Here is a 43186-nt window from a genome sequence, read left to right as displayed (position 1 = left end):
CCCCTCGCGCAACGGTCTGCGCCGCAGCCGTCCGTCGCCCTCTCCCATCCTGCAGATTCGACCGCAAGAACCGGAGTGCAGGGCGGCCTCTTCACGCCGATATTGAGCCCCGCAACGCGTCTGGCCAGGGCGTTTGCGCCATCGGATCGGCGCTACCCGGGCCACTCGCGCACCAGGACCACTACGCAGTAAGGGCTGGAGGAACGCAGCAACCCGGGCACGGCCCGGAACCAGGGTCGATGACAGACAGGAGAGAGTCACCTATGGAACTACGTCATCTTCGCTATTTCCTCGCCGTGGCCGAGGAGCTGAATTTCACCCGCGCCGCCGCGCGCCTGCACATCGAGCAATCGCCCCTGTCCCGGGCCATCAAGGAGCTCGAGTCGGATCTCAACACCCTGCTCTTCGAGCGCAACCCCCGGGGCGTGCAACTGACCTGGGCGGGCACCGTCTTCCTGGAGAACACCAAGCGCATCTTCGCCGCCCTGGAGCAGGCGCGGATGGACATGCGCGGCGTCGCCATGGGCTTTCGCGGCACGCTGCGGGTCGCGGTGTCCGACGGCATCGCCCCGCAGAAGCTCGCCGACCTGCTGGCACGCTGCCGCCAGGAAGAACCGGAGATGGAGATCCGCCTGTTCGAAGTGAGCCACGCCCAGCAGGTCAAGGGCATGCTCGACCACAGCTACGACGTCGGCTTCGCGCGCACCGACAACGCCGTCGACGGCATCTGCGCGCGGCCCATCTGGAGCGACCCGCTGGTCGCCGCCCTGCCCGCCCGCCATCCGCTGCTGTCGCACCGCAAGATCCCGCTCAAGGAGTTGGTGCGCCACCCGCTGATCCTCAGCCACCCCGAGGTGCACGAGGGCCAGCACCAGCAGATCAGCCGCATGCTCAAGGCCAACCTGAGCGAAGCCGAAGAAGCCTCGCTGAACATCGTCGAGCAGTACATCTCCCGCGAAACCATGCAGGCGCTGGTCTCGGCCGGCTACGGCGTCGCCCTCATCTGCGGCACCGAGCACAGCTACCTGCCCGGCAGCGAGATCGTCACCCGTGCCCTGTCCGTGCCCGACTCGGTGCTGACCACCTACCTGCTGCGCCCGGACAGCGAACCCTCGCCGCACCTCTCGCGCTTCCTCGAACGCGTCGAGCAGGTGTGCAACCAGCAGGAAGAGGCGGAAACCTGCCTGTTCTCCGAACTCCACCCGATCGCCCCCGTCTCGCGCCTGGCGCGCGTGGGCCTGTCCTTCAGCGCCGGGGACTTCTCCACGCCATGAATCCCCTCGCCACCCTCGAACGGGCCGTGCCCGATCCAACGCTGGAGCGCATCGAACAGCTCGACTGGCAGGCCCTCGAAGCCGAGCTGGACGCCAATGGCAGCGCCCTGATCCCGCACCTGCTGGACGATGCCGCCTGCGCCCGACTCGCCTCGCTCTACAGCCAGGAGGCAGGCTTCCGCTCGCGCATCGTCATGGAGCGCCAGGGCTTCGGCCGCGGCGAATACAAGTACTTCGCCTACCCGCTGCCCGCGCTGCTCGGGCGCCTGCGCCACCGCCTCTACCCGCCGCTGGCGGCCATCGCCAACCGCTGGAACCAGCGCCTGGGCCTCGACACCCGCTACCCCGCGCGCCTCGACGGCTTCCTCGCCCGCTGCCACCGGGCCGGCCAGCACCGCCCCACGCCCCTGCTGCTGCAGTACGGCCCGGGCTGCTACAACCGCCTGCACCAAGACCTCTATGGCGAGCACGTCTTCCCGCTGCAGCTGGCGGTCCTGCTGTCGGCACCCGAGCAGGACTTCAGCGGCGGCGAGTTCGTCCTCACCGAGAACATCGCCGGGCAGCAGCGGGCGGACGTCGTGCCCCTGGGCAAGGGCGACGCCGTGCTCTTCCCGGTGGACCTGCGTCCCGTGCCCGGCAAGCGCGGCGGCTTCCGCCGCGCCGCTATGCGCCACGGCGTCAGCCTGATCAGGAGCGGCGAGCGCCGCACCCTGGGGCTGATCTTCCATGACGCCAGCTGAGAGCAGCGGATGAACGCCCCCCTCCTCCCCGCCTCCCGGCAGGCGGGCTGAACATGCCCATTCGCCCACAGGACATCGGCCCTGCCGCCTTCCTCGAGCCCGGCACGGCAGCCAGCGGCCCGAGCGAAGACGACCCGGCCGCGCGCCTGCGGGTGATCAGTGCCTTCCAGGCACTGGTGGATGCCAGGCAGGCCCGCTGGCACACGGATGATTCGGGCCTAACCGAGCTGCACCTGGACAGCGGGGAAATCTTCCTGCTCCGTCCCCACAGCGTCACTCGACTGCGATAAGGAGATTGCCATGACATTGATGATGAGCCGCCTGAGTTCGCCCCTGCGCGAACTGCTGCTGGTGACCGACGAACAGCAACGCATCCGCGCCCTGGGCTTCGGCGACTACAAGCGCCAGCTCACGCGCTCCCTGAAGGACCGGCCGAGCGCCAAGGACCTTCCCGAGATCCCGGCGCCCAAGGCGATAGCCACCGCCCTGCGCCGCTACTTCGAAGGCGATTGCGATGCGCTCGACGAACTGGTCGTGGAACCCAACGGCACGCCCTTCCAGCTCCAGGTCTGGGCGGCGCTGCGGCAGATTCCCGCCGGCACCACCCGCAGCTATGGCCAACTGGCCCGCGACCTGGGCCTGGAGGACCCCCGTGCCGCCATCGACATCGGCGTGGCCAACGCCGCCAACCCCATCGCCATCGTCATCCCCTGCCACCGGGTGATCGCCGCCAACGGTGAGCTGCGCGGCTACGCCTGGGGCCTGGAGCGCAAGCGCTGGCTGCTGGAGCACGAGAAGGCCCTGCGCCCCGTCGTGGCCGAGCCGCGAACCGCCGCCCTGTTCTGACGCAGCGCCCGGCACGGGAGGCGAAAGGCGTTCATCACGCCTAACCTCCAGCGCCCCTCCGCCCGCAGCGGAACGCCTGGGCGGAACCACGGTGAATTCGAACGCAAGAACCGGAGTTCTTGCGTTCGGGTTCGGTTTTAACCTGCAATAGTCAACGGTCTTTCTGGATAACCACCATGAGCAGGAACCTGCAAGAAACCGCTCTCTACATCACGGACGATCAACGCTGGGCAGCCGTCAGGGCCCGCGACAGCGCCGCCGACGACCAGTTCGTCTATGCGGTGAAGACCACCGGCGTCTACTGCCGCCCCAGCTCCTCGACCCGTCTGCCCAACCGCAAGAACGTCGAGTTCTTCGACACCCCGGCCGCCGCCGAAGCCGCCGGCTATCGCGCCAGCCGCAGCCTGGCGGGGGACCGCACCAGCACCGCCGCCCGCCGTGCCGCCCTGATCGCCGAAGCCTGCCGCACCATCGAGGCGGCCGACTCGCCGCTCAACCTCAACCAGTTGGCGGCACGCTCGGGCATGAGCCCCTCGCACTTCCACCGGGTGTTCAAGACCGAGACCGGGCTGACCCCGAAGGCCTACGTCTCGGCCTACCGCGCCCGCCGCCTGCGCCGCGAGCTCAGCGATGTCGGCACCTCGGTGACCGACGCCATCTACGGCGCCGGTTTCAACTCCAACAGCCGCTTCTACGAAACCTCCGACCAGTTGCTGGGCATGCGCGCCAGCGAATACCGCGATGGCGGAGCCGGCGCCTCGATCCACTTCGCCGTGGCCCAGTGCTCGCTGGGCGCCATCCTCGTCGCGCAGAGCCAGCGCGGGGTCTGCGCCATCCTCCTGGGCGACGACCCCGACGCCCTGGTACGAGACCTGCAGGACCAGTTCCCCAAGGCCCAGCTGGTCGGCGGCGACGCGGACTTCGAGCGCCTGGTGGCCCAGGTCGTCGGCTTCATCGAAGCCCCCTCGCTCGGCCTCAACCTGCCCCTGGACGTGCGCGGCACCGCCTTCCAGGAGCGGGTGTGGCAGGCCCTGCGGGACATCCCGCCAGGCACCACCGTCAGCTACACCGACATCGCCGAACGCATCGGTGCGCCCAAGGCGGTACGCGCGGTGGCCCAGGCCTGCGGGGCCAACCACATCGCCGTGGCCATCCCCTGCCACCGCGTGGTGCGCCGCAACGGCGACCTCTCCGGCTACCGCTGGGGCATCGAGCGCAAGCGCGAGCTGTTGCAACGCGAAGCCAAGCCGGCAGCCGCCCCCAGCGTGCCGCCCCGTGCCAAGCAGGCCGTGGCGCAGCCATGAGCCTGGACTGGCCGTCGCTGATCCACTGCCTGGATGAAGACGGCTACGCCCTGCTGCCCGGCCTGCTGGATGCCGGCACGGTGCAGCAGTGGCGGCGGCAGGCGCAGGGCATGGGCACCCGCCTCGCCCCCCTCGAACCCGGCTGCGGCGAGTGGCTCGCCACGGCCGGGGCCCTGCCCGGCGAACTCGGCGACGGGCTCTACCCCGCGCTGGCCCGGCTGGCCAATCGCTGGAGCGAGGAACTGGACGAGCCCGGGCGCTACCCGACCGGGCCGGCCGGCGCCATCGATGCACGGCTCTGCCATCTCGGCTCGGGTGAGTACCTGGCGTTGCGACAAGGCGACGGCACCGCTGCCCTGCCCCTGCGTCTGGCCATTCTCCTGGCCTGCCCCCGGAACGACTTCACCGGCGGCGAATTCGTCGTCACCGAACAGCGTCCGCGCATGCAATCGCGCGCCACGGTGCTGCCCCTGCGCCAGGGGGACGCCGTGCTGTTCAGCGACGGCCGCCGCCCAGTGCGCAACAGCCTCGGCCAGCTCTACGGTGCCGGTCTCAAGCACGGCACCAGCCGCGTGCGCAGCGGCCAGCGCCTGAGCCTGGAGCTGGGCTTCCCCGCCGGGCGCTGACCATGCCGGACAAGACCTGGACCCTGGTCGGCGCCGACGGCCGCCCCTTTGCCAGCCACCGCCCCGGCACCCTCGGCGGCCACCGCCGCAACAGGCTCTACGGCCGACTCGACTGCCGCAGCGCCCTGCAGGCCCTCGCCCGTGGTGGCTACCAGGCGCAGCGGGTGTTCTTCCTCGATGAGGCCACGGCGCTCGCCGCCGGCTATCGGCCTTGCGCGGTGTGCCTGCCGGAGCGGTACAGGATGTGGAAGGCGGGGGAACTGGGTGTTCAGGTGAAGCCTGATCGCGAATGAATTCGCGCCTACAGAACAATGCCAATGCACGGGGGCGAGCGTCGCGTAGGGTGGAGGTCGCTCTTCACCTCCACCAGGCGGGGTCGAACAGGGCACGCCGTCATGCCCGACGCGTTGCATTGAAACCCGCCCCCGCACGGTGGATGGGTGAAGCGTCATCCACGCTGCCGCCAGCACCTATGGGGCCGGCGTGGGCGCCAGGGCCTGCGGGGCCGGTTCGGCGGGTACGCGCGAGCGCTCGGCGATGCGCTTGCCTATCGCGATCATCGGTTTCTCCACCGTGCGGTGGATCAGTTCGGTGGCGCCGAACACCAGCACCAGCATCAGCACCGTGTACTGCGGCCACAGCGCATCGGTGATGGCGATGCCCTCGCTGCGGGTGTAGCGGAACATCAGCTCCAGGGTCAGGTAGAACATCGGGATGTGCACCAGGTACAGGGTGTAGGAGCGCTTGCCGAGGTAGTCCAGCGCCCACTGCAGCGGCTGCGGGAAGACGATCAGGTTGCCCTCGCAGGCCGCCATGAACACCATCACCAGCGACAAGGCGCAGACCACCGGGATCGCCAGGGTGTTGCCGAAGCCGATGGCGGTGACGCTGCCCAGCACCAGCGCCAGCAGCACCACCACCCAGGCCCCGGCGTAGCGGTATTGCCCGGCGCGCACGCGGATCGCCTCGAACCAGCCCTGGGTGGTGGCCAGGTACAGCAGGCAGCCGTAGAGCAGCCCGTCGCAGCGGGTCTGGGTGAAGAAGAACACTTTCATCGGGTCGGAAAGGCTGAAGGGCCGCAGCACCAGGCTCACCAGCAGCAGCCCGCCCACCAGTGCCATCACCCGCGCGCGAGTGCTCTTGAGCACCAGCAGGAACAGCGGATAGAACAGGTAGAACTGCTCCTCCACCGACAGGCTCCAGTAGGGCGCCAGCGGCACGCCTTCGGCGATCTTGTTGTCCGGCAGCCAGAAGTTGAAGGTGTAGGTGAAGATGCCCAGCGCCGCCTGGGCGTTGTACACCGGCGAGGCGAAGTACTGCCCCTGGTTGAGGAACAGGCTGCAGGCCATCACCAGCGCCACCACCACCCAGGCCACCGGCAGGATGCGGAACACCCGGCGCACGTAGAAGGCCTTGATGCAGGCCGCCCGCTGCACGCCGCTGCGCAACCCGTCCAGTTGCTCCAGCAGGGTGCGCGAGATGATGTAGCCGGAGATCACGAAGAACAGGTCGACCCCCGCCCAGGCGTTGCCGAACAGGTCGAGCACCGACTCGGGCTTGGGGTAGTGCATGGTGAAGGTCCAGGGGTAGAACACCTGGTACAGGTGGACGTAGAAGGTCAGCAGCACGGCGATGGCACGCAGCCGGTCGAGTTCGAGGTTCCTCGACGCACCGGCATGGGCCGCGGGCGCGCCGGCAGGCAGTTCGGTCTTCATGTTCATGGTGTCTACCCCTGGCGGCCCGTGGTTACAGCTTGGTGCCGCCGTCGACGCTGAGGATGTCCCCGGTGATCCAGCGCGAGGCGTCGGAGGCCAGGAACAGCGCCGCATCGGCGATGTCCTCCGGCTGCGCGATGCGTTGCAGGGCCTGGATGCCGAGCACGAAGTCGCGCCCCTCGTCGCTGCGCACGAAGCTGGACATCTCGGTGTCCACCACCCCCGGGGCCAGGCCGTTGACGCGGATGCCGCGCCCGCCGAGCGCCTGGGCGAAGTGCAGCACCAGGGTGTCCAGCGCGCCCTTGGTGGCGGCGTAGGCGGGAATATCGCCGACCGCCGAGCGCGCGCCCAGGGACGAGATCAGCACCAGGCTGCTGCCCTCGCCCAGCAGCGGCAGCAGCTGCTGGACCAGGAAGAACGGCGCGCGCACGTTGACCGCGAACAGGCGATCGAAGTCCTCGATGCGCGTGTCCTCCAGCGTCGCCGTCTGGGCGATGCCGGCGCTGGCCACCAGCACATCCAGGCGACGCACGCGCTCGCCCACTTCGGCAGCGAGGATGCGCGGCCCTTCGGCGCTGGCGAGGTCGGCCACCAGCACGTCGGCGCGGCCCCCCCGGTCGCGGATCTCGGTGACCACGCCCTGGGCCTCGTCGAGGCCACGGTTGCAGTGCACCAGCACATAGGCACCGGCGGCGCCGAGCGCCAGGGCGGTGGCCTTGCCGATGCCACGTGAGGCGCCGGTGACCAGGGCGTTCTTGGAAAGCAGGGAGTGCTGCATGGCGATACCTCGCAGGAAAGGGTGATGGGTCAGAACGGCAGCTCGCGCAGGGCGCGGCGGGCGAAATAGTCGAAGGTGGCGCGGCTGCGCGTGGGCTGGAGGATCCAGTCGTGGGCCTCGCGGGCCAGGGCCGGGTCGATGTCGCGGATCTCCCCCGCCGCCTCGGCCAGCAGTTGCATGCGCGCCGTGCGCTCCACCTGCACGGCGAGCACGCAGGCTTCCTCGACGCTGCGCGCGGCGATCACCAGGCCATGGTGGGCGAGCAGCGCGGCGCGACGGTGCTCCAGCACCGAGGCGATCAGCTCGCCCTCCTCGTTGCCCACCGGCACGCCCGGCCAGCGCGCGAGAAAGGACACCTCGTCGTAGAGCATGCAGCTGTCCATGTGCGCCACCTTCAGCGGGCGCTCCAGCAGCGACAACGCGCTGGCGTGCATGGGGTGGGTGTGGACGATGCAGTTCACGTCGGGGCGCGCGCGGTAGATCCAGGAATGGAAGCGGTTGGCCGGGTTGGCCATGCCGTCGCCGGCCATCACCACCAGGTCCTCGTCCACCTCCAGCAGGTTGGCCGGGGTGATCTCGTCGAAGCCCAGCCCCAGGCGCTGGGTCAGGTAGCGGCCCGGGGTCTCGGTGCGCGCGGTGATCTGCCCGGCGAGGCCGGAATCGTGGCCGTGGGTGAAGAGGATGCGGCAGGTCAGCGCGACCTTCTCGCGCAGCGGCCGCTCCGTCGCCACCAGGTGGGTCTTCATGGCGTCGACGCTCTGGTCGATCAACTCGGCCTTCTCGGCCAGCAGGGTCTTCATGGCGGTGCCTCGGATTCGTTGGGAAAAGGCCCGCGCCGGTCAGGGCGCGGGCACCGGCTCAGGCCGTGGCGGCGTGGTGGTGCGAGCGACGCTCCTCCACCAGCACCCGCGCGGCGAGCTGGGCGACGCTGAGCACCGAGGCGTGGATGTTCACCGCCGGCATCTCGGGGATCACCGAGGCGTCCACCACCCGCAGCCCGTCCACGCCCCAGACCCTGAAGCGCGCATCCACCACGCTGCTGGCCGGGTCGCGGCCGGCGGAGCAGGTGCCGGTGTAGTGCAGGCCGGGGCCGGCGTTGCGAGCGATGAAGGCGAGCTTCTCGGCGTAGGTGCGCAGCGGGTCCGCCGGGTAGAGGCCACCGTTGAACCCGGCCAGCGCCCGGCTCGCGCCCAGGGCCAGGCCGCGCTCGAGGGCGAAGACCATGTTGTCGCGGTCGATGCGCTCGGCGAGGTAGCCCGGGTCCAGCAGCATGCTCTGGCGCGGGTCCGTGCCGGCCAGGCGCGCGCGGCCACGGCTGCGCGGCTTGGCGAGGAAGGGGATCAGGGTGTAGGAGCCGCCGGCCGGCGCCTGCAGCGGGCCGAAGGGATACTGCATGCCCGCCACCTGCACGTCCGGGGCGAGGTGCGCCGGGCCGTTGCTGTAGTACGACATGGTCGACACGCCGTTGGACAGCTGCGGCGGCACGAACACCCGGGAGCGGTACTGCAGGCTCAGCAGCAGGTGGTCCTGCAGGTTGCGCCCCACCGCCGGCAGGTGCTGGCGCACCGGGATGCCCTGGGCACGCAGCTCGTCCAGCGGGCCGATGCCGGAGAGCATCAGCAGCTTGGGCGACTCGCAGGTGCCGGCGCAGAGAATGGTCTCGCGGCTGGCGCGGATCTGCACCAGGGCGTTGTCCACCAGCACGCGCACGCCCTGGCAGCGGTTGCCCTGGATGATCAGGTTGGTGATCAGCGCATCGGACAGCACGCTGAGGTTGCGTCGCGCCAGGGCCGGCACCAGGAAGGCCTGGGCCGGGCCGACCCGGTAGCCGTCGGCGGTGGCGTTGACCTCGGTGACCCCGGCGCCGTTCAACGGGCGGCCGGCGTTCAGCTCGATGGTGCGCAGGCCGGTGTCGGCACTGGCGCCCAGGTAGGCGGCAGTGAGCGGGTGCGGGTCGGCATAGCGGCCGACGCGGATGCGCGAGGGGCCGTTACCGAGGCTGCCCACCGGCCGCGCCATGTCGTCGTAGGCGCGGTGCAGCGCCTCGACGCTCCAGGGGCCGCCGACGTGGCGCTGCCACTGGGCCAGGTCGCGGGGGTCGCCGCGCAGCCAGATCATCGCGTTGATGCTGCCGGAGCCGCCCACCACCTTGCCGGCGGCCAGCGCCTGCTGGCGGCTGTCGAGCTGCGCCTGTGGCGTGCTCTGGCGGGCCCAGTCGGTGTCGCTGCCGATGTTCTGCAGCCACAGCGCCACTTCGCGGATCTTCGGCTGGTCGATGCGGTGGCTGCCGGCCTCGATCAGCAGCACCGAGGCGCCGGTGGCGGACAGGCGGTCGGCCAGCAGGCAACCGGAGGAGCCGGCGCCGACGATCACGTAGTCGTAGTCCTGGCGGTGGGAGGGGCGGCCACCGCGCTCGCCGGCCAGCGTGGCGGCGGGCAGCAGGCCCAGGCTCGCGGCACCGGCGCCGGCCCCCAGGGCCAGCAGGCGGGAGAGGAAATCGCGCCGGCCGGAGGCGCCGAAGCCGGCTGCGCCCTCGACGTGCGAGTCGAGCGACGGGAAAGGGTTGCGGTTCTTCATGTTCGTTCCTGAACGGGGGCTTCCTGGAGCGGGGGCGCGAGGCCCCCGTCGGTTCACGTGCGGGTGATGGTCACGCCGCCTTCCACGAACAGGGTCGTACCGGTGACGAAGCTCGCGGCATCGGACGCCAGGTACAGCGCCGACTGGGCGATCTCCTCCGGGCGCGCCATGCGCTTGAGCGCGTGGATGCTCTCGACGAAGGCCTTCTGCTCTGCCGTGGAGGCGGCTGCGCGGCCCATCTCGGTGTCGGTGCCCCCCGGCAGCAGCACGTTGACGCGCAGGCCCTGGGCGCCGTACTCCGCCGCCAGGGTGCGGGTCAGGCCGACCAGGCCGGCCTTGCTCGCCGCGTAGGCGGCCATGCCGGGGAAGCCGACACTGTGGCCGACGAAGGAGGAGGTGAAGATCAGCGAGCCGCCGGGGCGCTTGAGCAGCTCGGGGATCTGGTGGCGCGCGCAGAGGAAGGCGCTGGTCAGGTTGGTGTCGATCGTGTCGTGCCAGCCTTCGACGCTGATATCGGTCACCGCGCCCAGCGCGCCCATGGAGCCGGCGTTGTTGAAGGCGATGTCCAGGCCGCCGAAGCGGCTCACCGCCAGGGCCACGGCTTCACGCATGCAGTGCTCGTCCTTGACGTCGCCGGCCAGGGCCACGGCCACGCCGCCGGCGGCGGTGATCTCGTTCACCAGCCGTTCCAGGGCCTCGCCCCGGCGTGCCACGGCCACCACCTTGGCGCCCTCCTTCGCGAAGAGCTTCGCGGCCTCGAAGCCGATGCCGGAGCTGGCCCCGGTCACGATCGCGGTCTTGTTCGCCAGAATACTCATGTCTCACCTCGTTCCTTGTTGGGTTGTCCCGTGTTTCACGCCTGCTTGGCGGATTCGAACAGCCTGATCAGGCCGTCCAGGTTCTTGCCGAAGGGCGCCTCGCCCTCCTCCACCTTCTCGGCGTATTGCCAGAAGTCGGTGCTGAACATCATTCCGTAGTCGCGCGCCTCGCTGACCGCCTTGAGCTGCACGATCGGGTTGTTGCGCGCGCCACGGACGCCCGGGAGGATCGGCCGGGCGATGGATTCGAAGTAGTCCTTCAGGGTCACTTCGGGGGTGTCCGGGGTCCACACCAGCCACATCATCACGGTCTTGTCGGAGATGTTGAGGAAGCCGTGGATGTGGTTGCGCCGGCCGAAGACCATGGCGCCCTTCTTCATGGGGATCATGCGGATGGTGTCGCGCCCGGAGACGTCCGGCGGGTTGTCCATGTCGGTGTAGGTGCGCGTGCCCATGAGCATCACCACGCCGCCGTCGGGGGCGTAGAACCACTCGTCCGTGCGGGTGTGCACGTGCAGCGGCGGGCCCGAGCCCGGGGGGATCTCCACCTTGGCCATCAGGTAGCGGCCACGGGTGGTCTCGCCGGTCTTGACGAAGCGGATGGAGGCGCCTTCCGGCTCGCCGTTGACCACTTGCGGGTCGGGGTCGTCCTCGATCAGGGCGAAGGCCGCTGCGTTCTCCGCGGCGTCCTCGGCGTAGTCGGATTGCAGGTCCTGCTCCAGCACCGCGCCGACCTCGAAGCCGGCTTCCAGTGAACTCATACATCCTCCTTGCGGGTCGTCGACCCGGTCGTTGATCTAGCCAACCGCACCCAGGACGCCAACCAGCGCCTGGCCTTCCTTCGGGTGCACGGCGCAGCCGTGTCCCACCAGTTTTTCCAGTACTGCGCCGGCGTCTTCCGGCACCTCGTCGCCACGCCAGCCGATGTGCTGGTCAGGACGCACCAGCAACAGGGCGACCCGGTAGCAATCACGTGCACCAGCCGGCAGCTCCACCACCGTCAACGGGATGCCCCGGGCCGCGGCGGCCTCGCGCAGGCGCTCCACCGAGGGCGCATCGGGCCCGACCCGGAGCAGGGTGAAGCCCACGCCGAGCAGGTCGAAGACCGAGCGCCGCGTGCCGTCGCCGGCGGGCAGCCACAGGTGCGGCAGGCGCCCGCCGGGCACGGTGCTGGGCCGGTAGTGCAGCGGGTCGTCCTCCGGTGGCTGGCCCTGTTGCCAGACGATGGGGGAGGCGTCGTAGCGGGCCCCGAGTTCGACGCCGATGGAGGTGAACTGCCCACGGAAGCCACGCAGCGACACCCCGAGCTGCGCGCGCGCCCGGTCGCCCTCGGTGCCCCGGGCCTCGACGGCCGCCGGCACCTCCACCTTGCCCACGCGCTGGGTGAGCTGGCGCGCGGCTTCGGTGTTGCGCAGGGTGACCGGGCGCCGCTCCAGCTCGTAGGACGCCAGCAACCCTTCCCCGGCCCAGCCCTGTACGGCGGCGGCCAGCTTCCAGGCGAGGTTGGCGGCGCCGTCGATGCCGGTGTTCATGCCGAAGCCGCCGGTGGGCGAGAACAGGTGCGTGGCGTCGCCGGCGAGGAACACGCGGCGGTCGGAGAAGCGCTCGGCCACCAGGGCCAGGCCGCCATGCCACACGGCATGGGCCAGCACCTCGACCTCGACGTCGGCACCGACGCCCTGGCGGATGGCGGCGATCACCCGGTCGTCCTGGGGCATCTCGTCATGGGAGCGCGCCTGGGTCATGAGCAGGAACTCGTCCTCGCCATCCAGGCTGATCAGCAGCATGCGCGCGTCGGGCGCCACCACGTTGTACATCCAGGCCTTGCGGTCGGGGAGGATGTCGCGGTGCAGCGCTGGGACACGCACATGGCTGGAGAACATGCGCCCGCTGAGGAAGCCGCCGCTGGAGCCGTCCGGCCCCAGGTAGCCGATGCCGAGGGTGCGGCGGACGAAGCTCTGCCCGCCGTCGCAACCCACCAGGTAGTCGGCGTGCCAGTGCTCCAGGGCTTCGCCGCTGGCGCTCTCCACGGCGATCAGGCGCACGCCGTCGGCGTCCTGCTCGAAGCCGCTGACCCGCCAGCCGAAGCGCAGCTGGATATTGGGCCGGGTGCGGATGTGTTCGAGGAGGAAGCGCTCGACGTACATCTGGTTGGCCCGCAGCAGCGGCTCGGGCACCTGGTCGGTGTCCTCGGCGGCGCGCGCCGCCGCCATGCGCTCGCGCTCGGAGGGCATGTCCAGGCGCGCCAGCTCCCAGGCGTTGAGGCGGGTGAAGTAGGCGACGTCGCGCGGGTGGTCCTCGGGCAGGCCGAGGCGGCGGATGGCCTCCGCCAGGCCCAGGCGCCGGTAGTGCTCCATGGTGCGCGAGTTGTGGGTGTTGCCCTTGGGGTGCCAGCGGGTGTTGCGCTCGCTGTTGAACAGCACCACGGGCACGCCGTGGTGGTCCAGCAACAGCGCGAGCATCATCCCCACGGGGCCACCGCCGACGATGGCCACGGCGGCGTGCTGGGTCTTCTGGCCAGTGCTCACGATGAGGCTCCGTCGCTGCCGGTCAGGCGCCTGCCGGTGCGTGCGCACCCGGCAGGAGCTGGAGGATGTCGTAGCGCGGTGCGCCCGCGCCCTGGCCGGTCACCGAGGCGACCAGGCGCGAGCCGTAGCCGTGTTCGGCGAGCATCGCCTCCAGTGCGCCGCCATCGCCCTGGCTGCTGAAGCCCATGAGCAGCATGCCGCCTTCGGCCAGATGCTCGGGGGCCTCGTCGAGGAAGCGCTTGTGGGCGGCGTAACCCGGGTCGCAGAAGGCGAGCATGATGGACTTGTCGAAGACGTGTTCGGCCTCGACGAAGACGAAGTTGGAGTTCCAGAAGATGACGTCGAAACGCTCGCCCGGCTCCAGTACCTCGAACAGGTCGCCCTGGCGGATCGACATCTTCCCGGTCACGCCATGGCGCGCGGCATTGGCGCGGGTGTTGCGCACGGCCGCCTCGCTGATGTCGCTGGCCACCACCTCGCGGCAGCCCTCCAGGGCGGCGGTGACGGCGGTGACGCCGGCGCCGCAGCCGATCTCCAGCAGGCGCCCGCCCCGGGGGTAGGGCAGGTGGCGGGTGAAGATGCCGGTGGACTGGAAGTGGGTCGGCGGGAATACGCCGTCATGCACCGCGAAACGGCGGCCCATGCATTCGTACTCCGTCTGCCCGTCGGCTTCGGCGGCGGCGAGGCGCTGGCGGACCGACGCCAGTGCGCCGGTCTCGTAGGTTGCTTGGGTCATGCTGGGATTCCTTGTGTGGTGGCGGGCCTGCAGCTCAGAGCCCGTGTCCGGCGGTGGCGAGCTGGCGATGGGCGGGGCGCAGCAGGTGCTGCACCTGCTGCCCTCCCTCCCCGGCCAGCAGGGCCTGGGCGACGCTGCGCAGGTGGCGCTTGAGCACCTTGCCGGTGGCGCCTACGGGCAGGAACGCCAGGTCGCTGACCACGGCGACGGCGATGAAGCCTTCCGCCACCAGCGCGCCACGCGACGCTGCGGCCTCGTGCAGGGTGCGCAGCACCCGGGCGGCGATGGCCGATGCGTCGGTCGCGCCGCGTTCGGGCAGCACCAGGGCGAGCAGGCCGACGCCGCCGCTGCGGGCCGGGTCGACACCGACCACGGTGACATCGCATACGCCCTCCACCTGCTGCGCCGCTTCCTCCAGCTGCAGGGTGTGCAGGGCACCGGCGGGCGAGTCGATGACGTCCACCGCGCGGTCGATCTGGAAGAACTCGCCGTCCTTGCAGAAGGCGATGTCGCCGGTGAGGAAGTAGCCGCCGCGCCAGGCGTCGACGGTCTTCTGCGGCTGCTTCCAGTAGCCGGAGGTGACGGTGGGCGAGCGCACGGCGAGCAGGCCGACCTCGCCCGGCTGCACCTCGTCGCCGCTGAGCGGGTCGAGCACCTTGGCCACGGCGATGTCCACCGGGCGGCCGATGCAGCGCTGCGCGGCGACGGCACCGAGGCTGGACTCGCTGCGGAACAGCGCCATGCCCAGCTCGGAGCTGCCGAAGGCGTCGATGAAGCGCGACTGCGGCGCGCCTTCGAGGATCCGGCGGATGTGGCTCTGGTGCGAGGCGTCGCCCATGGCGAACCAGCGGCGCACGGCGGGGAACTCGTCATGGGCGATGCCACCCTCGACCAGCAGCACGTAGCTGCGCGGGAACGCAGCGACCGTGGTGGGTGCGAAACGCTGGATGGCGTCGCGCAGCGCCTGGCCCTGCTGGGTGCCGAGGACGAAGGTGGGAATGCCGTGGAGGATGGCGGTTTCCAGGTGGCTGATGGCCGCCGAGTGGGATTGCGGCAGGGCGCTGAGGAAGCGCTCGTCCGGGCCCTCGGCGAAGCGTCCGATACGGGCGCGCTTGCCCATGAAGAACTGCCGGTGTTCGAAGCGCACCGCCTTGGGCAGGCCGGTGGTGCCGGAGGTGTGGCTGAGCATCACCAGGGTGGAATCCTCCGGCTCCAGCGGCCACCAGGCGGGCATGCGCGGTGCCGGGTCGAGGGCCGTGCGGGTGACATCCAGCACCGGGCGGCCGGCGTCGCGCCACTGCCGGGCGAAGTCACTGGCCACCAGGGTGGCGGTGTCGGTCACCAGCCGCTCGAAGCCGTTCTCGTCCATGTAGGCGATGCCGAACTCCGCGGGCATCGCCGGGTTCATCAGCGAGATCGCCGCGCCCAGGCTGGTCAGCGCCAGGTAGTGCAGCAGCGGGGAGAGGCCGTCCTCGACCGTGACCGCGACGACGTCGCCGGGCTTCACGCCCTGTTCCAGGTACCAGGCGGCCAGGGCCATGCGGTGGTGCTGCAGGTCATTGAGCGCGAGGGCGCTGATCGGCGTGCCGCGCAGCAGGGTCAATGGCTTGTCCAGGTACAGGAAGGGTTCGTCGGGCGTGGTGCTCAGCGCCAGGCAGCGATCGAGGAAGTTGCCACTGCCGAGCGAGGCATCGCCGCGCAGCGTCTGCAGGGCCTCCGCACTCATCAGGGTGCTGGCGGCACCGAGGGGCTGGGCGCTGGGGCCCTGTGCCAGCTCGGTGAGCATGGCCATGCGCAGGTGCACCATCTCCTCGCCGATGGCGATGACGCGGGCGCGCAGGTAGGGACGCTCGACGAGCATGCGGTCGATGATCTCGCGCATGACGATGGCGTGGTCCTCGTCCTCCTCGATGTGCAGGACGAAGAAGTGCTCGGCCTCGCGCGGGGCGTTGTGGCTGCGCAGGGCGTCGAGCACCGGGCCGTAGATCAGCGGGACTATGGCTTCGGCGCCGAGGCACAGGGCTGCCAGGCCGTCGATCGGATCGCTGCTGCGGCAGTGGCGGAACATGCCGTCGATCAGCTGGCGGGTGCCGGGCAGCAGGGGGCGGCTGCGCGGCGGGGCCGACATCAGGTCCATGGAGCGGCGGTACAGCTCGGCGTGGGAGATGTCGACGCTGTCGCCGCCGGACAGTTCCTCGGTGAGGTTGCAGGACAGCGACTTGAACTCGCCCTGGTCGGCGATGCTGCCCATCAGCGCGCAGAGGTAGCGAGTGAAGTACTGCGAGTAGTAGTGGTGCTGGATGAGGAAGTGGCGCACCAGGTCGAGGCTGACCGCGCCGTTGCGGCAGGCCACGAGGAAGGGGTTGGCGTTGAGCCGGCTCAGCAGCCCTTCGGGGAAGAGGTCCTTCCACAGCGGCGAGAGCACGTATTCGTTGCGGGCACCGGTGGGCGCCGCGTTGTCGTCGAGGTAATCCATTGACCTGTCACCCTGGGTTGACCGCTTGTGGCGGTCGCGTGGAGTTGAGTTCCGTTCACACGGCGCGACTGAGGTATTCCGTCTCGCCCTTGATGCAGTCCGCCAGGCGCCTCAGCAGTTCGAGGGGGCGCGGGTGCTGGAAGACGTTGCGCCCGACGCACAGGCCGGCGGCGCCGCTGGCGAGGATGGAGCGGGTCAGCCCCAGCAGGCGTTCGTCTTCGGTGCGCTCGCCACCGGCGAAGAAGATGCGGATGTCGCGGCAGTGGGTTTCCACCAGCTCGGTGCAGTCGCTGGCGGATTCGGGCATGGCCAGCTTCACCGCGTCCGATCCGAGTTCGGCCACCACCCGTACCAGGTGGCTGAGGCGCTTCTGCCGGTCCGCGGCAGAGAGGCCCCGCGCCTTGTCGTAGAGCATGGTGAGGATGGGGAAGCCGGCACTGTGGGCGGCGTCGGTCATGGCACCGAGCAGGGCGACGTTGTGCTGGAAGTTGTCCTCGGTGAAGTTGATCTGGATCGACACCGCATCGGCACCCAGCTCCAGCGCCGTGTCGATGCTCGACACCATGATCTTGGTGTCGGGCTCGGGGGCGATGCTGGCCATGCCGTTGAGGTGCAGGATCACCCCGGTGGAGGGGTGCAGCATGTCGCGCAGGATCAGCCGCTCGATCAGGCCCTTGTGGCCGATCACCGCGCTGATGTGGTCGCTGGCGATCCATTTTTCGAAATCGGCGGTCTGGGTCATGCCGGCGATGGGCCCGAGGGTCAGGCCGTGGTCGATGGGCACGATCAATCCGCGCCGCGAGGACGGGAACAGCAGGCGCCGCTCCCTCAGTACTCTGCTGACGTAGCTCATGGCGCGCCCCTATTTCTCGATGATCGATTCGTTGATCTTGATGCCGACGTGGCGGCCGGGCTCGGTGACGTAGCCGAGGACCTTGTCGCCGGGCTTGAGCTCGGAGATGTTCAGCGGCTTGGCGGAGTCGGAGAAGATGCGCACGTGCCAGTCGTCCTGCATGAGGACGTTGACCCGCTCCTTGCCGGGGAACTCGACCTCGATCAGGCGCAGCGGACGCTGCTCGATCTTCATCCGGCCGACGGCGGCGCGGCGCACGCGGCCCTTGGAGTTGACGATCATGATCGGCGAGCCGGCCTTCAGCTCGCTCATGTAGTCGGTGCGGTTGTCGGTGTTGAACACGTAGGAGTGCACGGCGCCGGCGTTGACGCGGAACGGGCGCAGCTCCATGTAGGGCAGGAAGTAGACCTCGGGGCAGCACAGCACACCGCCCTGGGAGGTGCTGCCGACCAGCATGCCCTCGTCGGGCTCGAACAGGGTGGAGGCGTCGATGCAGGCGCGGTAGCCCATGCCCACCGGGCGGCTTTCGATCACGGTGCCGACCTGGATGTCGAGGTTGGCGTAGCTCTGCGCCTGGGACATGCGGGCGAGGAACTCGCTCATCACGCCGTGATCGCGCGGGGAGAAGATCACCCCTTCGGCGCCGTATTCCATCACCCCGTAGGAGACGATCGCGTCGTCGACGTCGGTCGGTGCCTTGATCTCCTTCATCAGCACGGTGGAAGTGGATTGCAGCGAGGCGATGACCAGCTCCAGGGGGATGTTGGTGGGGTCGCGGAAGAGGATCCACAGGTAGTTGAAGCGCAAACCCTGGTCGATGGAGGCCAGCAGGCTGTCGCGGTCGTCGACGTAGCTGGTGAAGCAGGTGAGCAGGCCGTCGCGGCCCAGGTCGGCCAGGACCTCGGCATCGTTGTAGGCGACGGAGCGGTTGCGGGCGGCGGCGCCTTTCTTGAATTCCTCGAACTGCGGGCTTTCGCGGAAGGCCTTGATCTCGGCCGCGTTGCGCAGGCGCAGCACGGCATGCATGCGCGAGGGGACGGCGGGGAGCAGTTCGGCGAGGTTGTCCATGTAGAGGACGATGCCGGTGTAGAGGGAGTTGATGACACGGACGAAGATGCCGTCGTCGGGGCGGCGCTTGGCCAGCTGGGCGCTGTCGAACCAGACCAGCTGGCTGTCGTTGGCGGTGCGCTTGTTCTCGCCGTTGCTTCTGATGTTGGCGAGTCGCACCGACGTTCGCTTGGATACCGTTTCGGGGGTCTCGAAGGCCTGGTCGGCGGCGTCCTCGCGGATCACCGGGACCTCCTTGCCTTTCACCCCTGCGCTTGCGTTGCTCATGTTCCCTCCAGGCTGCGAGCCATTCCATTCAGGTTGGTCATGTAGAGGCATCCAGAAACCCGCGACGCAGAGCATCTGCATCGCACTACCAGGGTCGGGAGGTCCTCTCCCGCTGGAGCCTTTCTCGTGCACCCGGCGCGGTAGTGCGTCTGGGTAACCGTGCGGAAAGCCGGCGGGGACGAACGGTTCGTAACCGCCTGCTTTTGCGTGGAGCGGAGTCTTTCCCAGGGGCAGTGGCGAGGAAAGACCATGTGGGCGCTGGGGTATTCGCTGAGGGGGATCGGCCGCAGGCAGACACAGGAGGTCCGTCCGTAGACCCGGCCGGGGCGGGCGGAAAACCGGGAAACGGGTCGCGGGACGGGCGGACAGCCAGTCCCGTGGAGTCGGACGCCAGACCCAAAAAGAATGCACCGACCTGCGACATCACGCCGCAGGCACGAGCGAGGCACGCGACCTCGGGACCCTGAAGGTCTGGAGCCAGTGCGCACAGGTAGAAGGGGGGAGCGGAAACGAAAAAGCCCACCGCGATGGGTGGGCTTCTCGTGGAAGCGGGTGGCCTGCTGGCTACCGCGCATTCCTGAATATGGTGGGTCGTGTAGGATTCGAACCTACGACCAATTGGTTAAAAGCCAACTGCTCTACCGACTGAGCTAACGACCCATATGTAAGGAGTGGTCGGGGTAGAGAGATTCGAACTCCCGACATCCTGCTCCCAAAGCAGGCGCGCTACCGGACTGCGCTATACCCCGTTTGGAAGTTGGCTCCGCGACCTGGACTCGAACCAGGGACCCAATGATTAACAGTCATTTGCTCTACCGACTGAGCTATCGCGGAACTTCAGCTTTCCAATCTCATCCGCTGCAAACCGTGGTTCGCTGCATCTGAGGCGCGCCATTTTACGTTTCCAGAACGAGCTGTCAACCCCTGAAAAGCGAATTTATACAATGCTTTGCAGTTGCCGGGCCGGCTGCTATATCTGCCTTTCCCAGATCACTTACAGGACCCGCCGGCCAAACGGCCCCGGCAGGACAGTCCATGAGCACCCAGGACACCCCTCCTCCACCCCGCCCTCCAGCCATTCTCGCCAGTCGTGGCATCCAGCCGCGCTTCGGCGATCTGGTGCAGAGCTGCCGCAAGCTGGTGATGAATCGCCTGGCCGAACACCTGACCGGCGTTTTCGCCCAGGTCGACGACACCCTGTTCGAATGTGCCGAGAAGGCCGAGAACAACCAGGTCCAGACGCTGTTCTTCGACAGCATGCGTGACGTGCGCAAGCAACGGCCGCAGATAGAACGTGCCTACCACCAGCGGATCGCCCAGCGGTTCGCCGAGTTCCTCGACGGCACCTTCAAGCCGGAGACGGCTGCCGAACTGGACGCCGATCACCTGGAGCTGGTGCAGAACGAGGTCTATGAAGAAAGCCTGCTGGTCACCAACATGGTCAGCCGGGTCAAGGCCCGCTGCGCGCAGTCGCTGTTCGCCCTCGACCAGCGCCTGGGCCTGCTCAACAACGGCAAGAAGCTCGGCGAGGACAGCAACCCCTTCGGCCCGCAGGCGATCGCCCAGGCGTTTCGCGATGCCCTGGAACCCACGCCTTTCCCGCTGCGGATCAAGACAATCCTCTACATGCTCTTCGACCAGCATGTGATGCAGAGCCTGGACACGCTTTATGACGCGCTCAACAAGCGTCTTGTAGAAGCCGGCGTGCTGCCCAACCTCAAGTACAGCGCCCAGCGCGCCCAGGGCGTCACCCGCAGCACGCCGGTGGACGGCCAGAGCGCAGCCACCCGCAGCAGCCAGAGCGCACCGACCGCGCCGCTGCCACCACCGCCGACCGACCTCGGTGCACCTCCGCCACTGGACCCGGGCGCCCTGTTCAGTGGCCTGGCCGTACTGCTGGAGGAGCACCGTCAGCGCAACCTCGATACGCCGCTGCTCGGCGGCACCCCCAGCATCGCCAGCTACGCGCCGCGGGGCGCCACGCGCACCTACAGCGCGGCGGAGTTGCTGGAAGCGCTCAACCGCCTGCAGCAGCAGTCGGCCCACGAACTCGCCTCGCGCCTGCAGCAGCCGCAGCGGGTCGACGGGCTCAAGGCCGACCTGCAAGAGCAACTGGAAACCCACAGCAGCCTCCCGGGGCAGCAGAAGCTCTCGGACCAGGAAGCGGATGTCATCGACCTGGTGGGCATGCTCTTCGACTTCATCCTCGACGACGACAACCTGCCGGACAGCTGCAAGACCGCCCTTTCCCACCTGCACACGCCTTATCTGAAGGTGGCGCTGCAGGACAAGGCGCTGTTCACCCAGCACCACCACCCCGCCCGACGCCTGCTCAACACCATGGCCCAGGCCGGCGTGCTCTATGGCGGCGAAGGCGAGGAGCGCGGGCTGCTGGCGAAGATGCAGTGGGTGGTCGAGCGGATCATCCACGGCTTCATCGGCGACCTGCAGCTGTTCGACAGCCTGCTGGAGGAGTTCAACGAATACGTCGCCACCCTGCGCCACAAGGTGGAACTGCGCGAGCGCCGCGCAGTGGAAGCGGCCAAGGGTCGCGACAAGCTGCTCAGCGCCCGCCAGCAGGCGGTCGACGCCATCGCCCGGGTGCTGGCCGGGCGCGAGCCGCCGAGCATCATCCGCAACTTCCTCGAACAGACCTGGAGCGACGTGCTGGTCTTCGTCCTCCTGCGCCACGGCGACCGTGGCCCGGAATGGCAGCGCTCGCGGGAAGTGGCCGAGCAACTGGCCTGGAGCGGCACGCCACTGGATGCCAAGGGCCGCGAGCGCCTGCAGGGCCTGCGCGTGGCGCTGCTGGAGGACCTGCGCAAGGGCCTGGAGCTGCTCGGTGGCTACCACGAGGACGGCATCCGCCGCCTGTTGCAGGACCTGGTTGCCTGCCAGCACGCCGTGCAGGGCCAGCAGCCGCAACTGGCAGCCCAGATCAACCCGGACCTGCCCAAGAGCCCGCTCAGCGAGATGCTCGGCGAGGACGCCGGCCTGCTGGCCCCGGCGCGCCCGTCGGGCCTGTCGCCTCGTGCCCAGTTGCTGGTCAAGGAGCTGGAGAGCCTGGAGTTCAACACCTGGTTCGAATTCGTCGAGGAGGGCCAGGGGCGCAAGCTCAAGCTCTCCTGGTACAGCCCGACCACGCGCAACTACATGTTCGTCGACCACAGCGGCCAGCGCGTCGCCATCAAGCCCATCACGCTGCTGGCCAGCGAGATGGAACAGGGGCTGGCCCGCATCATCGCCCCGGAACACAACGCACCGCTGGTGGACCGTGCGCTGGGCGCCATCTACCGCGTCCTGCAGCGCTTCACCGGCCGCAGTGCCGAGCCGAGCTAAGGAGTCCCCATGGAAGACCGCCGACATCACAGCCGCCACGCCACGGAACTCCAACTGGAGGTCTACGACCTGCATACCGCCCAGCGCCTGGGCCGGGTGGTGGACCTTTCCGCAGACGGGTTCATGCTGTTCAGCGAATCGCCGCTGGCCAGCGACTCGGTATGGGAATGCCGCATCGTCTCGGTCACGCCGGTGGAAGGCGTCACCGAGGTGCGCCTGGGCGCCGACTGCCTGTGGAGCCGCCCCGGTGCCGATGGGCAGCACAGCTGGGCCGGCTTCCACATCATCGACCTGGCGGAAGACCAGGCGGCCGCCCTGGAGGTGCTGCTGCGGCACATCTGATTCCCGCTCCAATGAAAAAGCCCCGCGATGCGGGGCTTTTCTTTACCGGCTCCTGGGTCAGTCGAAGACGATCTCCTCGCCTTCCACCTTGGCGTTGATGGCGATGCCCGGGGCGAACTTGCCGGCCAGGATCAGTTGCGCCAGGGGGTTCTCGATCCAGCGCTGGATGGCGCGCTTGAGCGGGCGAGCACCGTAGACCGGGTCGTAGCCGACGGCGATCAGCTTGTCCATCGCCTCGCTGGAAAGCTCCAGGTTCAGTTCCCGCTCGGCCAGGCGCTTGCGCAGGCGCTGCAGCTGGATCTCGGCGATGCCGGCGATCTGCTCGCGGGCCAGCGGCTCGAACACCACCACCTCGTCGATGCGGTTGATGAACTCGGGACGGAAGTGGTTGCCCACCGCATCCATCACCGCCGCGCGTTGGGCCTCGCGATCCCCCACCAGCTCCTGGATCTGCGCGGAGCCGAGGTTGGAGGTCATCACCACCACGGTGTTGCGGAAATCCACGGTACGCCCGTGGCTGTCGGTGAGGCGACCATCCTCCAACACCTGCAGGAGGATGTTGAAGACGTCCGGGTGGGCTTTCTCCACTTCGTCCAGCAGCACCACCGAGTAGGGTTTGCGGCGCACGGCCTCGGTCAGGTAGCCGCCCTCCTCGTAGCCGACGTAGCCGGGCGGCGCGCCGATGAGCCGGGCCACGGAGTGCTTCTCCATGAACTCGGACATATCGATGCGCACCAGCGCCTCCTCGGTGTCGAAGAGGAACTCGGCCAGCGCCTTGCACAGCTCGGTCTTGCCGACGCCGGTCGGGCCGAGGAAGAGGAAGGAGCCGCTGGGCCGGTTCGGATCGGACAGCCCCGCACGCGAGCGGCGCACGGCATTGGATACGGCGACGACCGCCTCGTCCTGGCCGATCAGGCGCTTGTGCAGCACGGATTCCATCTTCAGCAGCTTCTCGCGCTCGCCTTCGAGCATCTTCGATACCGGGATGCCGGTCCACTTGGACACGACCTCGGCGATCTCCTCGTCGGTGACCTTGTTGCGCAGCAGCTGGTTCTCGGTCTTGCCGTGCTGGTCGACCATCTGCAGGCTGCGTTCGAGGTCGGGGATGATGCCGTACTGCAATTCGGCCATGCGCTGCAGGTCACCCTTGCGACGGGCGGCCTCCATGTCAAGGCGGGCCTGTTCGATCTTCTGCTGGATCTGCGCCGAGCCCTGTACCTCGGCCTTCTCGGACTTCCAGATCTCCTCCAGGTCGGCGTACTCGCGTTCCAGGCGGGCGATATCGTCCTTGAGCTTTTCGAGGCGCTTGAGGGCGGCGTCGTCGTCCTCCTTCTTCAGGGCCTCCTGCTCGATCTTCAGCTGGATCAGGCGGCGTTCCAGGCGGTCCAGGGCTTCGGGCTTGGAGTCGATCTCCATGCGGATGCGGCTCGCGGCCTCGTCGATCAGGTCGATGGCCTTGTCCGGCAGCTGGCGGTCGGTGATGTAGCGGTGCGACAGCTTGGCGGCGGCGACGATGGCGCCGTCGGTGATGGTCACGCCATGGTGCACCTCGTAGCGCTCCTTGAGGCCTCGGAGGATGGCGATGGTGTCTTCCTCGCTGGGCTCGTCCACCAGGACCTTCTGGAAGCGGCGCTCGAGGGCGGCGTCCTTCTCGATGTACTGGCGGTATTCGTCCAGGGTGGTGGCGCCGACGCAGTGCAGCTCACCACGGGACAGCGCGGGCTTGAGCATGTTGCCGGCGTCCATCGCGCCCTCGGCCTTGCCGGCGCCGACCATGGTGTGCAGTTCGTCGATGAACAGGATGATGCGGCCTTCCTGCTTGGACAGCTCGTTGAGCACCGCCTTGAGGCGCTCCTCGAACTCGCCGCGGAACTTGGCGCCGGCGATCAGCGCGCCCATGTCCAGGGACAGCAGGCGCTTGTCCTTGAGGCCATCCGGCACCTCGCCATTGACGATGCGCTGGGCCAGGCCCTCGGCAATGGCGGTCTTGCCGACGCCGGGCTCGCCGATCAGCACGGGGTTGTTCTTGGTGCGGCGTTGCAGGACCTGGATGGTGCGACGGATCTCGTCGTCACGGCCGATCACCGGGTCGAGCTTGCCGTCCTCGGCGCGCTTGGTCAGGTCGACGGTGTACTTGTCCAGCGCCTGGCGGGATTCCTCGACATTGGGGTCGTTGACCGCCTGGCCACCGCGCAGGTTGGCGATGGCGTTCTCCAGCGCCTTGCGGGTCACGCCCTGGCCGAGCAGCAGCTTGCCGAGCTTGGTGTTCTCGTCCATGGCGGCGAGCAGCACGAGTTCGCTGGAGATGAACTGGTCACCCTTCTGCTGGGACAGGCGGTCGGCCTGGTTGAGCAGGCGCGCCAGGTCCTGGGACAGGTTAACGTCGCCGGTGGGGTTCTGGATCTTCGGCAACCCGTCCAGCTCCTTGGTCAGGGCGCTTCGCAGGGCAGCGATGTCGAAGCCCACCTGCATCAGCAGGGGCTTGATGGAGCCGCCCTGCTGGTCGAGCAGGGCGAGTATCAGGTGAAACGGTTCGATGGCCGGGTGATCGTGGCCCACGGCCTGGGACTGGGCATCGGATAGCGCCAGTTGCAGCTTGCTGGTCAAACGGTCGATTCGCATGAGGGCAGTCCTTCCTTTAAAGAGCGGGCTGGAGCGATGAAGGCCCCGAAGACGAGAAGCCCGCCGAGATGCAGTCTAGATAAGGACGATTCTGGGCGATTCAAGCCGGCGGACCTTGACTCGGGTCAGTCCGCGACGGCCGGCGGCGGGGAAATACGCCGGGGTGGGTCAGTCGGCGAGCCAGACGAGGCTGGCGAAACGGCCGGTGCGGGAGGCGCGGCGGTAGGAGAAGAAACGCGGGTCGCTGACGGTGCACAGGCCACCGCCGTAGACGGCGGTCACGCCACGCGCGGCCAGGCGGAGGCGCGCCAGGGCATAGATGTCGGCGATCAGCCGGCCTTCATTGTGGCTGGGTCGGAAAGCGGCTGCGGCCTGTGGATGCTGGGCGACGAAGGTGTCGCGCACTTCCGGGCCGACCTCGAAGGCGTCGACGCCGATGGCCGGTCCGAGCCAGACCAGTACCTGGTCCGCCGGGCGGTCGAGGGCATCGAGGGTCGCTTCGAGCACGCCGTTGGCCAACCCGCGCCAACCGGCATGGGCTGCGGCGACACGGGAGCCGGCGCGGTCGCAGAACAGGGCGGGCAGGCAATCGGCGGTCATCACCAGGCTGGCGATACCGGGCGTCGAACTCCAGCTGGCGTCGGCCACCTCGACACGCGAAGGATCGGCCTCGACCACGCGCACGCCGTGCACCTGGCTGAGCCAGGCGGGCTGGCAGCCGAGGGCGCTGACCAGCCGTGCGCGGTTGTGCGCCACGGCGGCGGGATCATCGTCGACGTGATCGCCGAGATTGAAACTGTCGAAGGGTGCCTGGCTGCAACCGCCGGCACGGGTGGTGACGCGGGCACGGACCCGCGCGGGGGCGGGCCAGTCGGGCGTCAGCCAGTCATCCATCAGGTGAAGGACTCGTGGTCCTGGCGCAACAGGGTCAGCAGCCAGACCATGTCGTCAGGCAGCGGCGATTCCCACTTCATGCGCGCGCCGGTCACCGGATGATCGAGTTCGAGGAAGCGGGCATGCAGGGCCTGGCGGGGGAAGTCCTTGAGGGTCTGGACCAGCGTGGGGCTGGCGGCCGGCGGGATGCGGAAGCGCCCCCCGTAGACGGGGTCGCCCACCAGCGGGAAGTTCACGTAGGACATGTGCACGCGGATCTGGTGCGTGCGGCCGGTTTCCAGCTTGACCCGTGCATGGGTGTGCGAGCGGAACCGCTCCAGCACGCGATAGTGGCTGACCGCAGGCTTGCCGCCGGCCACCACGCCCATGCGCTGGCGCTGCTGCGAACTGCGACCGATGGGAGCATCGACCTTGCCGCCAGCGGTGATCACGCCGACCACGATGGCCTCGTAGATGCGGCTGACGGTGCGGGCCTGGAGCTGCGCCACCAGCTTGGTGTGCGCTTCCAGGGTCTTGGCCACGACCATCAGGCCGGTGGTGTCCTTGTCCAGGCGATGCACGATGCCGGCACGCGGCACGTTGGCCAGGTCCGGAACATGGTGCAGCAGGGCGTTCAGCAAGGTGCCATCGGCATGCCCCGCAGCGGGGTGGACAACCAGCCCGGCAGGCTTGTCCAGCACCAGCAGTTGGTCGTCTTCGAAGACGATGTTCAGCGCGATGTCCTGAGCCACCCACTCGCCCTGGGATTCCTGCTCGGCATTGAGCTCCAGCAAGGAACCACCATGGACGGTGTCGCGCGGGCGCAGCACCTGGCCGTCGACCGTGAGCAGCCCGTCCTTTATCCAGGCGGACAGGCGCGAACGCGAATGCTCGTCGAAGAGCTGTGCAGCGACCTGATCGAGGCGTTGCCCGCCCAGTTCGGACGGCACCTCGGCGCTGAGTTGGATGACCTGCTTGATAATTGGGGGCATGCTCGAAAACGGCGGGGGCGCAGCCTTTGGTTTCGGCCACGCGCTTGTGGTTAAATACGGCGTCTTTGTCCTGGGGGAGCCCAGGGCGCCCATCATAACAGGACGGCTCCGCCCAAGACAGCCAGCCGTCACAGGGACGCAAGCCGCTATGCAAGTGAAACACCTGCTGCTGATCGCCATTCTCGCCCTTACCGCCGCCTGCTCCTCCAAAGAAGTGGTGGACGAGAACCTGAGCGAGTCCGAGCTGTACCAGCAGGCTCAGGCCGACCTGGACAACAAGAGCTATACCAGCGCCGTATCCAAGCTCAAGGCCCTCGAGTCCCGCTATCCGTTCGGTCGTTATGCCGAGCAAGCCCAACTGGAACTGATCTACGCCTACTACAAGAACGTCGAGCCCGAGGCCGCCAAGTCCGCCGCCGAGCGTTTCATCCGCCTGCATCCGCAGCACGCCAACGTCGACTACGCCTATTACCTGAAGGGCCTGGCCTCCTTCGACCAGGACCGTGGCCTGCTCGCCCGCTTCCTGCCGCTGGACATGACCAAGCGCGACCCGGGTGCGGCCCGCGACTCCTACAACGAGTTCGCCCAGCTGACCACTCGCTACCCCCACAGCCGCTACGCGCCCGACGCCAAGCAGCGCATGATCTACCTGCGCAACCTGCTGGCCGCCTATGAAATCCATGTCGCCCACTACTACCTGACCCGCCAGGCCTACGTCGCCGCCGCCAACCGTGGTCGCTATGTGGTGGAGAACTTCCAGGAAACCCCGTCCGTCGGTGACGGCCTGGCCGTGATGGTCGAGGCCTACCAGCGCCTGAGCCTGAACGACCTGGCTGCAACCAGCCTGGAAACCCTGAAGCTCAACTACCCCGACCACCCGAACCTGGTCGATGGCCAGTTCGTGCCGCGCGAGGAAGAGGCCGACAACCGCTCCTGGCTGGCCAAGGCGACCCTCGGGCTGATCGAGAGCGAGCCGCCGCTGCCCCCGGGCGAGACCCGCGCCAACCAGGACGTGATCAAGCAGTACGAAGACGCCCAGGAAGAAATCCCGGATGAGCTCAAACCCGAGAACCAGCAGGAAGTGCAGGAAGAACAGCACGAAGCGGAAGCCAACAGCAGCGGCGACCGCTCCTGGTTCAGCTACATGACCTTCGGCGTTTTCGACTGAGAACGACCACGGCGATCGAAGAAGAGGCCTGCGGGCCTCTTTTTTTGTCCCGATGAAAGTGCCCCTCCCGCTCCAGGCATCGCCAGGGGACCTGACGCACAGCTCTCAGCCTCCCCGCTGTGCGCGGGCCACCGGCTTGGCTAAACTGCGCTCCTTTCAATGACAAGTGAGCTCGCCGGGATGATCCGCCTGCTGTTCTGGATTGTTGTGATCTTCGCCGCTGTCTGGGTCTGGCGCCGGATGAAGGCACCACCAGCCCCGCGCCCGCAGAAACCCACGGACGAGGCTGCCAGCCCGATGGTGCGATGCAGCCAGTGCGGCGTGCATGTGCCGCAGGCCCATGCGCTGGCCAATGGCGAGCGCTGGTACTGCAGCCGCGCCCACCTGGAACAGGACACCACCAGCGGTGAGCGGTGAGTCGACGGTCCTGGGCGGGCAGCCGGCGCGGCGCATCTTCCGCCTCTACAACCTCTACCGGCTGATCATCGGCCTCGCACTGGTCGGGCTGATCTCCAGCGAGCTGGACAGCGAACTGCTCGACCTCGCCCGTGCGCAACTGTTCCGCAACGCCTGCTGGTTCTACCTGCTGCTGAACATCCTGATCGCCCTGATGGTCCGCCATCCGAAACACATGCTGCAGGTGTTCAGCCTGGCACTCGTGGACGTGATCCTGCTGTCCTGCCTGTTCTATGCGGCCGGCGGTACGCCCAGCGGCATCGGCAACCTGGTGATAGTCGCGGTGGCCATCGCCAACATCCTGCTCCGGGGCCGGGTCGGCCTGCTGATCGCCGCCGTCGCCACCATCGGCATGATCTACCTGACCTTCTACCTCAGCCTCAGCCGCCCGGAAGTCGCCAACCAGTACGTACAGGCCGGTGCGCTCGGCGCCCTCTGCTTCGCCGCCGCCCTCTTCGTCCAGGGCATCAGCAAACGCCTGCAACTGAGCGAGACCCTGGCGGAAAAGCGCGCCGCCGACGTCGCCAACCTCGAGGCACTCAACGCCCTGATCCTGCAACGGATGCGCACCGGCATCCTGGTGCTCGACGCGCAACACCGCGTGCTCCTGGCCAACCAGGGCGCCCAGACCCTGCTGGGCCGCGATGACCTCGCCGGGCGCATCATCGACCCGCAGAGCCCGGAACTGGTCAAGCGCCTCCAGCAATGGATGGACAACCCGGCCCTGCGTCCGCAGAGCCTGCAGGCCACGCCCGAAGGCCCGGTGCTGCAACCCAGTTTCGTACCGCTGCAACGGGGCGAGCAACGCGACACCCTGATCTTCCTCGAAGACATCTCGCAGATCGCCCAGCAGGCGCAACAGCTCAAGCTCGCCTCCCTCGGCCGCCTGACCGCCGGCATCGCCCATGAGATACGCAACCCCCTGGGCGCCATCAGCCATGCGGCCCAACTGCTGCAGGAATCGGAAGAGCTGACCGGGCCAGACCGACGCCTGGCGCAGATCATCCAGGACCAGTCGAGACGCATGAACCTGGTGATCGAGAACGTCCTGCAGCTGTCACGCCGCCGCCAGTCGGAACCCCAGCTGCTCGATCTGAAGTACTGGCTGCACCGCTTCGCCAGCGAATTCCGCAACGCATCCGGCCCCGGCCAGACGCTGCACATCGAGACCAACAGCGGCACCATCCAGACCCGCATGGACCCGCACCAGCTGACCCAGGTACTGACCAACCTGGTACAGAACGGTCTGCGCTACAGTTTTCAGAAGAACAAGGTCGGACAGGTCTGGCTTCGCCTATTCCGTGATCCGGAAAGCGACCTGCCCATCCTGGAGATCATGGATGATGGAGCCGGGGTGCCGCCCGAGCAGGTGCAGCACATCTTCGAACCCTTCTACACGACTGAAAGCAAGGGTACCGGGCTCGGCCTGTACATCTCGCGCGAGCTGTGCGAGAGCAACCAGGCCCGCCTCGACTACCGCCCACGCGAAACCGGCGGCAGCTGTTTTCGCATTACCTTTGCCCACCCGCGCAAATTGAGCTGACCATGACCAGACAGAGAGCACTCATCGTCGACGACGAGCCCGATATCCGCGAGCTGCTGGAGATCACCCTCGGCCGTATGAAGCTGGATACCCGCAGCGCCCGCAACGTCAAGGAAGCCCGTGAACTCCTCGCCGCCGAACCCTTCGACCTGTGCCTGACCGACATGCGCCTGCCGGACGGCACCGGCCTCGACCTCGTGCAGCACATCCAGCAGCGCCATCCGCAGGTCCCGGTGGCGATGATCACCGCCTATGGCAGCCTGGACACCGCCGTCAACGCACTGAAGGCCGGCGCTTTCGACTTCCTCACCAAGCCGGTGGACCTCGGCCGGCTTCGCGAGCTGGTCGCCGCAGCCCTGCGCCTGCGCACCAGCGGCAGCGGCGACACGCCGATGGACAATCGCCTGCTCGGCGACTCACCGCCGATGAAGGCACTGCGCAACCAGATCCAGAAGCTCGCGCGCAGCCAGGCCCCCGTCTACATCAGCGGTGAGTCCGGCAGCGGCAAGGAACTGGTGGCGCGCATGATCCACGAGCAGGGCCCGCGCCACGAAGACCCCTTCGTACCGGTCAACTGCGGCGCCATCCCCTCGGAACTGATGGAAAGCGAGTTCTTCGGCCACAAGAAAGGCAGCTTCACCGGCGCCATCGAAGACAAGATCGGCCTGTTCCAGGCAGCCCATGGCGGCACCCTGTTCCTGGACGAAGTGGCAGACCTGCCCCTGCCCATGCAGGTGAAACTGCTGCGTGCCATCCAGGAAAAGGCCATACGCACCATAGGCGGCCAGCAGGAAGTGGTGGTGGACGTGCGCATTCTCAGCGCCACCCACAAGGACCTGGCTGCCGAAGTGGCGGCCGGGCGCTTCCGCCAGGACCTCTACTACCGCCTGAACGTCATCGAACTCAGCGTCCCCCCGCTGCGCGAGCGCCGCGAGGACATCCCGCAACTGGCCGATGTGATGCTCAAGCGCCTGGCTGCGGACAGCGCTGCGGCCAGCATCACCCGCGATGCCATGGAAAAGCTCAAGAGCTATCGCTTCCCCGGCAACGTCCGCGAGCTGGAAAACATGCTCGAGCGGGCCTACACGCTGTGCGACAACGACCAGATCCAGCCGGAGGACCTGCGCCTGGCCGACGCGCCCGCACCGTCGGAAAGCGGCGAGGCCGACCTGGCGCATGTCAGCAACCTCGAGGATTACCTGGAAGAGATCGAGCGCAAGCTCATCATGCAGGCCCTGGAGGAAACCCGCTGGAACCGCACCGCCGCAGCCCAGCGCCTGGGCCTGACCTTCCGCTCGATGCGCTACCGCCTGAAGAAACTGGGGATCGACTGATCCCCAGCGGCATCAGGCCTGCGGTTTCAGGCGCGCTTCCGGGGCATAGGGCGCGGGGTCGACGATGGGCTCGCGCCCCAGCATCAGGTCGGTGAGCAGCCGGCAGGACGCGGGCGCCAGCACCAGTCCATTGCGGTAATGACCGCAGTTCAGCCAGAGCCCATCGAAACCGGGCACAGGCCCGATGAAGGGAATGCCGTCGGGCGACCCCGGCCGCAATCCGGCCCAATGGCCGACCACCTCGGCCTCCGCCAGCGCCGGCAGCATCTCGATGGCCGACGCCCTCAGGCTTTCCAGTGCGGCCTCGGTCGGCGTCTTGTCGAAGCCTTCATGCTCCAGGGTGCTGCCCACCAGGATGTGACCGTCGCGCCGCGGAATCGCATAGCGCCCCTTGGCCAGTACCATGCTCGGCAGGAAGTCCTCGGCGCATTTGAACAGGATCATCTGTCCCTTCACCGGCTCCACGGGCAAATCGAGCCCCAGAGTCGCCAGCAACTCCCCACTCCAGGCGCCGGCACAGAGCACCACGCGATCCGCACGGACCTCTCCCTGCGAGGTGCGAACCCCGACGACACGCCCGCCTTCCTGGATGAAACCATCCACGGCGCAATCTTCGCGGAGAGTGACATTGGGCAATTGAAGCAGGGCCTCGCGCAACGCACGGGTAAGGCGCGGATTGCGGACATTGGCGACGTCGGCCATGTGGATGGCCGTTGAATAAGCGTCGGCCAGTGGGGGAACCGCTGCCTTGACCGAGCCGATAGAGACGCGGGAAATCGGACGCTTGCGCCCTGCGGCCCACGCCAGGGCTTGCGCTTCATCCTCGAGGTCGAGCCAATACAGACCGGTTCTATGGACTTCGGGGTCGATCCCGGTTTGCCGCAGCAATGCCTGACCCAGGGGCGGGTAGAAATCCTGCGACCAATGAGCCAGAGCCGTCACTGCATCGCTGTAACGCCACGGATAAAGCGGCGATACAATTCCACCACCCGCCCAGGACGACTCCCTTCCGACCCGCTGACGCTCGATGAGCACGACGCTCTCTTGTTCAGCGAGCTCAAGGGCAGTCAACAGCCCTATGGCCCCACCACCAACGATCAGGACAGACACCACAGCCTCCTCTTAGAAGCTCCAGGGAAATGGAGAGTAAAAACATGGATGTACGCAAGCACCACGGACTCAGTCTGCTCGAACAACTCATCTGCCTGGCCAGCGCTGCCACCTTGCTCACCCTTGGCGTGCCAACACTGAATCGCATGCACCACCAGCACAAGCTGTATTCCTTCGCCAGCGAACTCGCCCACTCCATCCAGTTCGCTCGGCACCACGCTTTCGCGCATAACGTCCGCACCACCCTGTGCCCACTGGATGCCGGCAATCAATGCTCCAGGGACTGGAGCGGCACCCTGAGCATTTTCGAAGACGAAGCAGGCAAGCGAGAGTTGCGTAGCGAGGAGGACCTCATGCGGATTCTCGAGCTGCCGGAAGGGCTGGAACTCACCTGGCGAGGCATGGGCGGTGGCCATGCGCTTCACTTCAACGCCCAAGGACAGACCTACGTGAGCAACGGCACATTTCTCATGAAATCAATGACATTCGGCACGAGCAGGCGAATCGTCATTAACCGCCAAGGCCGTGTACTTCTTAAAGAGGCAGAAGAATAGTCTGAATGGTCGGCCAGGAATACCGCTCGTGCCCGACTCATAGCCGACCATCCCAGGATGTTTGAGCTTGCATCCCCGGCTCGCTAGCTTACAGGCTGAGCAGAGGGAGCTTTCATGGAACGTACACGCGGGTTCAGTTTGATCGAGTTGATGGTGACCGTCATCATCCTGGGGATAGTGGCCGCCATCGCCCTCCCCAACCTTACGGGCTTCATCATCCGCCAACGCGTAGGGGGGCAGGCGAGCGAATTGATGAACGCGCTGGTATTCGCTCGCGTGGAAGCCACCAAGCTGAATGCCAATGTGGTCGTTCTGCCAGCAGCGAACAATGAAGACGGCTGGACCAATGGCTGGTGTGTCGGCACGACCGCCATCAACAACTGCAGCGATTCTGCCGTGATCCGCAGCTTCCAGGGATCACCTAGCGACGTACAGATCAACGCGCCCTATCTCCAGGCCACCAACCGGCTGACATTCCGCCGCGACGGCACCCTGTTGTCCGGCATCAGCGCCCAGGCATTCAAGGTCACCTCCAGCAAACTCAAGGCCGACGACGCCACTGCACGCTGCGTCTACGTGAACGCCATGGGCAAAGCCTCCATCAAGAAGGTCAATCGCGATGCAGATTGCTAATTCCACCCGCCAGCAACTGGGTGCCTCACTGATCGAGGTGCTGATCGCTCTGGTAATCTTCGCCGTCGGCCTGCTCGGCTTCGCAGCCCTGCAGCTCAATGCACTGCAAAGCTCAGGCGATAGCAGCCAGCGCACCCAGGCCACCTGGGTGATACAGGAGCTCGCGGAGCGCATCCGTTCCAACCCGGAAGCCTCGCTGGCCAACTACACCTCAGCGCCAAATTGCAGCAACCTGCCCGCCCAGCGCTGTGCTGACTACTACGACCCCATCAGTGGTGCCAAGGTCAACGCAACCAACTGCACGGCTGCACAGATGGCAGCGTTCGACCGCTGGGAGGCGCAGTGCCCCTACAGCGGTAACAGCACCTATACGGCTAACGCTACGGCTCGAGAAGGCCGTTACAACAGCCGAGACTTCATGGCGCTCGCCGCGAGCGGCACCCCTCCCCTGGCCGTCGTCGCCTCTGGCACTCAGCTCACGATCACGGCGAACTGGCAGAGCAAGGCAGAGAAGAACTCCAGCGGACAGAACCTGTCCGGAAGCGTGCAGGTGCAACGATGAATAACAAGTCCTCCTATCACCTATCCAAGCGCCAGGCTGGCCTGAGCCTGGTCGAGCTGATGATCGGCCTGACCCTTGGGCTGATCCTGCTGCTCGGTGTGATCCAGGTATTCATCGCCAGCAAACAGACGTTCGCCACCAACGACGCCATGTCCAAGCTTCAGGAGAATGGACGCTTCGGGCTCGAGTTCATCAGCCAGAGCGCCAGACTGGGCGGTTACCTGTCTCCAGGCGCCCCGCTGGATCGCCCCCTGCCCATCGAGAAAGAGGGCTGCGGCGTCGGTAACTCCAGTAATAACCCTTGCGCTCTGAACGGTAGTGCAAGCGCATCGGACGTCGTCAGTTTCACGTTCGAGCCCCCGATCATCGAAGGGGTAAAACGCGACTGCACCGGCGCTACCGTGCCCGATAACAACCTGGTTACCAACACCTATTTCATTCTCGCCGCAGACGCCGATAACCCGCTGCCATCATTGGCTTGCAAGTCGTTCAACAGGACGACCAACGCCGTCCTCAGCCCGCAACAGCGGCTCATCGACGGCATTGATGCCCTGCAGGTGCAGTACGGTGTGGATAGCGCCGGGGACTCCAAGAGCGTCAATCAATTCGTGTCCTCGGACCGTGTAACCAACTGGACCAAGGTCATCGCCGTTCGCATCGCCCTGCTAGCCAACTCGGTCGATGTCCTGAACCCGGCACCGCCGCAGCGCAACTTCTATCTGCTGGATGCGGCTCCGCTCTCATTCAACGATGGGCGGGCGCGGCAAGTGTTCACCACCACCATCCAGTTCAAGAACAACTACTGAGGCCTGACGATGAAAGCAGTCTCCCCTCTCGCCTCCCAGGCCGGCGCCACCCTAATAGTGGCCCTGGTGTTCCTGGTGGTACTGACCGCTGCCGGAATCACGGCCGTTCGCTTTGCAACGAACGATGAACGTATGGCCAGCAGCAATCAGTTCCGCAATACGGCCTTCCAGGCAAGCCAGACGGAAATCCGCGCGCAACTCCTGCGCTTCAACGTCGTAGCCAATCGTCAACCCTTGATGTCCGCAATGGAGGCAACCGCCGTCACCAGCCCCTCCAGCTCGCCCAACGGCGAGTCGAATGCGACCATCATCGCGCGCTTCCCCAATCTTCGTGAACTGCAGACCCTGACGGCGCGGACCGCCACGAGCGCGATACCTCAAACGCCCAAGCTACGCAGCATGGGTGATCTGGATTGCGCCAGTTTCGGCCAGGGCTATTCCTTCGGTAACTACACCTGCCGCCAGTATGAAGTGAGAAACGTCGCGACCATCGGTACCAGCGGCGCCTATTCCGACCAGACCCAGGGCCTGGTTTTCTTCAACCTCAAATAAGCTTCGGGGCCAGATATGAACCTGTACGCAAAGCTGAGCGCCGTTGCCTTGTTGGCAGCCACTTTCGCTGCATCGACTTCAGCAGATGAAACCCAAGAAGCGCCTCCCAAGTATGTCGAAAGCGCCATCATCATCCTCAACCTGACCAACAAGGCTGATGAAGGAGCCACGGGATATCTCCTCGCCACTCCCTGCACCGGGTGCGAGCCGCTAAAGATGCAAGTGACAAGTCAGACCGCCCTCTACCTTCAAGGCGAGCCCAGCAGCTTTTCTCAATTGGGCATGAAAATCGACTGGCAAGGCTCCGTGTTCTATGAGCCGGGCACGCCACCGGTCGTCACCGAACTTTTCCTGAATTAAGTCCGAGGTACCACCATGAGCATCAAGCGACAACTCAGCATAGGCGCCTCGGCCTTTACCTATCTGGCTCTATCTCTTACTACGGCGATGGCGGATGACACCGAGATCTATACAACACGCGAATTGCCAGCGGATCAGCGTGTACGCCCCAATATTCTTTTCGTAATCGACACTTCCGGATCCATGCAAAGCGGCGTCCCCGGTACCAACTGCAACTCCCTGACGCCCCTCGATAGGACCGCTGACGGCATACCCCGCAACTGGTGCACCAGCACAGAGGCCAGGACAAACCGCGCGAACAATGGCCAGCTCACCCGCATTCAAGTGGTGAAGGAAGTCGTCAACCAACTCGTCGACGAGCTGGCTCTATCCAACGACTCAAATATCGGCTTGGTCCGCTTCAGCTCCGACAACGAAGGCGGCTTCGTCAATGTGCCGGTACAGCAAGCTGCGACTGTGGCTAACACATTCAAAACGCAACTGAATAGCTATTACGCCAGTGGCTCCACTCCGCTGCTCGAAAGCTACCATGAGGCAGCCCAGTACATGCGTGGTGCCGCCTTGATTTACGGCAACAGCTCCCGCGGCGTCATAGAAAACGCCAAGGGCTCCAGCACACGCAACCCCTGGAACAGCGCAACGACGTCCTACTCGGGCGGCAGCTACCTGTCACCGATCCAGAACTCTTGCCAGAAATCCAACATCATCGTACTGACCGACGGTTTGCCAAACGACGATAGCAGCAGCAACACGGCAATACGGGACCTTACCCGTACGGCAACAGCGAACACCAACTACACCTCCTGCAACCGAGGCTATCCAACCGACGGCGAAGCCAATGCCGGGTGCTGGATGCCAGGCCTGGCAGAATGGCTGGCCAACAACGACAACGGGCCGGCATCGGTCACTGGCAAACAGACCATTTCCACTTACACCATCGGCTTCGGCAATATCGCCGACACTCGATTGCTCAGCGATACTGCTGCCCTGGGCCAGGGCAAGTTCTTCACCACCAATGACACATCGGGCCTCGTGACCTCGTTGAAGTCGATCATCGTCGACATTCTTGCCGAAAACACCACCTTCACGACCCCAACGGTTTCGGTGAGCGCCTATAGCAACTTCGGCTATCGCAATGATCTTTACTATGCGCTGTTCCGCCCTGCCAAAGGTGCGCGCTGGCTGGGTAACATCAAGAAATACAAGGCCACTTCTGACAGCAGCGGCAATCTTGTCGTGACCGATGCCAACGGCAACAACGCCGTCGACTCCAGCACCGGCTTCTTCGCTGACAGCGCGCAGAGCTACTGGAGCGCATCGGCGGACGGCAAGAACGCAGGCCTGGGAGGTGCGGCCAGCCGTTTGACTGACCCGGCCAACCGCAAGCTCTACACCTATACCGGCAGCAACCTCGAGCCGCGCACCAATGCCAGTAGCACTTCGGTCAACCTGACCGGGTCCGCTCACCTGCTACTCAACAGCAACACAGCCTTGACCAAGACAATGCTGGGCGATGCGAGCATGACCGACGCCTACAAAGGCAACCTCCTCACCTGGGCACGCGGCACCAACCCAGCAGATAGCAGCATTCGCGCGCAGATCGCGGACGTACTGCACAACGCCCCCAAGGTCGTTGCATACACCAGCGATGAAGACATCGCGCGTATCTCCGCTGGCACGACACAGGACAAGCTCGCGCTGTTTTATGGCACCAACGAAGGCTTCATCGGCGCGATCAATCCCGCCAATGGCAACGAACTCTTTTCGTTCATCCCCAAGGAACTGCTAGGCAACCTGAAGTCCTACTACGACGATCCCCAGGGGAGCATCAACAAGAAGTACGGGATCGATGGCCAGTTCGACCTCAAGGTGACCTACGGCAATCGCGACACCACCACCAACCTTCGCGCCGTCAGCGGCGTCACGCTGTATGCGGGCATGGGGCGTGGCGGTCGCAACTACTATTCGCTGGATATGACGCCGACAACTGCCGGCGATCCGGCAACAATCCAGCCCAAGCTGAATTGGGTCATTCGCGGCGGCTCAGGCGGCAGCACCGGTTTCTCACGCCTTGGCCAGACCTGGTCGACCCCCAAGGTGGCCAAGGTCAAGTGGAACGGCACAGTAACCGACGTACTGATTTTCACCGGCGGCTACGATACCAACCAGGATAACGATGCGACGCCGGACAATCCAAAAACCGACTCCTATGGCAACGCCCTCTACGTGGTCAACGCGAATACGGGCCAAAAACTGTGGATGGCGGGCCCAAGTGGCGATACCGACGCCAACCTCACGCTTTCCAGCATGACCAACAGCATGCCGGCAGACCCGGCACTGGTCGACCTGGGCGGCGATGGCCTCATCGATACCATCTTCACCTCGGATACCCGCGGGCAGATCTTCCGTTTCGATATCAACCAGAGCAACACCAGCGCCAGCAACTTCGCGACCGGCAACCGTATCGCCAACATCGGCGGCACCGACGCGACAAACAACCGCCGCTTCTACAACCAACCCGACGTTGCACTGATCAAGGAGCGTGGCGGCCAGTCGTACTACACCATCAGCATCGGCTCCGGTTATCGCGGCCACCCGCTGAGCGAAGCCGCGCTGGACCGCTTCTATGTCATCCGGGACAAGAACGTATACTCGGCCCCCACTTACTGCTCCGCGACGGTCACCACCAACTGCACCGCGTCGATCACCGAAAGCAACCTGGTCGATGTGAGCAGCGTCAACCTGACCAGTGCGCAAGCCCAAGACATCCAGGACCAGATAAACACCAAGCGTGCGGAGATCGACGCACTCACGGCAGCGGAAACCAACGCGCGCAATGCATTGACCGCCTACCAGACCAGCATCGGCTATACGGCCAAGCTCAACACCCTGGTGGAAACCAATACGACGATCAACCAGAAGCAGAGCGCGATCGACACCATCCTGCGGAACGATCCCTATGTGAAGGATCATGCGTCTGAAACCGACAGCCGTACGCAGTCCCACAGCTTGGTGGTATCGGCTCAGAGCGCCCTGGTACAACTCAACGCACAAACCCCGACGACCGGCGCGGCCAGCAGCTTCAAGGCTGCGGAACTGGACAACGCACAGGGAACGGATGTCGGCGCGCTTCAGGCCAGGATCACCGCTGCACTGAACGACAGCGACCTATCCAGCCGATATGCAGCCATCATCGCCAAACAGAACCAGATCACGGCAACCAAGGCAGCAGGGGGCGACGCCAGTGCCCAGGAAAGCGACCTGAGTACCCTGACGGAGGCCTACGAATCTTCGGCCGCCTATCAGACTCGCCAGACCCTGCTGACCAACCTGAACGGCATCAACGACAAGATCACCCAGATCGCAGCACTGCAGGCTCAGATCATTGCCGCCTACAACCTGGGTACTCCTGCAGGAGATAGCGATGCCGCAAGCAAGCTGACACAGCTCGACGCAGCCAAAGCATCGCTCACGAGCCTCCTGCCCAGTGGGCTCCCGGCGACTCCTGCCGGCACCACCAACGGTGATCTGATCGCTCGTACCGAAACCCAGAACCAGACCAATCTCGAGGCTATCAGCTCCCCGCTCGTGACCCAGGCCAACCTCCTGACCAGCCTCGAGGGCGAACGCCTGACCCTGGCGGGCCAGGCATCGACCCTGCAATCCGAGTTGCAAGCACTGGCCAACCAGGCCTACAGCGCCAGCAGCAACCTGCTGAACGCAACCCAACTCGCAGAGGCCACGGCGCAGGATCCAACGCCACCACTCACCCAGTTCGACGCTTACAACTACTTGATCAGCAAGGCCCAGGCTGCAGCCGTTGCCGGTATCCCGACCAAGCGCCAGGAAATCAACACGCTGTATGCGCAACTGACCCCGGGTGACAGCTACACGCCCAACCCGACCCTGTTGGCGAACAGCAGCGGCTGGTTCATCCGATTCCCCTCGGGCGAGAAAGTCCTGTCCAGTTCGACCAGCTTTGCGGGGTCCGTGCTCTTCACCACGTTCCGCCCCAGCGGCCAGCAAACGACCACCTGTGGTCCGGACGTAGGCCGTGGCCGTTTCTACGCGCTGAACCTGATCGACGCCAGCGCGGTGTTCGCGCAGACGGTGAGTGGTACCAAAACACCGGTACGCAGCTTCGACCTGGCCCACGGCGGCATTCCCCCCAAGCCGGCGACGATCCTGCGCGACGACAATCGTGTAGGCTTGCTCTGCGGTGCCGAAGGCTGCACACCGCCTGACACAGCGTGCATGGATGGCGCTCAGATATGCGAAACCAACAAAGCGATACGCGACCTCTACTGGAGAGAGAACTGATGCTCAAGCAGAAGGGGTTCACCCTGATTGAATTGCTGCTAGTCGTGGCGATCATCGGCATCATTGCCGGGATTGCCTACCCCAGCTATCAGAACTACGTGATGCGCACGGGGCGCAGCGATGGCCAGGCCTGGCTGATGCAGATCATGCAGGCCCAGGAGCGCTACTACTCGCAGAACCAGACCTACACCGACAACCTGGGCACGGGAGGGCTTGCTTATCGCAACGCCGCAGGCAATGCCATCGCGGCGAATGGTGCGGTCATCTCGGAGAATGCTCGCTACAGCATCAACGCAGCAGCCTGCACCGGCACCACCATCGACAAGTGCGTGATTCTCACAGCCACCCGCCAGGGAGCCCAAACTTCGGATTCCTGTGGAAACCTGACCCTGGATAGCCGTGGAAACAAAGGGGCCGCGACTGCCAACTGCTGGTAGCGCAGCTCCGATAAAAAAGCCCGGCATTAGCCGGGCTTTTTCTTGAGTGTCAGAAGCTACTTGATCTCGACGACCCGCAGCTCCTTCGGCATCGAGAACGTCACATTCTCCGGCCGGCCATCCAGTTCCACAGCGACCTCAGCGCCCCAGGCGCGGAGTTGTTCGATCACCCCCTGCACCAGCACTTCGGGTGCCGAGGCGCCGGCGGTGATGCCGATGCGAGCGACGCCTTCGAACCACGCTTGCTGCATGTCCTCGGCGCCGTCGATGAGGTAGGCCGGGGTGCCGATGCGCTCGGCGAGTTCGCGCAGGCGGTTGGAGTTGGAGCTGTTGGGGCTGCCGACCACCAGGACCACGTCGCTCTCGTCGGCGAGCTGCTTGACCGCGTCCTGGCGATTCTGCGTGGCATAGCAGATGTCGTCCTTGCGTGGGCCGCCAATGCTGGGGAACTTGCTGCGCAGGGCATCGATGACGCGGCTGGTGTCGTCCATGGACAGGGTGGTCTGGGTGACGAAGGACAGCGCCTCGGGGTTGCGCACCACCAGGCTCTCGACATCGGCCTCGTTCTCCACCAGGTAGATGGCGCCGCCATTGCTGGCGTCGTACTGGCCCATGGTGCCTTCCACCTCCGGGTGCCCGGCATGGCCGATGAGCACGCACTCGCGGCCGTCACGGCTGTAGCGCGCGACTTCCATGTGCACCTTGGTCACCAGCGGGCAAGTGGCGTCGAAGACCTTCAGGCCGCGGCGGTCGGCTTCCTGGCGCACGGCCTGGGAAACACCGTGGGCACTGAAGATGACGATGACGTTGTCCGGCACCTGGTCCAGTTCCTCGACAAAGACGGCGCCACGGGCGCGCAGGTCCTCGACCACGAACTTGTTGTGCACGACCTCGTGGCGCACGTAGATCGGCGGACCGAAAACTTCCAGCGCGTGGTTGACGATCTCGATGGCGCGATCGACGCCGGCACAGAAGCCGCGGGGGTTGGCGAGTTTGATTTGCATGCTGTCTACCTCTGGGCCTTGCGGCCGCCCTCCCCTGCGGGAGATGAAATCAGGCCGGCTTGACCGCCAGGATCTCCACCTCGAAGCGCAGCGACTTGCCGGACAGCGGGTGGTTGAAGTCGATGGTCACGTGGCTGTCGTCGAAGCTCTTCACCACGCCAGGCAACTCGGTGTTGGCAGCGTCGTTGAAGATGATCAGCAGGCCCTCGGAAAGCTCCATGTCCTGGAACTGGCTTCGCGGCATCACCTGCACGTTCTGCGAGTTGGGCTGGCCGAAGCCCTGCTCCGGCTCGATCGGCAGCACGCGCCTGTCACCGGCCTTGAGGCCGAACAGGGCGCCCTCGAAACCGGGCAGCAGGTTGCCATCGCCGACCTTGAAGGTAGCCGGTTGCTTGCCGAAGGTGCTGTCGACGACATCATCGTTCTCCAGCCGGATGGCGAAATGCAGGGTGACTTCCGTGTCCGGGCCGATACGCGAGACGCTGGCGAGAGACTCAGTCATGAGCGGGTTCTCCGGACTTCTTCGACTTGAACATATCCAGCGCCAGCATGATGGCGCCCAGGGTGATGGCGCTGTCGGCCAGGTTGAACGCCGGGAAGTACCAGCGATCCTGCCAATGCACCAGGATGAAATCGACCACGTGGCCGAGCACTACGCGGTCGTAGAGGTTGCCCAGTGCGCCGCCGAGCACCATGGCCAGCGCGATGGCCAGCCAGGTTTCGTCGGCCTTCAGGCGCTTGAGCCAGACCACCAGCACGCCGCTTACCACCAGGGCGATCAGGGCGAAGAACCAGCGCTGCCAGCCGGAGCTGTCGGCGAGGAAACTGAAGGCGGCGCCGGTGTTGTAGACGTGGATCCAGTCGAACCAGCCGGGGATGACGGTGATCCGCTCACGGAACGGGATCGACTCCAGCACCACCCATTTGGACGCCTGGTCCAGCAGGAACACCAGCACGCTCAGCAGCAACCAGCCGAGACGGCCAAAACGGGCCTCAGGCATAGTGACGGACCTCGCCGGCGCCTTCGATGTTCTCGACGCAACGGCCGCACAGCTCGGGGTGCGCGGCGTTCACGCCGACATCGGCACGGTGGTGCCAGCAACGGCCGCACTTGGCGTGGACGGACTTGAGGATCTTCAGCTTCAGGCCCGGCACTTCGGTTTCCACCGCATCGGCCGGCGCGGCCGCCAGCGGCTGCACGTCGGCGGTGGAAGTGATCAGCACGAAGCGCAGTTCGTTGCCCAGCTTGGCCAGCTTGGCAGCCAGGGACTCCTCGGCGAAGACGGTGACCTCGGCCTGCAGGCTGCCGCCGATGGCCTTGGCGGTACGCAGGTTCTCCAGCTCCTTGTTCACCGATGCCTTGACCGCGACCACGTCTTCCCAGAAGGCGTTGCTCATCTCGAAACCTTCCGGCAGCTCGCTCAGGCCCTGGTACCAGGTGTTGAGCATCACCGACTCGTCGCGCTCGCCCGGCATGAACTGCCAGATTTCCTCGGCCGTGAAGGCCAGGATCGGGGCGACCCAGCGCACCAGCGCCTCGACGATGTGGAACAGCGCGGACTGGCAGGAGCGA

Annotated in this window: 40 protein-coding genes and 3 tRNA genes (1 of these 43 cut by a window edge); 21 read left to right on the top strand and 22 right to left on the bottom strand. The window is 66.3% G+C overall.

Annotated elements, in window-relative coordinates; genetic code table 11:
- Positions 1-263 precede the first annotated feature (263 nt).
- The 7 genes from DMX10_RS03400 (at position 264) to DMX10_RS03370 (ending at position 5083) form a co-directional block, all read left to right on the top strand.
- Positions 264-1274 (top strand): LysR family transcriptional regulator, encoded by a 1011-nt coding sequence (locus DMX10_RS03400; protein WP_111259782.1) that lies wholly within the window; start codon positions 264-266, stop codon positions 1272-1274.
- Positions 1271-2014 carry a 2OG-Fe(II) oxygenase gene (locus DMX10_RS03395; RefSeq protein ID WP_111259781.1) on the top strand — a complete coding sequence of 248 codons (744 nt, stop codon included), beginning with the start codon at positions 1271-1273 and terminating at the stop codon, positions 2012-2014. The genes DMX10_RS03400 and DMX10_RS03395 overlap by 4 nt, the downstream gene beginning before the upstream one ends.
- A gap of 53 nt (positions 2015-2067) precedes the next feature.
- On the top strand, positions 2068-2304 hold the full coding sequence (locus DMX10_RS03390) for a hypothetical protein (protein WP_111259780.1): 237 nt from the start codon (positions 2068-2070) through the stop codon (positions 2302-2304).
- Positions 2305-2314: 10 nt separating this feature from the next.
- On the top strand, positions 2315-2860 hold the full coding sequence (locus tag DMX10_RS03385; protein ID WP_111259779.1) for a methylated-DNA--[protein]-cysteine S-methyltransferase: 546 nt from the start codon (positions 2315-2317) through the stop codon (positions 2858-2860).
- Between the two features lie 176 nt (positions 2861-3036).
- Entirely contained in the window at positions 3037-4164 is a 1128-nt protein-coding gene (ada, locus tag DMX10_RS03380; protein WP_111259778.1) for a bifunctional DNA-binding transcriptional regulator/O6-methylguanine-DNA methyltransferase Ada, read from the top strand.
- Positions 4161-4790, top strand: a complete 630-nt coding sequence (locus DMX10_RS03375) for a 2OG-Fe(II) oxygenase (RefSeq protein WP_111259777.1) — start codon at positions 4161-4163, stop codon at positions 4788-4790. The genes ada and DMX10_RS03375 overlap by 4 nt, the downstream gene beginning before the upstream one ends.
- A gap of 2 nt (positions 4791-4792) precedes the next feature.
- Positions 4793-5083 carry an Ada metal-binding domain-containing protein gene (locus DMX10_RS03370; RefSeq protein ID WP_111259776.1) on the top strand — a complete coding sequence of 97 codons (291 nt, stop codon included), beginning with the start codon at positions 4793-4795 and terminating at the stop codon, positions 5081-5083.
- A 177-nt stretch (positions 5084-5260) separates the two neighbouring features.
- Here DMX10_RS03370 and DMX10_RS03365 read toward each other — a convergent pair whose 3' ends face one another.
- The 14 genes from DMX10_RS03365 to DMX10_RS03300 form a co-directional block, all read right to left on the bottom strand.
- Positions 5261-6511 (bottom strand): acyltransferase, encoded by a 1251-nt coding sequence (locus tag DMX10_RS03365; protein ID WP_158545566.1) that lies wholly within the window; start codon positions 6509-6511, stop codon positions 5261-5263.
- Positions 6512-6536: 25 nt separating this feature from the next.
- Positions 6537-7283, bottom strand: coding sequence for an SDR family NAD(P)-dependent oxidoreductase (locus DMX10_RS03360; RefSeq protein WP_111259774.1), 747 nt, complete (start codon positions 7281-7283; stop codon positions 6537-6539).
- Positions 7284-7312: 29 nt separating this feature from the next.
- A complete protein-coding gene (locus DMX10_RS03355) occupies positions 7313-8083 on the bottom strand; it encodes an aldolase (protein ID WP_111259773.1) in 771 nt (256 codons plus the stop codon).
- 58 nt (positions 8084-8141) lie between these two features.
- Complete coding sequence (locus DMX10_RS03350; RefSeq protein WP_111259772.1) at positions 8142-9860, bottom strand: GMC family oxidoreductase; 1719 nt, start codon at positions 9858-9860, stop codon at positions 8142-8144.
- Between the two features lie 53 nt (positions 9861-9913).
- The gene (locus tag DMX10_RS03345) at positions 9914-10678 is read right to left on the bottom strand and encodes an SDR family oxidoreductase (RefSeq protein ID WP_111259771.1); all 765 of its coding nucleotides are present in this window, start codon (positions 10676-10678) and stop codon (positions 9914-9916) included.
- Positions 10679-10713: 35 nt separating this feature from the next.
- Positions 10714-11439, bottom strand: coding sequence for a cupin domain-containing protein (locus DMX10_RS03340; RefSeq protein ID WP_111259770.1), 726 nt, complete (start codon positions 11437-11439; stop codon positions 10714-10716).
- Positions 11440-11475: 36 nt separating this feature from the next.
- Complete coding sequence (locus DMX10_RS03335; RefSeq protein WP_111259769.1) at positions 11476-13206, bottom strand: FAD-dependent monooxygenase; 1731 nt, start codon at positions 13204-13206, stop codon at positions 11476-11478.
- A 22-nt stretch (positions 13207-13228) separates the two neighbouring features.
- Entirely contained in the window at positions 13229-13942 is a 714-nt protein-coding gene (locus tag DMX10_RS03330) for a class I SAM-dependent methyltransferase (protein ID WP_111259768.1), read from the bottom strand.
- Between the two features lie 34 nt (positions 13943-13976).
- Positions 13977-16418 (bottom strand): AMP-binding protein, encoded by a 2442-nt coding sequence (locus DMX10_RS03325; RefSeq protein WP_111259767.1) that lies wholly within the window; start codon positions 16416-16418, stop codon positions 13977-13979.
- A 55-nt stretch (positions 16419-16473) separates the two neighbouring features.
- Complete coding sequence (locus DMX10_RS03320) at positions 16474-17271, bottom strand: class I fructose-bisphosphate aldolase (protein ID WP_111259766.1); 798 nt, start codon at positions 17269-17271, stop codon at positions 16474-16476.
- A 9-nt stretch (positions 17272-17280) separates the two neighbouring features.
- Positions 17281-18606, bottom strand: coding sequence for a 3-dehydroquinate synthase II (locus tag DMX10_RS03315; RefSeq protein WP_111259765.1), 1326 nt, complete (start codon positions 18604-18606; stop codon positions 17281-17283).
- 584 nt (positions 18607-19190) lie between these two features.
- A tRNA-Lys gene (locus DMX10_RS03310) sits at positions 19191-19266 on the bottom strand.
- A gap of 12 nt (positions 19267-19278) precedes the next feature.
- Positions 19279-19355 (bottom strand) — tRNA-Pro (locus tag DMX10_RS03305).
- A 9-nt stretch (positions 19356-19364) separates the two neighbouring features.
- Positions 19365-19440, bottom strand: a tRNA-Asn gene (locus tag DMX10_RS03300).
- 201 nt (positions 19441-19641) lie between these two features.
- On the opposite strand from DMX10_RS03300, the gene DMX10_RS03295 reads away from it, so the two are divergent.
- Together DMX10_RS03295 and DMX10_RS03290 are read left to right on the top strand one after the other, a co-directional pair.
- The gene (locus DMX10_RS03295) at positions 19642-21945 is read left to right on the top strand and encodes a DUF1631 domain-containing protein (RefSeq protein WP_111259764.1); all 2304 of its coding nucleotides are present in this window, start codon (positions 19642-19644) and stop codon (positions 21943-21945) included.
- 9 nt (positions 21946-21954) lie between these two features.
- On the top strand, positions 21955-22287 hold the full coding sequence (locus tag DMX10_RS03290) for a PilZ domain-containing protein (RefSeq protein ID WP_111259763.1): 333 nt from the start codon (positions 21955-21957) through the stop codon (positions 22285-22287).
- 57 nt (positions 22288-22344) lie between these two features.
- Here DMX10_RS03290 and clpB read toward each other — a convergent pair whose 3' ends face one another.
- The 3 genes from clpB to rluD all read right to left on the bottom strand — a co-directional run bounded on the left by clpB (position 22345) and on the right by rluD (position 26774).
- Complete coding sequence (gene clpB, locus DMX10_RS03285) at positions 22345-24909, bottom strand: ATP-dependent chaperone ClpB (protein ID WP_111259762.1); 2565 nt, start codon at positions 24907-24909, stop codon at positions 22345-22347.
- Positions 24910-25077: 168 nt separating this feature from the next.
- A complete protein-coding gene (pgeF, locus tag DMX10_RS03280) occupies positions 25078-25803 on the bottom strand; it encodes a peptidoglycan editing factor PgeF (protein WP_111259761.1) in 726 nt (241 codons plus the stop codon).
- Positions 25803-26774 (bottom strand): 23S rRNA pseudouridine(1911/1915/1917) synthase RluD, encoded by a 972-nt coding sequence (gene rluD, locus DMX10_RS03275; RefSeq protein WP_111259760.1) that lies wholly within the window; start codon positions 26772-26774, stop codon positions 25803-25805. Before rluD ends, pgeF begins: the two co-directional genes overlap by 1 nt.
- A 148-nt stretch (positions 26775-26922) precedes the next feature.
- Between rluD and DMX10_RS03270 the strand changes: the two genes are divergently transcribed.
- From DMX10_RS03270 to DMX10_RS03255, 4 genes are all read left to right on the top strand, one after another.
- Positions 26923-27942, top strand: a complete 1020-nt coding sequence (locus tag DMX10_RS03270; protein ID WP_111259759.1) for an outer membrane protein assembly factor BamD — start codon at positions 26923-26925, stop codon at positions 27940-27942.
- Positions 27943-28122: 180 nt separating this feature from the next.
- Positions 28123-28359, top strand: coding sequence for a PP0621 family protein (locus tag DMX10_RS03265; RefSeq protein WP_111259758.1), 237 nt, complete (start codon positions 28123-28125; stop codon positions 28357-28359).
- Positions 28349-29941, top strand: a complete 1593-nt coding sequence (locus DMX10_RS03260; protein ID WP_236204761.1) for a PAS domain-containing sensor histidine kinase — start codon at positions 28349-28351, stop codon at positions 29939-29941. The genes DMX10_RS03265 and DMX10_RS03260 overlap by 11 nt, the downstream gene beginning before the upstream one ends.
- 2 nt (positions 29942-29943) lie before the next feature.
- The gene (locus DMX10_RS03255) at positions 29944-31275 is read left to right on the top strand and encodes a sigma-54 dependent transcriptional regulator (RefSeq protein WP_111259756.1); all 1332 of its coding nucleotides are present in this window, start codon (positions 29944-29946) and stop codon (positions 31273-31275) included.
- 12 nt (positions 31276-31287) lie between these two features.
- Here DMX10_RS03255 and thiO read toward each other — a convergent pair whose 3' ends face one another.
- Positions 31288-32385, bottom strand: coding sequence for a glycine oxidase ThiO (gene thiO, locus DMX10_RS03250; protein WP_256604746.1), 1098 nt, complete (start codon positions 32383-32385; stop codon positions 31288-31290).
- 44 nt (positions 32386-32429) lie between these two features.
- On the opposite strand from thiO, the gene DMX10_RS03245 reads away from it, so the two are divergent.
- The 8 genes from DMX10_RS03245 (at position 32430) to DMX10_RS03210 (ending at position 40609) form a co-directional block, all read left to right on the top strand.
- A complete protein-coding gene (locus DMX10_RS03245) occupies positions 32430-32939 on the top strand; it encodes a GspH/FimT family pseudopilin (RefSeq protein ID WP_158545565.1) in 510 nt (169 codons plus the stop codon).
- A gap of 114 nt (positions 32940-33053) precedes the next feature.
- Positions 33054-33572, top strand: coding sequence for a GspH/FimT family pseudopilin (locus DMX10_RS03240; protein WP_111259754.1), 519 nt, complete (start codon positions 33054-33056; stop codon positions 33570-33572).
- Entirely contained in the window at positions 33559-34134 is a 576-nt protein-coding gene (gene pilV / locus DMX10_RS03235; protein ID WP_111259753.1) for a type IV pilus modification protein PilV, read from the top strand. The genes DMX10_RS03240 and pilV overlap by 14 nt, the downstream gene beginning before the upstream one ends.
- Positions 34131-34940, top strand: coding sequence for a PilW family protein (locus DMX10_RS03230; protein ID WP_111259752.1), 810 nt, complete (start codon positions 34131-34133; stop codon positions 34938-34940). The genes pilV and DMX10_RS03230 overlap by 4 nt, the downstream gene beginning before the upstream one ends.
- A gap of 9 nt (positions 34941-34949) precedes the next feature.
- Positions 34950-35492 (top strand): PilX N-terminal domain-containing pilus assembly protein, encoded by a 543-nt coding sequence (locus DMX10_RS03225; protein WP_111259751.1) that lies wholly within the window; start codon positions 34950-34952, stop codon positions 35490-35492.
- A gap of 15 nt (positions 35493-35507) precedes the next feature.
- A complete protein-coding gene (locus tag DMX10_RS03220) occupies positions 35508-35852 on the top strand; it encodes a hypothetical protein (RefSeq protein ID WP_111259750.1) in 345 nt (114 codons plus the stop codon).
- Between the two features lie 15 nt (positions 35853-35867).
- Positions 35868-40172, top strand: a complete 4305-nt coding sequence (locus tag DMX10_RS03215; protein ID WP_146602980.1) for a pilus assembly protein PilY — start codon at positions 35868-35870, stop codon at positions 40170-40172.
- Positions 40172-40609 carry a type IV pilin protein gene (locus DMX10_RS03210; protein ID WP_111259748.1) on the top strand — a complete coding sequence of 146 codons (438 nt, stop codon included), beginning with the start codon at positions 40172-40174 and terminating at the stop codon, positions 40607-40609. The genes DMX10_RS03215 and DMX10_RS03210 overlap by 1 nt, the downstream gene beginning before the upstream one ends.
- A gap of 56 nt (positions 40610-40665) precedes the next feature.
- Here DMX10_RS03210 and ispH read toward each other — a convergent pair whose 3' ends face one another.
- The 4 genes in view from ispH to ileS are tightly spaced (at most 49 nt apart) and all read right to left on the bottom strand, a layout consistent with a single transcriptional unit that may run on beyond the window.
- Positions 40666-41613 (bottom strand): 4-hydroxy-3-methylbut-2-enyl diphosphate reductase, encoded by a 948-nt coding sequence (ispH, locus tag DMX10_RS03205; protein ID WP_111259747.1) that lies wholly within the window; start codon positions 41611-41613, stop codon positions 40666-40668.
- Positions 41614-41662: 49 nt separating this feature from the next.
- Positions 41663-42115: a peptidylprolyl isomerase gene (locus DMX10_RS03200; RefSeq protein WP_111259746.1), complete on the bottom strand. Its 453-nt coding sequence runs from the start codon at positions 42113-42115 to the stop codon at positions 41663-41665.
- Positions 42108-42614, bottom strand: coding sequence for a signal peptidase II (lspA, locus tag DMX10_RS03195; RefSeq protein ID WP_111259745.1), 507 nt, complete (start codon positions 42612-42614; stop codon positions 42108-42110). The genes DMX10_RS03200 and lspA overlap by 8 nt, the downstream gene beginning before the upstream one ends.
- Positions 42607-43186 carry the final stretch of an isoleucine--tRNA ligase gene (ileS, locus tag DMX10_RS03190; protein WP_111259744.1) on the bottom strand. Its footprint extends 2255 nt past the window's final position, so the window shows 580 of its 2835 coding nt (coding positions 2256-2835); its start codon lies beyond the right edge, outside the window; its stop codon occupies positions 42607-42609. The genes lspA and ileS overlap by 8 nt, the downstream gene beginning before the upstream one ends.

Origin of the sequence: Pseudomonas sp. 57B-090624 (assembly GCF_003234055.1) — a bacterium.
GTDB lineage: Bacteria > Pseudomonadota > Gammaproteobacteria > Pseudomonadales > Pseudomonadaceae > Metapseudomonas > Metapseudomonas tohonis.
This window is presented reverse-complemented; position numbering and strand designations above follow the sequence as displayed.

Bases quoted from the DNA above. Each gene is read 5' to 3' on its own strand.
- DMX10_RS03270 (WP_111259759.1), top strand. From the start codon at position 26,923: ATGCAAGTGAAACACCTGCTGCTGATCGCCATTCTCGCCCTTACCGCC.
- DMX10_RS03220 (WP_111259750.1), top strand. From the start codon at position 35,508: ATGAACCTGTACGCAAAGCTGAGCGCCGTTGCCTTGTTGGCAGCCACT.
- DMX10_RS03375 (WP_111259777.1), top strand. From the start codon at position 4,161: ATGAGCCTGGACTGGCCGTCGCTGATCCACTGCCTGGATGAAGACGGC.
- DMX10_RS03230 (WP_111259752.1), top strand. From the start codon at position 34,131: ATGAATAACAAGTCCTCCTATCACCTATCCAAGCGCCAGGCTGGCCTG.
- DMX10_RS03330 (WP_111259768.1), bottom strand. From the start codon at position 13,942: ATGACCCAAGCAACCTACGAGACCGGCGCACTGGCGTCGGTCCGCCAG.
- DMX10_RS03390 (WP_111259780.1), top strand. From the start codon at position 2,068: ATGCCCATTCGCCCACAGGACATCGGCCCTGCCGCCTTCCTCGAGCCC.
- DMX10_RS03325 (WP_111259767.1), bottom strand. From the start codon at position 16,418: ATGGATTACCTCGACGACAACGCGGCGCCCACCGGTGCCCGCAACGAA.
- pgeF (WP_111259761.1), bottom strand. From the start codon at position 25,803: ATGGATGACTGGCTGACGCCCGACTGGCCCGCCCCCGCGCGGGTCCGT.
- DMX10_RS03345 (WP_111259771.1), bottom strand. From the start codon at position 10,678: ATGAGTATTCTGGCGAACAAGACCGCGATCGTGACCGGGGCCAGCTCC.
- DMX10_RS03360 (WP_111259774.1), bottom strand. From the start codon at position 7,283: ATGCAGCACTCCCTGCTTTCCAAGAACGCCCTGGTCACCGGCGCCTCA.
- lspA (WP_111259745.1), bottom strand. From the start codon at position 42,614: ATGCCTGAGGCCCGTTTTGGCCGTCTCGGCTGGTTGCTGCTGAGCGTG.
- DMX10_RS03240 (WP_111259754.1), top strand. From the start codon at position 33,054: ATGGAACGTACACGCGGGTTCAGTTTGATCGAGTTGATGGTGACCGTC.
- ispH (WP_111259747.1), bottom strand. From the start codon at position 41,613: ATGCAAATCAAACTCGCCAACCCCCGCGGCTTCTGTGCCGGCGTCGAT.
- DMX10_RS03295 (WP_111259764.1), top strand. From the start codon at position 19,642: ATGAGCACCCAGGACACCCCTCCTCCACCCCGCCCTCCAGCCATTCTC.
- DMX10_RS03265 (WP_111259758.1), top strand. From the start codon at position 28,123: ATGATCCGCCTGCTGTTCTGGATTGTTGTGATCTTCGCCGCTGTCTGG.
- DMX10_RS03355 (WP_111259773.1), bottom strand. From the start codon at position 8,083: ATGAAGACCCTGCTGGCCGAGAAGGCCGAGTTGATCGACCAGAGCGTC.
- DMX10_RS03385 (WP_111259779.1), top strand. From the start codon at position 2,315: ATGACATTGATGATGAGCCGCCTGAGTTCGCCCCTGCGCGAACTGCTG.
- DMX10_RS03245 (WP_158545565.1), top strand. From the start codon at position 32,430: ATGGATGTACGCAAGCACCACGGACTCAGTCTGCTCGAACAACTCATC.
- DMX10_RS03370 (WP_111259776.1), top strand. From the start codon at position 4,793: ATGCCGGACAAGACCTGGACCCTGGTCGGCGCCGACGGCCGCCCCTTT.
- DMX10_RS03225 (WP_111259751.1), top strand. From the start codon at position 34,950: ATGAAAGCAGTCTCCCCTCTCGCCTCCCAGGCCGGCGCCACCCTAATA.
- DMX10_RS03215 (WP_146602980.1), top strand. From the start codon at position 35,868: ATGAGCATCAAGCGACAACTCAGCATAGGCGCCTCGGCCTTTACCTAT.
- DMX10_RS03340 (WP_111259770.1), bottom strand. From the start codon at position 11,439: ATGAGTTCACTGGAAGCCGGCTTCGAGGTCGGCGCGGTGCTGGAGCAG.
- DMX10_RS03395 (WP_111259781.1), top strand. From the start codon at position 1,271: ATGAATCCCCTCGCCACCCTCGAACGGGCCGTGCCCGATCCAACGCTG.
- DMX10_RS03255 (WP_111259756.1), top strand. From the start codon at position 29,944: ATGACCAGACAGAGAGCACTCATCGTCGACGACGAGCCCGATATCCGC.
- DMX10_RS03400 (WP_111259782.1), top strand. From the start codon at position 264: ATGGAACTACGTCATCTTCGCTATTTCCTCGCCGTGGCCGAGGAGCTG.
- DMX10_RS03315 (WP_111259765.1), bottom strand. From the start codon at position 18,606: ATGAGCAACGCAAGCGCAGGGGTGAAAGGCAAGGAGGTCCCGGTGATC.
- rluD (WP_111259760.1), bottom strand. From the start codon at position 26,774: ATGCCCCCAATTATCAAGCAGGTCATCCAACTCAGCGCCGAGGTGCCG.
- DMX10_RS03320 (WP_111259766.1), bottom strand. From the start codon at position 17,271: ATGAGCTACGTCAGCAGAGTACTGAGGGAGCGGCGCCTGCTGTTCCCG.
- DMX10_RS03365 (WP_158545566.1), bottom strand. From the start codon at position 6,511: ATGAACATGAAGACCGAACTGCCTGCCGGCGCGCCCGCGGCCCATGCC.
- DMX10_RS03200 (WP_111259746.1), bottom strand. From the start codon at position 42,115: ATGACTGAGTCTCTCGCCAGCGTCTCGCGTATCGGCCCGGACACGGAA.
- pilV (WP_111259753.1), top strand. From the start codon at position 33,559: ATGCAGATTGCTAATTCCACCCGCCAGCAACTGGGTGCCTCACTGATC.
- clpB (WP_111259762.1), bottom strand. From the start codon at position 24,909: ATGCGAATCGACCGTTTGACCAGCAAGCTGCAACTGGCGCTATCCGAT.
- DMX10_RS03210 (WP_111259748.1), top strand. From the start codon at position 40,172: ATGCTCAAGCAGAAGGGGTTCACCCTGATTGAATTGCTGCTAGTCGTG.
- DMX10_RS03290 (WP_111259763.1), top strand. From the start codon at position 21,955: ATGGAAGACCGCCGACATCACAGCCGCCACGCCACGGAACTCCAACTG.
- DMX10_RS03350 (WP_111259772.1), bottom strand. From the start codon at position 9,860: ATGAAGAACCGCAACCCTTTCCCGTCGCTCGACTCGCACGTCGAGGGC.
- ada (WP_111259778.1), top strand. From the start codon at position 3,037: ATGAGCAGGAACCTGCAAGAAACCGCTCTCTACATCACGGACGATCAA.